Raw genomic sequence first — 57,671 nt, forward strand, 5'->3', positions numbered from 1 at the left:
ATCATTTTTTGTACAAATAATAAAGTGCTCTGGGCCATATTCATTAATCATATCTAAAGCTAACTCATTATTTTCTACATAAATTAACTTAGAATTCGATATAGCTTGTTCTGCAATCGCTTTACGCGGAAGTACAGCCATTTGCGACTCCACTTCATCTGAAACAGTTTGTAGTAAGTCTTTTGATGTTGATACTAATATTACTTGACTATCTGCACCATGCTCTGCTTGACTTAACAAATCTGAAGCTATAAAACTAGCATTTGCTGTTTCGTCTGCAACAACAAGCAATTCGCTTGGTCCAGCAGGCATATCTATAGCCACACCATGTTTTGTTGCTAATTGCTTTGCAACTGTAACAAACTGGTTTCCAGGTCCAAAAATTTTATAAACTTGTGGTATCGTTTCTGTGCCAAAAGTTAAACCCGCAATAGCTTGAATACCACCAACTTTTATAATTTTTGTAACACCACATAAATGCGCAGCATACATAATTTCTGCTGCTATTTTGCCTTCTTTGTTTGGAGGTGTACACAATACAATTTCTTTGCAACCCGCAATATTGGCAGGTGTAGCAAGCATTAAAACTGTTGAAAACAATGGAGCTGTGCCTCCAGGAATATATAAACCAACCTTTTGTATAGGTCTTTTTTCTTGCCAGCACTGCACACCTTTAGTTGTTTCTATTTCTACTTTAGATGTTTTTTGTACAGCATGAAAAGCTTCTATATTAGTTTTTGCTTTTTTTATAGCTTCTTGAAGCTTTGTAGAAACCATTTGGCTAGCATTAGCTAATTCTTCTTGTGTTACAATATTCGACTCTAAATCTACACCATCAAACTTAGCTGTGTATTTTTTTATAGCTATGTCTCCGTTACTTTTAACATCATTAAAAACATTGGTTACAATGTCCTCAATATCGTTTACAGTTTGTGTTGGTCGCTCTAAAATAGAAGTCCATTCACTTTGTTTCGGATTGTTAATTATTTGCATTTTAATTTGCTTTTAGATCCTTGCTTTTTGCTAATAGCAAACCGCTATAAGTTGTATTAAAGTACCATTTTCTCAATTGGACAAACTAAAAGACCTTCGGCCCCATTTTCTTTTAAAGCATCTATAACATCCCAAAATTCGTTTTCGTTAATTACAGAGTGTACAGAACTCCATCCTGCTTTTGCCAAAGGTAAAACGGTTGGACTTTTCATTCCTGGTAACACGTTAATAATGTCTTCAACCTTATCGTTTGGTGCGTTAAGCAATATATATTTAGATTGGCGTCCTTTTAAAACCGATTGAATTCTAAATTGAATTTTAGAAAGAATAGCTTGTCTTTCTTCATCTAAAATAGGAGAAACAGCTAATACTGCTTCCGATTTTAAAAGCACTTCAATTTCTTTTAATCCATTTTTAAATAAAGTGCTTCCACTAGAAACAATATCACAAATACCATCTGCTAAACCAATGCTTGGTGCTATTTCTACCGAGCCATTAATAATGTGAAGTTTAGCATCTATACCCTGTGCTTTTAAAAACTTTTTAACCGTTTCTGGGTAAGATGTTGCTATGCGTTTTCCGTTTAAATCTTTTAAACTAGTATCTTTAGAGTCTTTTGGTACAGCAATAGATACTTTACATTTAGAAAAGCCTAAACGTTCTACAAACTTTAAATCTTGTCCTTTTTCTATTAAAACGTTTTCTCCAATAATAGCAGCATCTACAACGCCATCTCTTAAATATTGAGGGATATCTCCGTTTCTTAAATAGAATACTTCAACAGGAAAGTTTCTTGCCGATGCTTTTAATTGGTCTTTTCCATTATCAATAGAAATTCCAATGGCTTTTAAAATTTTCATCGAGTCTTCGTTTAAACGTCCCGATTTTTGTACTGCAATTCTTAATTTACTCATTGTGTTTTTGTTATGAGTTTGAAACAATCAATTCTAGATTTAAATTAAAAAACCCGCTTGATTGTCTCAAACGGGTTTAAAAATATGTTGATATTATTCAATACATCTTCAGTTCGCTTGAAAGCAAATTTGAAAATGATGATGTAATTGAATAAAAGTCATGCCTTTGTTATTTAACACTACAAATATGCGAATTTTATGTTTATAATTCCAAATAATGAAATTAAAATTCTTAATATTTATAAATTTTCTATTTTATAGCTGTTTTAGCTAATTAATATTCAAAATAACGTTTAAAATATTGAATTATTTATTCAATAAAAAAATCCTTTAAGTTTTACCTCAAAGGATTTAATATGTGTTTTAACGTTTAAAAATAGAAAAACTTATTGGTTTCCTAATATAATAGGCATTCCACTATCTCCAGAACCAATAACAACAACTTTACTGTTGTTAGACTCAGAAAGTTTAATGGTAGCTTCAATACCTTTGTCTTGAAGAATCTTATCTGTTAAAGATGCGCTTAAAATTTTATTAGCATCAGCCTTACCTTGTGCTTCAATAATTTGCTTTTCTGCTTCCTTTGCAGCAGTAACCAGTCTAAATTCATATTCTAAAGATTCTTGTTCTTGTTTCAGTTTACGTTCAATAGCATCTTTAATAGTAGATGGTAATGTAACATCGCGAACTAAAACTTCGTTTAATTGTATAAATTGATCTTGAACAATTTTCTTTGTTTCTTCAAAAATTTCTTGTTGTATAGCATCTCTTTTGCTAGAGTATAATTGTTCTGGTGTATAGCGTCCAACAACACTTCTTGCTGCAGATCTTATGGCAGGGAGCAATACACGCTCTTTATACATTTCACTTTTTTCTTGATGTAATTTTCCTAAGTTTTTAAAATCTGGTTGAAACCAAACAGAAGCTTCTAATTTAATATCTAACCCGTTAGAAGATAAAACATTCATTTTTTCAAGAATTTCTTGTTGGCGTACCTCGTAAATAAAAACTTTATTCCATGGCGCTACAATATGAAAGCCCTCTCCCATAGCAGGTTGGTCTATAACAACCCCTTCGCCAAATGTTTTAAATAGTACGCCAGCTTCTCCAGAACCTATTGTTACTGCAGATTTTGATAAGACTACTATTAAAATAACTATTGCTATTATAAAAGGGAATGCAATTTTTGGTAATTTTTCCATTATTTATTTTTGTTTAAATTAATCCGTTATATTTTCTTAAAAACCACTCTGTTGCCAAGCTCAACGCTATTAAAAACAGTAGGTATTTCCAATCTACCAAAGGTAAGCTATTTTTGTTGCTTTTTTGTATGATGCTAAAACGATTGTCGTTAAGTAAATCGTTAATAATAGCCTCGCTTTCTGCTACAAAATAACTATTGCCATTACTGTTATTAGCTAACTGTTTTAGTTTTATGGTATTGGCATTTAAAAATTGTTGCTCTACATAATATTCTAGAATCTCAAAATCTCCGGAGCGCACTATATTCTCGCCTTTTGGAGATATTGTAAAACTATATTTAGAAGGCTTTAAGAAACTTAAATCTATAGTAAAGTTGTTGTTTTTTAATGTGAGCGGAAAAGTTTGCTCTTCTTTAGAGATAACATCTATTACTTTTATAATTAGTTCTGATCGTGTATCTAGTTCGTAATTTTTATCGAAATATTGTGCTTTAATTTCAACATTAGAATTCCCTTGATAAAAAGACTCAAATTCTATATTTAATCTGCTTCTTTTTTTGTTTGAAGCTAAATATTGCACTAGGCTATTTATAAAGTCGTCGAATTGATTAAACGACTTTGTATTTAAATAACTATGTAAACGCCACTGCCAAATATTTTCTCCTAACAAAAAGGCTTCTCTCCTACCATTATGTTCTGTTGTTGCAAGCAATGGATTATTAACCGAGACATTTCCTATTTTTTTCTTTAATAGAATTTGATAAGGTATAGCAAATTTAATATTACCATAATTAGAAAGTAATGGAGGAAACGATTCAAAATCGATATCGTCTACTATAAAAGGAGCGTAATTAAGGCTAAGAGAGCCTTGATAATTTTCTTCTTGTTTTGTTATTTCATATTGATAATTTTCGGAAACTGAATTAAGAAACTTTAAATCAGTTTTCGGGCCAATAACCACAAAATTATTTTTATTTTCTTTGTTAATGTAGTTATATAAATCTTTAAACTTATTGTTTGGCTGATAAATAATAACTAATTGAAAATCATTAATTTGTTTCAATATTGTTTTTGGGTTAAAAAAAGAAACAGTACGCTGTTCGTTACTTTCTATACTCTTTTTTAGAACGCCTAAATCTGGATGAGAAAAATCGCTAATAATAGCTATTTTTGTTTTTTGATTAATAACTTCTACTCCAAAATTTTTAGTGTTATTTATTTTGTTTTTTTCGTTTTCTAAGGCAGATAACGATGCAGTATATTTTGCAATACCAACTCTATTTGCTGGTAATGTAAAATTGAGAACCTTAGAGTTGTTGGTTTTAGTAAACTTTATTGTTTCTGAAAATAATATTGTTCCACCTCGTTTTACTGTAAATTGAGATGAAACAGGTGTGTTACCATTATAAACTACAATGGTTTCTACAGGAAATTTATTTTTTAAAAAAGCGTATTTATTTACGTTTAATTGATGAATTTTTAAATCTGAAAATACTGTTGTATCTCCCAATATTATGGGGTATACGGGTTGATTGTATGAAGAAGCATTAAATTCATAATCGTTTCCAAAGGTTTGATTTCCATCCGAAATTAAAACAATTGGAGATGTGCTTTTTTTATACACTTCAGATAAATCACTTAAAGCTTTATCTATATTAGTTTGATTTTTATTAAAGTTAATGGAGTCTGAAGAGCTCAATTTATCACTAAAAGCATAAGTAACTACATTAAATTTTTTATTTATAGCAGCGTTTTCTGTAATTAATTTTACTGTATTTAATGCTTTTTTAGATTGATTTAAATGTTTTATAGAAGACGAATTATCTACAGCAATAACTAAGTTTGGTCTCTCGGTATAAATTTGAGTTTGTTCAAATTTAGGATTTACAATAAGTAGTAAAATGCAAAATAAAGTAAGAAATCTTAAAAAAGTATATAAAACCTTCTTTTTTAGCGATGCTGCTGACTTGTACCAATACTGAAAAAGCGCTAATAATAGCGCTATAATTCCAGATAGTATAATATATATTGTTGTTTCTATTTCTATAAAATTTTACAATTTTTATTAAGTGTTTTCTTTTTAAGAAAACTTAATAAGAATTATGTAAGCATACCGCCATCTACATTTAATGTTTGTCCTGTTACATACGCCGATAAATCACTTGCTAAAAAGACACAAACATTGGCAACATCATCAGGAGTACCTCCTCTTTTTAAAGGAATTCCTGCGCGCCATCCTTTTACAACTTCTTCATCTAACTTAGCAGTCATTTCAGTTTCTATAAAACCAGGAGCAATTACATTACTTCTAATATTTCTAGAGCCTAACTCTAACGCAACAGACTTAGAAAAACCAATAATCCCTGCTTTTGATGCAGCATAATTAGTTTGTCCTGCGTTTCCTTTAACTCCAACAACAGAACTCATGTTTATAATAGAACCTTTGCGTTGCTTAAGCATGGTACGTTGTACTGCTTTTGTCATATTAAAAACAGACTTTAAGTTTACTTCTATAACGGTATCAAAATCTTCTTCGCTAATACGCATTAAAAGGTTATCTTTTGTAATACCAGCATTGTTTATTAAAATATCAATACTTCCAAATTCTTTAACAACATCTGCTGCTAGAGTTTGTGCATCGTCAAAATTAGCTGCATTACTTTTATAACCCTTAGCTTTTACGCCTAAATCGTTTAATTCTTTTTCTAGAGCGTTAGCTGCATCAACAGACGAGCTGTATGTAAATGCTACATTAGCGCCATGCTGAGCAAAAACTTGAGCAATTCCTCTTCCTATACCTCTACTTGCGCCTGTAATAATTGCTGTTTTTCCTTCTAATAATTTCATTTAAGATCTTTTTAGTTAAACGAATACTATAAATTAAAGCTAGATTCGTTCTGTTAATTGGTTAATTAATTTCAATTCAAATATAACAAATACTAGTTGCATCAAATAAAAAAATCTCACAAATTGTTACTCGATATAAGAATTGAAATGGTCTTTGTTTAAACAAACTATACATGTTGTTCAACTCAAAAAAAATCCGTTAACTAATAAAAGTTAACGGATTTAAATATTTTAAAAGCTGATTATTAACCTAATACTTCAGCAATTTTCTTTCCTATTTCAGCAGGAGAATCAACAACGTGAATTCCACATGCTCTCATAATTTCTTTTTTAGCTTGAGCCGTGTCATCGCTACCACCTACAATGGCGCCAGCATGTCCCATGGTACGTCCAGCAGGAGCAGTTTCACCAGCAATAAAACCAACAACTGGCTTTTTACTTCCACTAGCTTTATACCAGTTAGCAGCATCTGCTTCTAGTTGGCCTCCAATTTCACCAATCATAACAACAGCTTCAGTTTCGTCATCATTAATTAATAACTCAACAGCTTCTTTAGTTGTGGTTCCAATAATTGGATCTCCTCCTATACCAATAGCAGTAGTAATACCTAATCCTTGTTTTACAACTTGGTCTGCAGCTTCGTAAGTTAAAGTTCCAGATTTAGAAACGATACCTACTTTACCTTTTTTGAATACAAAACCTGGCATAATACCAACTTTAGCTTCACCTGGAGTAATAATTCCTGGGCAATTAGGGCCTATTAATCTACAAGATTTGTTTTTAATATAATTTGAAGCTTTAATCATATCTGCAACAGGGATACCTTCAGTAATTGTAATAATTACTTTAATACCTGCGTCTGCAGCTTCCATAATTGCATCTGCAGCAAATGCAGGTGGTACAAATATAATAGTTGTATCTGCGCCCGCTACATCGACAGCTTCTTGAACTGTATTAAAAACAGGTCTGTCTAAATGTGTTTGACCACCTTTACCTGGTGTAACTCCACCAACAACATTTGTTCCGTATTCAATCATTTGACTAGCATGAAATGTACCTTCACTACCTGTAAATCCTTGAACTATTATTTTTGAATCCTTATTTACTAAAACACTCATATGAGATAATTTATTCTTTATTAATTTAATATAACAAATGTAATTTTTTGAATTATATTTTTAAAGTAAAATGCCTTTTAATTTTATAAAAATATAATCTATTTTTTTTCTACTTGCTTTAATTGCTCTAAAATGTCTGGAATTTTTTTTATTGCAGCAATTTCTTTATACTTTGATCGAAAATCATCTGCAGGAATACCAAAATAACTTTTATGTCCTGGCAAAGATTTGCTAACGCCTGCTTTTGCAGAAATTACAGCTTTGGTTCCTATGGTTATTCCGCTAGTAATTCCCACTTGTCCCCAAATGGTTACTTCGTCTTCTATTATTACACAACCAGCTATACCTACTTGCGATGCTATTAAACATTTTTTACCTATTACGGTATCGTGACCAATTTGTACTTGATTATCTATTTTGGCGCCTTCTTTTATTCTTGTGTCTGCTGTTACGCCTCTATCAATGGTACAACCTGCGCCAATATCTACGTGGTCTTCTATAGCTACACGACCACTTGATTTTAATCTATCGAAACCTTCGGGTCTTTTTTTATAATAAAAAGCATTAGCTCCTAAAACGCTTCCAGAGTGTATGGTTACGTAATTGCCAATTACAGCATCATCGTAAATGCTAACATTAGAATGTATTACACAATTATCGCCAATAACAACATTATGACCAATAAAAGTATTGGGCTGAATAACTGTATTTTTACCAATTATTGCTGTATTAGAAATTTGACTGCTAGCAGAAAGAAAAGGCTTAAAATGATTGGTAAGCTTATTAAAATCTCTAAAAGGATCGTCGCTTACTAAAAGCGCTTTACCTTCTGGACAGTCTACCTCTTTATTTATTAGAATAATGGTAGCTGCAGATTCTAGAGCTTTATCATAATATTTTGGATGATCTACAAAAACGATATCTCCCGGTTCTACTACATGAATTTCGTTCATGCCTAGAACTTGAAAATTTTCGTCGCCAACAAATGCACTGCCTATTAAGTCTGCTATTTGCTTTAATGTGTATGGTTTAGAAAGCTTCATTATTAATTTACTGCTTATTAGCAACTAAAATTACTCTTTTACACGCTCTTTATAAGTTCCTTTAGCAGTTTCAATTTTAATTTTGTCTCCTTCATTAATAAATAAAGGTACGTTAACTTCTGCTCCTGTTTCTACTGTGGCAGGTTTTGTTGCATTTGTAGCTGTGTTTCCTTTTACACCTGGCTCTGTATGAGTTACTTCCAAAATAACACTTGCTGGTAAATCTACAGATAATGGTGCATTATCTTCTGTATTAATTAATACAGTTACAACTTCTCCTTCTTTCATTAATCCAGGGTTATCAAGAGATGCTTCTGTTAGCTGAATTTGAGTGTAATCGGCAGTATTCATAAAATGATAATATTCACCATCATTATATAAAAATTGAAATTTATGAGTTTCTACACGAACATCGTCAAGTTTATGTCCAGCAGAAAAAGTGTTATCTAATACTTTTCCTGTTGTTACACTCTTCATTTTAGTTCTTACAAATGCAGGCCCTTTTCCTGGTTTTACGTGTAAAAACTCAATAATTTTGTAAATATCATTATTGTAACGAAGACATAATCCGTTTCTAATGTCGCTTGTTGTTGCTGCCATAATTTAGTTTGTTAAAATTTTGTACTTGCTTTAGATGTATATATAAAAATCTAAAGTAATTTAATTTGATTTAAAATATCCTTTCATAATTCCTCGATGTGAATTCTTAATAAATTGAAGAATTTCATCACGTTCTGGAGTTGCCTCCATTTCAGCCTCGATAATTTCTGCAGCCTGTGTATTATTGTAATTTTTTTGATAGAGAATTCTAAAAATATTTTGAATTTCTCTTATTTTTTCTGTGCTATATCCTCGTCGTCTTAATCCAACAGAATTAATACCCACATAAGATAAAGGTTCTCTTGCTGCTTTTACAAACGGAGGAACATCTTTTCTTACCAAAGATCCACCAGTTACAAAGGCATGATTTCCAACAGATACAAATTGATGTACAGCTGTCATTCCTGCTAAAACAACATAATCGCCAATAGTAATATGTCCTGCTAAGGTGCTGTTGTTAGAAAAAATACAATTTCTGCCCACTATACAATCGTGAGCTACGTGGCAATATGCCATAATTAAACAGTTGTCTCCAATCACTGTTTTCATTCTATCTGCTGTACCTCTATTTATGGTAACACATTCTCTTATAGTTACATTATCTCCTATTTCTACAGTTGTTTCCTCGTCATTATATTTTAAATCTTGAGGTACTGCAGAAATTACAGAGCCTGGAAAAATATTACAATTTTTTCCTATTCGTGCACCTTCCATAATGGTTACGTTACTACCAATCCATGTTCCTTCTCCAATTTTTACATTATTATGGATGGTTGTAAATGGCTCAATAACTACATTTTTTGCAATTTTTGCACCTGGGTGCACATAAGCTAACGGTTGATTCATTTTTACCTTTTTATTTTACTTTAGATATTTGCGCCATAAGCTCTGCCTCTGCACAAAGTTTTCCATTAGCATATGCATAGCCTTGCATATGGCAAATTCCTCTTCTTATTGGTGTTATTAACGAGCATTTAAAAATTAAAGTATCGCCAGGGCTTACCTTTCTTTTAAACTTAACGTTATCCATTTTCATGAAAAATGTTAAATAATTTTCTGGATCTGGCACCGTGTTTAAAACTAATACACCTCCAGTTTGTGCCATTGCTTCTACTATTAAAACACCTGGCATAACTGGTGCTCCAGGGAAATGACCAGCGAAAAACGACTCGTTCATCGTTACATTTTTCATGGCAATAACATGATTTTCTGATAATTCGAAAACCTTGTCTATTAACAAAAATGGCTGCCTGTGTGGTAGCATAGCCATTATTTGATTAACATCCATTAAAGGTTCTTGATTTAAATCTATGTTAGGAACGTAATTACGTCTTTCGTTTTTAATAATTTTAGACATTTTTTTAGCAAACTGCGTGTTTACATAATGCCCAGGTTTATTAGCTATAATTTTACCACGAATTCTTGTTCGTATTAAAGCTAAATCTCCTAAAACGTCAAGAAGTTTATGTCTTGCTGCTTCATTAGGGTGATGCAGCGTTAAGTTGTCTAAAATACCATTTGGTTTAACCGCTATGTTATCTTTCTTAAAAGCAAGTCTTAATTTCTCCATAGTTTCAGGAGATAATTCTTTATCTACATAAACAATGGCGTTATTTAAATCGCCTCCTTTTATTAAACCATGCTCTAATAACATTTCTATTTCGTGAAGAAAACTAAATGTTCTTGAATCTGAGATATCTTTTTTAAAGTCTGAAACTTTATTTAAAGTTGCATTTTGAGTACCTAAAACTTTAGTGCCAAAATCTACCATGGTAGTTATTTGGTATTCTTTAGAAGGCATTAATAGAATTTCGCTTCCTGTTTCTTCGTCTGCATAAGAGATAATATCTGTAACCACAAATTCTTCTCTAAAGGCATCCAATTCTACAATGCCAGCTTTTTCAATTGCTTCAACAAAAAACTTAGAAGAACCATCCATAATTGGAGGTTCTGCTTCATTAAGCTCTATTAAAACATTATCTACATCTAATCCTACTAATGCAGCTAAAACATGTTCTGATGTTTGAATAGTTACCCCGTTTTTTTCTAAGCAAGTACCGCGTTGTGTGTTTGTTACATAATTGGCATCTGCAGCAATAACAGGTTGTCCTTCTAAGTCTACCCTTTTAAAAGCATAACCAGAGTTTGCTGTAGATGGTTTAAAAGTTAATGTTACATTTTTACCTGTGTGTAACCCAACGCCAGTTAAAGAAACTTCTTTAGCTATTGTTTTTTGTTTAATTTCTGTATTGATTATAGCCATTATTTTTTATCTAAATCATTTATAGTTTTTACAATCTTTGGTAAATTTTTAAAATGCACATACGATTTGTTATAATCTGTTAGTGCAAGTGCAGGAGAGCCTTGCAGCACCTCATTGTCTTTTACATGCCTGCCAATACCAGATTGTGCTTGTATCTTTACATTATTTCCAATGGTAATATGCCCAACAATACCAACTTGACCTCCTATTTGGCAATTTTCGCCAATTTTGGTAGATCCAGCCACGCCCGTTTGTGCTGCTATTACGGTATTCTTTCCTATTTCTACGTTATGAGCTATTTGTATATGGTTGTCTAGTTTTACACCTGCTCTTATTATGGTAGATCCCATTGTGGCTCTGTCTATAGTGGTTCCTGCACCTATATCGACAAAATCTTCAATAATTACATTACCTATTTGTGGTATTTTATTATAGCCTCCTTCTTCGTTTGGAGCAAAACCAAATCCGTCTGCACCAATTATGCACCCAGAATTAACAACAGAGTTTTTACCTATTACTGTTTCTGAGTAAATTTTTGCTCCTGCAAAAATAATGGTGTTATCGTCTATACTTACATTGTCGCCAATGTATGCACTAGGAAAAATTTTAACATTATTACCTAAAGACACGTTGTTACCAATGTAGCTAAATGCTCCTATATATATGTTATCGCCTTGCTTTGTAGATTCTGATATGTACGAGGGTTGCTCTATACCTACTTTATTTAATTTTACAGAATTATAATATTCTAATATCTTAGAAAACGCTATGTATGCATCGTCTACTTTAATTAATGTAGTATTAATAGTGTTTTCTGGCTCGAAACTTTTGTTAACAATAGTTACAGAGGCTTTTGTAGAATATATATGAGACGTATATTTTGGGTTTGCTAAAAAGGTTAAAGAACCTTCTGAGCCTTCTTCTATTTTTGAGAGTGTAGATACTTCAATGTCGGGGTTACCAACAACATCTCCTTCTAATATACCCGCTATTTGTTGCGCTGTAAACTTCACACTTTTTGTTTAGTTGTTTTGTTTGAATGACGCAAAAATAGGAAAAATGTACTAAAGTTTTCACTGCGACTTTATCTATTGTCTTTTTATTAGTAAACCTTTGCTAAATTAGCTTAAACAGAGTTATTTATAAATAATATGATTTTATAGATTATTTGCTTTGTTTAGGGTAGCATAAATAATACTTAGTAACAGGTTTAGATAAAGCTTTAAGATTTAGTTGATCTGATGCTTTTACAATATCTTCAATTTTACCAGACTTGTGCAAAATGTTAATATTTTGAGTTTCTAAATGATATGCTTGATTAGAAATACGTCCTGTAAAAACAAAATACTCGGCTTCGTTCCTATCAATTTGATGTGTATTCATCAATTCTTCAATATGCGACTCTAAAAGGTGTGTTTTAATTTTTTTATTTTTCACCTTAATTTTAAGTAAATTTCTATTAATAATCATCTCGCATAAATTGCTAAGCACAAAATCTGAATGAAACATCCATTCTTTCATGGCAGAAACAATATCAAAATCATCTAAAGCAGAAAATAGGTTTAGAGTTTCGTTATTAAAATCTTCTATATTTATTTCATTATCCAAAAAGAATTGTAGAGCTTTACTTGCATGCAGTTTTTCGCCCTTGCTATTTAATTCTTTGGCCCGTTTTAAAACTCTAATTAGCAACTGCTCTGCAGCTAACCCTGTTTTATGTAAATACACCTGCCAATACATTAATCGTCTTGCAATAATAAATTTTTCGACACTGTAAATTCCTTTTTCTTCAATTACTAAGTTATCATCAACTACATTAAGCATGGTAATTAAGCGTTCGCTATTTACATTGCCTTCTGCTACACCGGTATAAAAACTATCTCGTTTTAAATAATCGGCTCTATCAATATCTAATTGCCCAGAAATTAATTGAAGCATAAAGTTTCGGTTATATTCACCTTTAAAAATTTTAATGGCAAGCGTTAAACTTCCGTTAAATTCCTGGTTAAGTTTCTCCATAAATAGAAGCGAAATTTGCTCGTGAGATACACCATTTACAATACTATGTTCCATAGCATGAGAGAATGGGCCATGGCCAATATCATGTAATAAAATAGCAATATATAGAGCTTCTTCTTCGTCTTTAGAAATAGTAACTTCTTTAAAACGAAGCACTTTAACCACTTGTTGCATTAAATGCACACAACCAATAGCGTGATGAAAACGTGTGTGATGCGCCCCTGGATATACTAAATAAGACATCCCCATTTGGGTTATACGTCTTAAACGCTGAAAATACTTATGCTGTATTAAATCGAAAATAAGAGAATTCGGAATAGTAATAAATCCGTAAATTGGGTCGTTTAATATTTTAAGTTTATTCAAACTTTATATTTTATATTATTTATAGTACAAATATAAATATTAATCGTACCATATTACAATACTTAACAATAACTAAATTTATTTAAATGAATACAATAAAAATACTTTGGGTTGATGATGAAATTGATTTATTGAAACCACATATTTTATTTCTTGAAAAAAAGAATTATAATGTTACTACGTGTAACAGCGGTACTGAAGCTATTGATATTTTAGACGAGACTAATTTTGATATTGTATTTTTAGATGAAAACATGCCAGGACTTACCGGTCTTGAAACTTTACATGAAATTAAAGAAAAAAAAGACAGTCTTCCTGTTGTTATGATAACAAAGAGTGAAGAAGAGTATATTATGGAAGAAGCTATTGGTAATAAAATAGCAGATTATTTAATTAAGCCCGTTAACCCAAATCAAATTTTACTGAGTTTAAAAAAGAATTTAGACCATTCGAGACTGATTTCAGAAAAGACAACATCTAATTATCAGCAAGAATTTAGAAAAATAGCTATGGATTTAGCTATGGTTAACTCTTACGAAGATTGGGTTGTTTTATACCAAAAACTAATTTATTGGGAAATTCAGCTAGAAGACATAGAAGATGTTGGCATGTTCGAGATTTTAGAATCACAGAAAAATGAAGCTAATATTCAATTTGGAAAATTTATAGATAAAAATTACACCAATTGGTTTGAACCACATACCGATGCTCCAATAATGTCTCATACACTATTTAAAGAAAAAATAGCTCCAGAGCTAAGCAAAGAGCAACCAACCCTTTTAGTTGTTGTAGATAATTTAAGGTATGACCAATGGAAGGTTTTTGAACCTATAATTAATAATTACTACAAAAAGGAAAAAGAAGATGCTTTTTTTAGTATTTTACCAACAGCTACACAATACGCTAGAAATGCAATTTTTTCTGGATTGATGCCTAGTGATATGGAAAAACTTTTTCCTGAATATTGGAAAAATGACACAGATGATGGTGGAAAAAATTTATATGAAGCCGAGTTTCTAGAATCGCAAATGAAAAGATTAAACTTAAACCACTTAAATTACGAGTATCATAAAATAACTAATTTAAAAGCTGGAAAAAAATTAGCCGATAATTTTAGGTCTTTAAAAGATAACGATTTAACAGTAGTAGTTTATAACTTTGTAGATATGTTGTCGCATTCTAAAACAGAAATGGAGGTTGTAAAAGAACTAGCATCAAACGATAAAGCTTATAGGTCTTTAACGCTTAGTTGGTTTAAAAACTCTCCGCTTTTAGAAATGATACACCAAGCCCAAGCTCTTGGTTTTAAACTTATTTTAACTACAGATCATGGTACCATAAATGTTAAAAATCCATCTAAAGTGATAGGTGATAAAGATACAAGCTTAAATTTACGTTATAAGACAGGTAGAAGTTTAACTTATGATGCCAAAGATGTGTTGGTGTTAAAAGACCCCAAAGAAGCACACTTACCAAGTATTAATATGAGCAGTTCTTATATTTTTGCTAAAAGTGATTTGTTTTTCGCTTATCCAAACAATTATAACCATTATGTAAGTTACTTTAGAAATACATACCAGCATGGTGGAGTTTCTTTAGAAGAAATGATTATTCCATTTGTTGTCTTTAATCCTAAATAGTCTTCAAAAAACACATAACATCGACCAAATACACTATTTATTAGTTTATTACGTTTATTTTAATTATACTTGTAGAAATGTTTTTATGATATTGTGGAAATAGTATATCACTTAAATGAGTTAGATTCTGTTGCTAAGCAACTTATAGAAAATGTTAGCACAAAAACGTTATTGTTTTATGGCGAAATGGGTGTTGGTAAAACAACTTTAATTAAGGCCATAGCAAAGCAATTAGGTTGCACAGACGATGTAAGCAGCCCTACTTTTTCTATAGTTAATGAGTATAAAGGGTTAAACTCGTTAATATATCATTTTGATCTATATAGAGTAAATGATATCGAAGAAGCGTATAATTTTGGAATAGAGGATTATTTGTATTCAAACAATTGGTCTATTATTGAATGGCCAGAAGTTGCAAAAGATATTTTACCTGAAGCCTTTGATATTGTTAACTTGAAAATTAACAACGATAAAACAAGAACATTAACCCTAACAAATAAATTAAACTAATCAACAAAAAGGCTTGAATTATATGAATAAATAGCAACAAAAACCTTCCAATGCTGAAGAATTACGGTAAACCCTCAACTATTATTTTAAAAATCATAGTTTTTAACATAATTTTAACATTTATCCAGTTTCTTCACTTTAGTTTCTCTTTACTTTTGGAATATATTAATTAATTAAAATCCCTTAAAAGTATGAAAACTAAGAAGTATTTAATTGCAATGGCAATTTTCGGAGGAGTGTTATTTACAGCTCAAGCAGTAAACGCTCATAACGTAGATGGAAATGAAATCTCAATCGTCAAGAAAAGCAAGGTTAAAAGGTAATAAATTTATTTCTGGAGCTATAATAGCAACATTAATAGCAATTACTCCATACATATTTTACTTACACCAAAGTGTTCCAGATGTTGAAGTCTGGAACACTTTTTTATTTACTTATAATAGTGGATATTATTCTAGTGCTGGCGTAGCAATTTGGGTTATAATTGGTAAATTAGTGCCTTTGTATCTATTGTTTATTTGGTTTTTTACCTGTAAACATTGGTGGTTTCATGCTTTATTAGTGCCGATTGCTATGTATACTTATCAAACATTCGATGTGTTAAATAAAGACACGGAATATCTAGACCATAATCAACTTATATATTTAATACCGGTAATGGCTATTATTATACCGTCTATATATTTAATAAGAGCCCGAATATTTAATAGAATAAATGAAGCTAATAAATCTTTAGAAGAATTGGAAGATGAATTAAAAATGTCTCCTAAAAGTTTTTGGGACAAAATAACTCAGTACTTTTAATCTTTATTGTTTATTCTATTTCTTTCTGAAATATCATCTTCTCGCTCTTTCGGCGTTAATCTATAATTACCAAATTTATAACTAAAACCAAAAGTAAAAAGCCTAGTTTCTTTTATTGTTTTATTATATATATCTTGATTTAAATATTTACTAGTTTTACTAAAATTGTAACTATTAAAAGCATCATTAACGCCTAAACTAACAGAGGCTCTATTTTTCCATAACGTTTTTCTTAATGCTATATCTAGGCTAGATCTTTTTCCTAACAACGATGGGCCTTCTGTCCATGGAGATATGTATAAAAACGATACGTCTATATTTAAACTGTTATCTTTTAAAAGAGAAACATAATTAGTTAACTCAACATATGTAGTCCATTTATTGGAGTTAAAAGGTGCATCAATACCTTCAATAACACTAAATTTATTATCATAATAAAATAGTTGACTATCAAATCCAATTTTCCAATTATTAACAATTTCTAAAAAGGTTCCGTAATAAAACCCATAAGATACGCTGTTGTCAATATTAGTGTTCATGTATTTTATAATATTATTTTCGTTGTCTTGAAAAACTACTAACACAATTGGGCTATCTTCATTTCTATAAAATACTTCAAAATTATGTTTATCGTTAAATAAGTAGCCAAAAATAATTTCATCATCAATTTGAGGTTTTAAATTTGGGTCTCCAGAAACGTAAGCATTATCATTATAAAAATACTTGAAAGGGTTTAATTGACTGTATCGTGGTCTATAGATTCTTTTCGTGTAATTTATATAAACCTCATTTTTTTCATCTATTGTATGCTTTAAATGTATTGAAGGGAAAAAATTAAAATAATTATTTCTGTTAACTTCATTTGTTGTTAAAGCGCTTCCTTTGGTATATGTATATTCTAATCTAAGACCAGATTTTAAGCTCCAAGAAGTCCAATCTTTACTATAACTACCATAAGCTGCATAGTTAGTTTCGTTGTATAAAAACGTATCAGAATTCTCTAAGTTTTGTTTTTTTATATCATTATCAAAATCAAACTGATTTAATACGTTTTTAGAATTTATATTAGAGACCTTTACCCCTGCTTCTATAAACCCAGAATTTTCTAATGGCAATTCGTAATCTACTTGATTAGTAAAAATTTGTATTTCCTGACTTGAAAATGTTTGGAATTTATTGTTTCTAAAAGCATTACCTGCTTCAGACAAAAAATAATCTGTGTCTACATTTTGAAAATTAGAGAAATCGTAATTTGTATGATGTGAACTTAAACTAATTTGTTCCCCTTCTTTGTCAAATTTATGAATATAGTCGAGTGTAAATGCTAAATTGAACTTTTCTTCAACTAGACTAACATTTGTGTTAAATATAGAGTCTAGTGTTTTGTTAGAATTAAAGACTAAAGTGTTTGAGTTAGTGTTGCCTTTAGAAACATTTCTTGGTGCAACTAAAATATTGGTAGAAAAACCTATACTGTTTTTATCATTAAAAGTAAAATCTATACCTGCATTAATATTTTGATTTGTAGACTTATTTATTTGTTCGAAATCTGTTTGCCAACTAGAAAAAACAGCATTATCATCATTAATAAAATTAATAGATTCGTCACTAAAAATATATTCCTTTTTAGGACTAATAGTATAATTTAAATTAACGTTTAGTTTTTTAGTTTTAAGAAAATGGCTTGTACTAAAGGCATATTTAGGGTATTCTTTTCCTTGTTTATAATTACCAGAAATATTTCCGTTGTATCCAGAAACAATGTTTTTGCTCATTGTTATATTAAGAATAGCTCCATCTTCGGCATCGTATTTAGCAGGAGGTGTTGTAATAACTTCTATAGACTTAATATTGCTTGCAGATGTGCCATCGAGCAGTTGCGTAACTTCTTCGGGAGATAAGTAAATTTTTCTATTATTTATATAAACTGTAGGAGTTGATCCTTTAACAGATAATGTATTGTTATTTATTAAAACACCAGGAGCGTGTTTTATAACATCTAACATATTGCTATTGGAAAGGGTTGAGTTCTCTACATTAAAAATTGTACGATCTACTAATCTTTTTATAGTTGGACGTTTTGCAGTAACTACAACACCTTTAAGCTGCTCTACAGCTTCTTTTAAAATAATGTTTTCGAAATCGATATCTCTGTATAATTCCACTCGAGTTATATACTCTTCAAAACCAAGAAACCCAATTTTTAATACATAATCACCTTGTTTTGTGTTTTTTAAATTAAACACACCTTTTCCATCTGTTATTACGCCTTTAATAATATTAATATCATCCAGATCTACTAAAACAACATTTGCAAAGGCAATAGGTTGCTTGTTTTCGTCTGTTAAAATTCCTTTAATACTATAACTTTGCGAAAAACAAATTTTTGAAAAAAAGAGCACTATAAAGAGAGAAAAATATGGTATTTTCATAAATGAATTAGTCAACACAAAAATAATTTATTTCATTTTAAATTCGTTACGGTAAAACCGTAATTTAACAAATACTATATCTTACATTTAGAAATGGATTTCAATATTTTATTTCTATTTGAGAAAATTAAAAAAATAGTTGTAATTTGAATTTTATTTAATCTTTGAAACATGTCTAAGTCTTTGTCTCCTTTTACAAAAGAACAACTTTTACCACAAGAAGAAACGTTAGAAATATTTAAACGAAAAGGGGAACTTTTTATTGGTATACCTAAAGAAACAGCTTATCAAGAAAAACGAGTATGCTTAACACCAGATGCAGTTTCTGCTTTGGTTAGCAATGGGCACAGGGTTTTACTAGAGTCTGGAGCTGGTAATGGCGCTAGTTTTAGCGATAAAGATTATAGCGAAGCTGGCGCAGAAATAACTAAAGATACCGCCAAAGTTTTTGCTTGTCCTATGGTTTTAAAAGTTGAACCTCCTAGTTTAGACCAAATTAAGTTATTAAATCCACAAGCCATTTTAATTTCTGCTTTACAGCTAAAAACACAATCTAAAAAATATTTCGAAACTTTGGCTGCTAAACGAATAACAGCATTGGCTTTCGAGTTTATTAAAGATGCAGATGGCACATATCCTGCTGTGCGCTCGTTAAGCGAAATAGCTGGAACTGCTTCTGTTTTAGTTGCAGCAGAACTGTTATCTAATAATAAAGACGGTAATGGTTTAATGTTAGGTAATATTAGTGGTGTGCCACCAATAGAGGTTGTAATTATAGGTGCAGGAACAGTAGGCGAATTTGCAGCGAGAAGTGCTATAGGTTTAGGAGCTAACGTAAAAATATTTGATAATTCGATAACCAAATTAAGAACAATTCAAACTAACTTAGGAAGACCTTTATATACATCTACAATTCAACCTAAAAACTTAACAAAAGCTTTAAAACGTTGTGATGTTGTTATTGGCGCAGTAAGAGGTGTTAATAGGTCGCCAATTGTAATTACCGAAACCATGGTAGAAAACATGAAAAAAAGAGCTGTAATTATAGATGTAAGTATAGATATGGGTGGGTGTTTTGAGACTAGTGAAGTTACAACACATAAAGAGCCTACCTTTATAAAACATGGCGTTATTCATTATTGTGTGCCTAATATTCCTGCAAGATACTCACGTACAGCTTCTGTATCTATTAGTAATATTTTTACTCCATATTTATTAAAGATTGCTGAAGATGGTGGCATAGAAAATTCTTTAAGATTTGATAAAGGTTTAAAAAATGGGTTGTATTTTTACCACGGTATTTTAACTAGTAAATCTGTTGGAGATTGGTTCGACTTAAAATTTAGTGATGTTAACTTACTTATATTTTAATTTGAATATTATTAGCTAGTTTTTAAAATAATTTAATGAAATTAATACAACGTATAGGTTACTATCTAGGAGGTTTTTCTATTGGTTTAGTAATTTTGGCTTTCTTTTTTAGTAAAAAGCAAACTTCTTGTAGTTATGGCCCAGAGGCTAGAGTTTTAAAAAACATAAACTCTAAAAAAATAGAGCATAGTCTTGTTTTTAAGCAGGAAATGGCATCTAAAAATATAGATTCTACAGCCATAAACTATATTTTACACAAAGGTGATATAAACTTTTCTGAAAGTGATACACGTAAAAAACCTTGTGGTGTTTATAATATTGAAGGCGACTATAATGAAAAGGAAATTGTACTTACTGTTGAAAACTGCGATAGTATAGCAACTATACTTAATTTGGTAATAAAAAAATAATGAAGCGCTTATTCGATTTTAGTTTAGCGTTATTGGGGTTAATTATTACAGCTCCAATTTTAATACTAATTGCTGTAATTATTAAAATCGATTCTGCTGGACCTGTTCTTTTTATTCAAAATAGAGTTGGTAAAAGCAACAAAGATTTCAATATTTTTAAGTTTAGAACCATGCATACAAAGTCTCAAGACAAAGGACTTTTAACCATTGGTAATAGGGACTCTAGAGTAACAAGCGTTGGATATTTTTTAAGGCGATATAAGATAGACGAATTCCCACAGTTATTAAATGTTCTTATTGGAGATATGAGTTTTGTTGGCCCTAGACCCGAATTAAGGTATTATGTCAATTTTTATAAAGAGGATGATTTTGTTATCTTTAAAGTAAGACCAGGAATTACCGGTTTGGCTTCGTTAGAATATAGAAACGAAGTAGAATTACTCAAAAAAGCTGATAAGCCTGAAGAATTTTATATAAATACAATTATTCCAGACAAGCTAGCTTACAATAAAACCTACATTAAAAAGAAATCTTTTATTTTCGATTTAAAACTTATTTTTAAAACCGTTATACGTGTAATTTTTAAATAATTTTAAAATCTTAAAGTAAGGAAACTCTAACCTTTTTCTTTTTAAGGCGCATATTATTCGTTTTGTCTATTAACAAGTTAGCTTTTGCTAGTGGCACTGCAACAAAAGCACAATCTCGTTTTAATTCTATAACACCTAACTCAGTCTTATCTAAATGGCCTTGTTTAAAAAATAAACCTGCAATATCGCCTTTAGATATTTTATTTTTTCTCCCTCCAGAAATAAAAAGAGTAGCCCATTTTGGTTTAATGGTATGCACTTTGTTGCTTAAAGAAACGGTTTCGGATGTTTCTATAAATTCTGGTAAAAATTCTTTTTGCCATTGCAAAACATAGGCAGTACCTTGAGCATTCATTCGTGCTGTTCTTCCATTTCTATGTGTAAACTCTTCTGCTTTTATTGGTAATTGGTAATGTATAATGTAGCTAAGCTCTGGTATATCTAAACCACGAGCAGCCAAATCTGTAGCAATTATAATTTGATGTGTTCCGTTTCTAAATTTAATAAGCGCACGTTCTCTATCTATTTGCTCTAAAGCACCGTAAAAACAACCATGTGGAATATTATTGTCTCTTAAAAAGTCGCTTACGTATTGAATAGTGTCTTTAAAATTACAAAATATAATGCCTGGTTTATTACCAATGTCTTGTAATAAATTTACCAATGTTTGCAATTTATTTTTATCTGGAGAAACAACTCTTTTTATTTTTAGCTTTGTAGTTTTATTATCTAAAAAATTAATTACAAACTCATCTTTTAGCCCAACAAAGCTAGGAATTTCCATGTCTTGGGTTGCCGAAGTTAAAATGCGTTTTTCAATGCAAGGTAAATATCCTAATATTTCGCTCATTTCAGTTTCGAAACCTACTTCCAAAGATTTATCAAATTCATCTAAAACTAAGGTTTTTATATCTTCAACAATAAACGTTTCTCGCCTCAAATGATCTGCTATTCTACCCGGTGTGCCAATAAGTATTGCAGGTGTATGCGCTAGTTCTATTTTATCTTTAGAAAAAGGACGCCCACCGTAAACAGCATTAGCTTTAAAACCAGAACCTATTTGTCTTATTACTTGTTCTATCTGTATGGCCAACTCTCTAGAAGGTACTAAAATGAGCAGTTGTACGTTTTCGCACTCTTTATTTAAGGCTTGAATTGTTGGCAAAAGAAAAGCTAAAGTTTTTCCGGTTCCGGTTGGAGACAACAATACAACATTTTCTAAAGTATTTATAGCTAATAAAGCATCTTCCTGCATTTGATTTAATGCCGAAATATTTAGCTTTTTCAATATTTCTTGCTGAGATTTTATGTTATTTGCCATAAAACTATTTCTTTCTTTTTTTCTTAGAAACCTCTTTCTTCTCTGTTAACATATTGTTTTCAGCTATATAATTGGCTAAAATTTTATCAACCAATTCATCTTTGGTTAAATGATGAAATACGGTTTTTATTTGTGCCTTAAAATCTTCAGAAATTTGCCTGTTTGGTTTGGTTTTAAATATTTTTCTGGCCCATAATAAACCGTTGTTTTCTTCTATACTCTTAGCATCAGCTTTTTTATATTCTTTAAAAGTAATACCCAATTCGTATTCAAACTCTGGAATATCTTGTATTTCATCTTCTTGAATAACACTTAAAGATAAGCCCTTTGCTCCTGCTCTAGCTGTACGCCCACTTCTGTGTACATAAGCATCGTAAGTATCTGGTAAATGATAGTTTACAACATAGGCAAGGTTTTTAATATCTATGCCACGTGCAGCCAAGTCTGTAGCTACTAAAATATTAATATGTCCTTCTCTAAACTGCCCCATAATACGATCTCGAATACCTTGAGATAAACTACCGTGCAATGCGCCAGAAGAAAACTTATTTATAGCTAAATTCTTAGCTAATTTATTTACCGCTGCTTTTGTTTTACAGAATATAATACCACGCTGCCCTTCTTTAGAATTTAAAAAATGCATTAAAACATTTAGTTTCTCTATAGGTTCTACAACAACAAATTGATGTTCTATACCTTGATGTCCAAGCGTATTCATGTCTGTTTCAGCATGAATTACGTATTTAGACATGTAATTTTGAATTAACTGCTTAATGCTTCCTGGCATGGTTGCAGTAAATAAAAGTGTGCGTCTAGATTTTGGTATTTCTTTTATTATATTGTCTAATCCGTCTTTTAGTGCGCTAACCATTTCGTCTGCCTCATCTAAAATAAAATAATCAATATTTTTTATATTTACTGCACCACGTTTTACTAAATCTGCCAAACGCCCTGGAGTTGCAACAACAATATGTGTCTCTCTTTTTAAGCGTTCTATTTGAGGTTTAATAGGTATACCACCGCAAATTGAAGCTATAGAAATAGACGGGCTATGTGATGCGAAAGATTCTAGGTTTGCAAAAATTTGTTGCCCTAACTCTCTTGTAGGTGTTAAAATTATTGCTTGAATATTTGAACTATTGGTATTAATTAGTTGTAATAAAGGTAAGCCAAAAGCAGCTGTTTTTCCTGTACCTGTTTTTGCTAAAGCAACAACATCTTCTTTTTTATTTAAGATTATAGGAATTACTTTTTCTTGAATATCTGTTGGAGTAGAAATCTGTAATTTGGATAAACTTTCTTGCAATTGAGAATTAATTCCTAAACTAGAAAAGGACATTGACATAAATATAATTTTTATGCAAAGATACTAACACTTTTAACAGTAATACTTGTCAATTAACTTATATTCATTTTAACTCCTTTATAGTTGCTAGTTTACTTATTATGAGTCTATAATTTTAAAATACTGTTATTTATTAAATCCTATTAAAAAACAATTACTAAATAAGAGTGTAAAAAAGTATCTTCGCGCGCATGTGGATGTATTTAGGCCTATTATCGGCTTTATTTTTAGGGTTACATAACTTATGTAAAAAACATGCAGTACAAGGAAACGAGGTTTTCCCTGTACTTTTAGGAACTATTTTAGCTGGATTTTTATTAATTCTGCCCTTTTTTGTTGGATCTGTTTATTTTCCAGAGTACACTAAAACTATTGGGTTTTATATAGATGATGTTTCTTTAGCTACACACGGGTTTATTTTTATTAAATCTATTATAATGGCTGCTTCTTGGGTTTTAGCTTATCAAGCCTTAAAGCATTTACCTATTACTATAGTAACACCTATACGGTCTGCAGGACCATTTTTTACTTTTATAGGCGCTATTTTTATATATCAAGAAAAACCAACGTATTGGCAATGGATTGGTTTTTTTCTAATAATATTCTCTGTTATGTTATACTCTAGAATAGGTAAAAAAGAAGGTATTAATTTTAAAAGAAATAAGTGGATTTTTGCCATTATTGGTGCAACTTTTTTGGGAGCTTCTAGTGGTTTATACGATAAATTTTTAATTCAAAATTTAGCCTTAACACCTCAAACTTTACAATTTTGGTTTTGCTTTTACACCATACTTATACTTTTAGTTATACTTTCCGTTACGTGGTTTCCTTATGCAAAAAAAAGAAGAGCTTTTAAGTGGAGATGGTCTATTCCTGCTGTTGGTGTACTTTTGCAAACAGCAGATTATTTTTATTTTAAAGCTTTACAAGATCCAGAGGCTTTAATTATGCTATTATCTGCCATAAAACGAAGTCAAATAATTATAGCTGTTGTTATTGGTGGTTTAATATTTAAAGAAAAAAACAAGCGCAAAAAATTGGTGCCTTTAGCAGGTATTTTAATTGGTGTAGCCTTAATTTTATACACCTCATAAATAAAAAACTAAAAAAGCCGAAATATTCTAAAATATTTCAGCTAACTAGTGGCTATTAATCTGTAATTATATTAATTAGTATGCTTTTTGGTATTAATTTTTTTCCAGTTTACATTTTCTGCTAACTCATCTATAGTTACTTTGCCATCATCATTTGCATCCCAACCAATAAACATATCTTTACCATCTATAGCTTCACCTTTTTTGTTTTTCTTATCTTTAAAAAAAGGCTTTCATTTCGTCTAAGCTAACAAAATTGTCTTTGTTTACATCCATCCAATATAGTTTTTTGGCAACCTTATCTGTTGGTATATCTGTCTTTTTTTTAACTACTTTAGTTTTGTTTTTTAAACCATTAACTTTTTTCCAATTCACTTTTTGTTGTAGCTCTTCAACAGTAATTTTCCCATCATTATTATGGTCTAACCCTATAAAGATTTCTTCACCATCTTGTACTTTTCCTTTTTTATTTGTTTTTCCTTTATAAAAAGCTAGCATTTCTTCTTTATTAATATAGTGGTTTCCGTCTGTATCTATCCACTTCATTTTCTTCTCTGCTTTAGCTTTACTATCTTGAGCATTAACTACAGAAAATGTTGCTAAACTTAATACTAAATAAGTTCCTTTTAAAAACCTCATAATTTATTTTAATTTAATTAATGATATAAAATTATAATTATGCTTGTTTTTAATTGTATCTGTATATACAATAAATGTCTCCTACAATAATTCTTTAATTATTATATTTTTTTTGTCTTATTAAACTTTCACAGTTTTGAATAGTCTAATTATATTTAAGGCAAGCTATTAATTATATGAAATCGATTTTATACACTAAAATATTTATCTTACTAACATGCATTAGTAATCAATTTTTTTATGCACAGTCTTCAAATATTGAAATACTTGGTGTTGTATTAGAAGCTAATACAAATGCCCCTGTAGAATATGCCACTATTTCTATATTAGATAGTAATACTAAAAAGCCTATAACGGGAACTATATCATCAGAAACCGGTAAATTTTCTATAAAAACCGATGCTACAAATTTCTATATACAGGTTAGTTTTATGGGGTATAAAACAAAAGTTTATAAAACCTTTGAGGTAGAAAACAGAAAAATAAACTTAAAAACAATTGCCCTTGAGGAAGACAACGAAGCTTTAGGTGAGGTTTTAATTCGAGCAGAAAAATCTCAAACCGAATTTAAATTGGATAAACGTGTTTTTAACGTAGGACAAGATTTAAGCTCTACTGGCGCTGGTGCTTTAGAAGTTTTAAATAATGTACCTTCTGTAAATGTTAGTATTGAAGGAGATGTTAGTTTGCGTGGTAATCAAGGGGTGCAAATTTTAATAAATGGAAAACCATCTGTTTTAGCAAGTGCAGACGGTAATGCATTGGGCAGTATTACTGCAGATATGATTGAAAAAATAGAAGTTATTACAAATCCATCTGCAAAATATGATGCCGAAGGGACTTCTGGAATTATAAATATTGTAATTAAAAAGTCTGAGAAAAAAGGCTTAAATGGTTCTGCTTCTTTAAATATAGGTGTACCTAACAGTAATAGTTTTGGGTTGAGTTTAAATAGAAGAACAGAAAAATTTAATTTCTTTAGTCAAATAGGCATTGGTTTACGCACCTACCCTAGCGACAGTAAAACCATTAACAGAGACCTATTAAATAATACAAGTGTTAATAGTACCGGAGATGCTAATTTTGATGAAAAATTTAGTAACATACTTATTGGAACAGATTATCATATAAACAATAACAATGTTATTACGCTCTCTGGATCTTATGCTTATGAAGTAGAGGATCAAAACTCTGTAGCAAATTATGAAGAATTTGATGAGACCGATACAGTTATAGAAAATTGGCTGCGTACCGAAACAACTGAAGCTACTAATCCAAAATTAAGATACGAAATACAATATAAAAGAGATTTTAAAAGGCATAAAGACCAGAGTTTACTAATAAGTGCTTTAGGTAGCTCCTTTAAAAAAGATCAATCGTCTATTTACACCAATAATACTATTTTTGGAGATAGAGCTGATGCTAAACAAGAAACTAGAACAGATTATGCCTTGGAAGATTATACTTTTAAAATAGATTATACACATCCGTTTTTAGAAAATTATACTATTGAAACGGGGTCGCAATATGTAATAAACAATGTATCTAACGATTTTGCAGTTAACGATTTAGTTGATGCTAATTGGGCTAATAATCCTAATTTAACTAATATTTTCGATTACGATCAAAAAGTATTAGGTGTTTATACAACCGTAGCTTACGAAGGCGATAAATGGGGGCTTAAGTTAGGGATACGCTTAGAAAACACAAATATAAATACCTTACTTGTAAACACTAATTTAAGTAATAAAGACGATTATACAAATTTGTTTCCTAGCGCTCACACATCATACAAGATAAATAACAATTTTTCTTTACAAGCAGGTTACTCTAGGCGTATACAAAGACCTAGATTAAGAGATTTAAATCCGTTTTCTAATATTAGAGATAATTATAGTATTTCTATGGGTAACCCAGATTTGCAACCAGAATACACAGATGCTTTCGAAATTACAAGTATTAATAAAATAGGAAAGGCATCTTTAAACTTTAGCTTATATAATAGGCATACTACAGATATTATAGAACGTGTAACAACTTTTGAAAACAACATAAGCACATCCAGACCAGAAAACATAGGCGAAAACACAACAACAGGTTTCGAGTTTAATGGAAAATATGCACCGCTTAATTGGCTATCTTTAAATGGAGATTTTAATATTAATTATTTTGATAGAAAAGGCTTGTTTGAGGATACTTCTTTTGATTTTAAAGGTAATAGATGGTCTTCTAGTTTAACATCTCAATTTAAATTACCTGCAGATTTCGATATAGAAATTTCGGGAGATTATAGATCTAAATATAAAACCGTACAGCGACAAGTTTCTAGCAATTTGTTTGCCGATTTAGGTATTAGAAAAAAGATTTTAAAAGGAAAAACAATTTTAAATATAAGTATTCGCGATGTATTTGCGTCTCGAGTTGACGAAAGTATTACAACGCAACCAGAATTCTATTTGTTTAATAGCAGAAAACGCGGGCGATTTGTAACATTTGGTATTAGTTATGGCTTTGGTAAGGGCGAAGCTATGGAGTTTTCTGGACAAAGAAGAAGATAAAAAAATCTCTAGACATACAACTAGAGATTTTTTTGTATCTAATATAATTACTCTTATTTTTTTATAAACCGCTTAGTTGTAATAAGGTTTTTTTCTAAAGTTATTTTAGCAAAATAAACACCGTTATTTAATGTTTCAATATTTAAAGCGTTATTATTTTCTTTAGATAAAACTTTTTCTCCTAAAACATTAAGTATTTCAATTTTTTTAATATTAGATTTAGCTTTAATACGCAATTCATTCTCAACAGGATTTGGGTATAGTTGTATGCCTTTAGCTACCAAAGAGTTGTTGTTTATACTTAAAGTTGCAGGTGTGCCAAAAGAAATTTCATCTATAAAAATATCGCCAGAAAGCGCTGTATTACCAATTCTAAATTGATACCTTAATTCGTAATCGGCATCTGTACCATAACTATCAAGACTACTAACATCCATTATTAATGTTTGCCAAGCAGACGAGTTTGCATTAATATTGCCTACTTGCCCAACCCATGGTGTAGCAGTAGCGTTTTTAATTCTAATATGATTAGCATTAGAGTTGTTTTGAAATACAATTTTAACATGTGTATTTGTGCTTGCTGTAATATTTGTGGTACCATCAAAGGTTGGTTGCCCTTTATTTGCATGGTTCCATTGTATAACACCTCTACCATCAACTGTTGTTTGTGTAATAGATGTACCTCCAGATACCCCTTTAAAAGTCTCTGTATCTCCAGAAGTTTCAAACGTATACTCTTGTGCTGTAAGCTGTATGCTTGCTAGCCCTAAAAAAGCAGCTATCAAATTTAGTTTTTGTTTTTGTAATGTTACTTTCATAATTTTAGTTGTTTAGTTATAGTTTAATTACTTTTTCTATTGATAAATTATTGTCAGATTTAATTCTTAATAAATACATGCCAGCTTTTAGATTTTGAGCGTGTATTTTAGTTTCAACTAGATTCGGGTTTATTTTTTTAATCAATTTCCCCGTGGTAGTTAATAATTCTATTTCTAACTTATTAAAGTTGGAATTAAATTGAATGTTGAAATTTTCTTGAGATGGATTAGGGTATATTTTATATAAATCTTTTATAACATCTTGAAGCCCTAGGCTAGAATCGTGATACGTACTGTTGTAACCCGGAAAAACTGGAGTTGCGGTGTTTCCAGCATTATCTTCGCCATACCATAATATTCTGTGTGGGTGTCCATTGCCTCGTTCATGATCAAACCAGGCAGGCTTTACGTCTTTAAAATTCCTTGCCCAATCTGCGCCTTGCTGTTCTAATTCTGCAATAATTTGACTAACAGGTTTTCCATCAATATTACCTGTTAACTGTACTTCTGGGTTTACATCTGCATGATAAAGTTTCCATGCGCCATTACCACCTTTACGTACTATTCTATATGGATGTGAAATTATTGCTGCATTATGAAACCCATTTTGGGGCCTTAAAACAAAGAGAGCTTGGTTAGGTCTTGCGTCTTCGTTTGCTATCATTTTATCCATAAAGTCTACACCATCTATGGTTTTTGATGCAGGAATAGTTCCTCCAGCTAAATTAACTAGTGTTGGATATAAGTCTAAAGAACTAATTTGATACTTGTAAGTATTAGGTGTTGTTATTTTATTTGGCCAGTGCACGAAAAAAGGTACTTTATGTCCGCCTTCGTCAACACTTCCTTTTAATGCTGCCAACGGGTAGTTTACTGCGCCTTTACTATAAGTGTAGCCACCGTTATCACTAAAAAATATAATAACAGTATTGTCTAATTCGTTTTTTTCTTCAAGTTTATCTACTACTCTACCAATGTTTTTATCCATATTGGCTACCATTGTCGCATAAGTAATTCGTGCTTGTACAAGCTCTTCAATTTTTGCAGGTCTATCTGCTTCGTTTTCTTTTAAAACAGGTCTAGATTGCGTTATATAATCATCTGCTCTAATAGCATCTTCAAAATTTGGATTGGCAGCTAAAAACGCAGCAATTTCATTTGCTGGTGCTTGTAAAGGTGTGTGTGGAGCATTGTATGCTAAGTAAATTAAAAAAGGATGGGTATCTGCAGCTTTTTCATCAATGTAATTAATAACATCATCTGTTAAAATATCTGTTAAATAATCATCTTCTTCATGGTTACTATATTGATTTCGATCTATATAACTTCTATCTCTTTGTAATGGATCTTGATACTCGTTTGTTACAGGGTTAGATCCGCCTTGCCTATTATAAAATAAATCTTCATACTTGCTTTCAAAATAGTTTTTTCCTCCACCTAAAAATCCAAAGAAATAATCGAAACCTTTATCTAAAGGCTGAAATTTGCCTGCTTCAAACCCCAAATGCCATTTCCCATAAGCAGCAGTGTTATAACCTGTATCATCTATTAATTCAGGAAAAAATACAGATTCGTTAACATACGATTCATCTGGCACACCCAAAGTAGTCGTAATATTATTTGGTAAATTGTATTGTGCACCAATTCTATGCGGATACACACCAGTCATAATTGCTGCTCTACTTGGTCCGCAAAATGGATGCGCAACATGTGCATTGGTGCAAATAATGCCATTATTAGCTAAATTATCAAGCTCAGGAGTTGGTATAATACCATAACCATCAGAAAAGCCAACATCTCTATTAAAGCCAACATCGGCATAACCTAAATCGTCTGCTAATATGACTATTATATTTGGTCTAGTTCCTGCGGTTTGCGAATATAAATTACCTATTACAAGTAATAAAATAATGCAGGTAAGAGGCATCTTGTGTAATTTTTTTTTCATTTGAATTGTTTTATAGTTTTTATTTAGTTTACCGTTTAGACGTTAGCATCTAATAAAAGTTTTAGTGTTATGTAAAACTAGATGAATAGCCTTGTAAATAACTAGCTGTTTTTAACACTGTTATGGCTATTTTTATCTAAATAAACCTATATTGTTAGGCGTTTATGGTAAAAAATGACTAGTTAATGATAATTTTATCGATATCAATAATATTGTTTTAAGACTATCTTAGTTAGATATTTTAATGAAAATTTAGAATATCAATATAAAATGAAGTAGTTTGTGAGTAGAACAGGGTACTAAGTTTTATAGAGCAAAACTAAGTAAGCATTTTCTTTTTTAAGTTGGGAGACTGTGTAAAGATTTATAATTTAAACTTAGAAGATAAAATATTGGGGTATTTAAATTTATAATCCTTTTTTTTTTTAATCGATTATATATATAAGAATAAAAATAATAGATTAAACTTGATGTTTCTGTTTATTTTCTACCCGCTTCTTATATAAAATGTTTAAAATTAACCCGGTTATAATTAAAGCGATACCTAAAAGACTCCAAAGGGTATAAATTTCGCTAAAAACAAAAACACCAAAAAGTACTGTAAAAATAACCTCTAGGTATTTAAGAGGAGCTGTCTGGTTTGTTGTAGCTACTTGAAAAGCTTTGGTCATAAAAACTTGACCAAAAAAACCAAATACACCTAAAGCGAGTAATAACCCCCACTCTAATCCTACTGGATTTATCCAATACGGTATAGCTAAAACACCACCAACAATAGTAGAAATAATCATAAAATAATTTACCACTACAACTGGGTGTTCAGATTTTCCAATTTTGCTAATAATAACATATACAAACCCACTAAAAATTGCAGATCCTATAGCGAGTAATAATCCTGTAGCATCCATTTGCGAATCGAAGCCTTTAATTATAATTACGCCAGAAAACGCCATAGCAAAAAAGATCCATTGCAATGGCTTTATAACTTCTTTTAATAAAAAAACAGCAAATATACCTGCAAATATTGGAGCCATATAACGTAACGATACAGCGGTGCCTATAGCTAGATACTTAGTAGCCATAAAAAACAAGGTCATAGAAGTTAAACCTACTAAACCTCTGGTTATAAGTAATTTTTGATTATTGCCTTTAAGCGGGATTTTATATTTTAATAAAAAACCGAAAGTAAATACTAAAGAGCTTATAGATCTAAAAAATACAATCTGAAAAGCATTTATGTGTACTAGATGTTTTACTATAGCGTTCATGCACGCAAAAGACAAAGTGCTTATTAGCATGAATTTTAATGCTGTTTTAATTTCCAATAACCCGTGTTTTTATTTTTTTTCTTGTTGTAATAAAATAAACTCCAGTTAAAAGAACTAAAGCAGCTATTCCTGTTTGAAGTGTTACTTCTTCGTCTAATATAAACCAGCCTAATATTATGGCTATTATAGGATTAACATATGCCGATGTAGATACCTTTTCTGTAGATACTTCTTTTAGCAAATAATTAAAAGCTGTAAAGGCAACAACACCTCCAAAAACTATTAAAAGAGTTACAGCCCATTTTACCTTTACACTCCACTGTGTTGGTATTACCCATGTCTCGTTACATGTTGCACTAAAAATAGCTAGAAGTACACCTGCACTTATCATTTGATAAGCTGTACTAACAAAAAAGTTTTTAGGCAAATCTGCTTTAGCAACAAAAACACTACCATAGCTCCAAGCCAATACGCAGGTAAGTATCATAAACATACCTAATAAAGTCTCGTTGCTTGTGGTTAACGTTTTTTGGCTTACTAATAGGTACATTCCAAATATACCCAATGCAACACCTATTAACGATTTTTTTTGCATTTTTTTACCATCTACCAATCGCATTAATAGCAATACAAATAAGGGTTGTGTAGATGCTTCGAGAGCAGCAAAACCGCTATCTACATATCTTAATGCCCAAATAAATACACCGTTGCCATATACTAAAAATAAAAAACCGGCAATAATGCAATTAAGAAATTGCTTTTTGGTAATTTTTAAACTTAACCCCATAAGTTTGGCTATTGTAAATACAAGAGCACTAGCAATAGTAAACCTTATAGAAGCTACAAAAAATGGAGGTAGCTCTGTAACTGCTATTTTATTTAGGAGATAAGTGGAACCCCAAATAATATAAATAGAAAAAAAAGCCAATATTATAAGCACTGACTTTTTTGTTATTATCATGTTTTCTGTGTAAAATAGAAAGCGTTTTGTGTTGAAGTAAGAAGAAAATTATATTTTCTTTACTCTTACAGCATTCATTCCTTTTTGTCCGCGTTCTAACTCGTAAGTTACCTTATCATTTTCAGTAATTTCTTCAAGAACACCACTAACGTGTACAAAATATTTTTCTTGGTTTATGCTATCTATAATAAAACCAAAACCTTTAGAATGATCGAAAAACGAAACTTTACCTTCTTTGTTTGCTGGCTCCTCTTCTTCTCTATCTTCTTTCTTCGGGATACCTAATTCAATACTTTCAGCTTCTACTTTTTCGCGCATAGCTGGATCTGGTGGTGTATCTGTTAAATTACCATTAAAGTCTACGTAAGCAAATTGAATGCCTTCTGTACCGTTAGCTTCTTTTTCTGCTTTACGCGCTTCTTTTTTCTTTTGTTTTTCTTCTCTTTTCTTTAAGCGCTTTTTTTCTTTTTCTATTTTATTAAATGTAACTTGTGATTTAGCCATAGTTTATTCCTAGCAATTTTTATTAGTTAATGAGTTAATTTACCTTACTTGAAGGCTGTTTATATTTTATGTGTTAAAATTTTATTGATAATTTAATCAAAAAACTTTAAAATACAAGTGTTTTGTACCATTTATTTTATACAAATGTACGCTTATTTTAAAGACGATTATAATTAATATGCTACTAAACAGTAAGATTAATATTAATCTTCTGGAGGGTAGCCATGAATTTCTTCAAAGACTTCGTCAAAATTGGTTCGCAGATAAGAGTTTAATTTCTTTCTATACTCGCCTCTTAGCCATTCTACAAAGTTAAATGTACTTTTACTAATGCATTTGGTATAGCGCTTAATTCTAAAATCGATATCTTCTCCAAGTTTTTTTGCTAATGCTAAAGCATCATAAACATCTTCACTATTTTCTATACAAATTTTACCGTGTTGTGCTATAGATCGTTCTAAAACAACCTTAGACGATTCTCCTGCTCGTATAGATTCTATATATGTTTTTTGAATATCAAAATAAACCTCTTCAGATTTACCAAATTCTGCTCTTAGCTCGTCTGGCATTTCATATCTAAAATTACTTTCTAACTCTTCATCACCTAAAATAGCATCTAAATAATAATTAGGAGATCTAAATATTTTTTGCCAATCTAGATCTTCACCCCACGCACCAAAACGATGGAAGTTGTTTCCTAAATCTATAACACTAAACGAGCTTTTATTCTTAAAAATACGAGAACCACGCCCAATCATTTGATAGTATAATGTTAACGATTTAGTAGCTCTATTTAAAATAATACTTTCTACAGATGGTTCATCAAAACCAGTAGTAAGTATACTAACAGATGTTAATATAGCTCCTGGTGTATTTTTAAACCACTTTAAAATTAATGCACGTTCTTTTTTAGAGTTAGTATTATCTAGGTGTGCAATAGGGTAACCTGCTCTTTTAAAGGTGTCGTAAACATGTAAAGAGGTGTTAATACCATTATTAAATATTAGAGTTTTCTTGCCTTTTGCGCGTTCTTCATAAGCCTGAATTAATTTATCAAGCATACCATTATCTGTATATAAATCTTCAGAAGATTTTACAGTATAATCTCCATTAGCTCCTACGACTAATGATGTTAAGCCTACGTTGTAAGAAAACATATCGGCACGAGCCAAAAATCCATTTTCTATTAAAGATTCTATCGTTTCTCCTACAATTAACTCATCATAATTATCAGTCATTGGTAGTTCCATGTTAGAACTTAAAGGTGTTGCTGTTACACCAAGAATAAACGACTGACTAAAGAATTTAAAAAGTTTTGTAAACGAGTTATAATGTGCCTCATCAATAATAACTAATCCTATATCAGAAATATCTAATTTATCATCGTTTAGTCTATTATTTAAGGTTTCTACCATGGCAACAAAACAACTGTAATCTGCTTGGTCGTCTAGGTTAGCTTTACTTTCTACAACTTTATTGTTAACTCCAAACTCGGTAAGCATTTTAGATGTTTGTCTGCATAGCTCAATTCTATGCGTCATCACTAATACTTTTTTATTGTGAAGTTTTAAGTATTGTCTAACTATTTCAGAGAAAATAACTGTTTTTCCTCCTCCTGTTGGTAATTGATATAATAAATGATAGTCTTTTGGAGAATCCTCAAAACTTTGAAAAATTTTATCAATAGCTCCTTTTTGATAACTATATAAATCTTTACCTGTTTTTCTTTCTTCTAATTCTGTTGTGGATATCGGCATGAATACAATTTTGTAGCGCACAAAAATAACACCTTTCGAGCGTTTATAACGAATGATTGACCGGAAAATTCTAGATTTTTTTTAATTCTGAAGATTTAATATGGATTTTTTTTAAAGTTTACACCACTATAAAAAGTAATTTATATTTTTGCATTTCATTTTTATAAAGCTATGCAAATAAACGATAAAAGTAATACTACAAGTTACCAAGCCTCACCAAAAAGATACGACTCCATGACTTATAATAGAAGCGGAAAAAGTGGTGTTTTACTACCTGCCTTATCTTTAGGTTTGTGGCATAATTTTGGTTTTGTTGATGCCATACAAAATGCTAGAAGTGTTTTACGTACTGCATTCGATTTAGGAATTACTCATTTCGATTTAGCTAATAATTATGGGCCTCCTTATGGCTCGGCCGAAGAGAACTTTGGTACAATTTTAAAAACTGATTTTAAACCATACAGAGACGAGCTTTTTATAGCTACCAAAGCAGGTTACGATATGTGGCCAGGACCTTATGGTAACCTAGGTTCTAGAAAATATTTAATTTCGAGTATAGACCAAAGTTTAAAACGTATGAATTTAGATTATGTTGATATTTTTTATCATCATAGACCAGATCCAGATACGCCTTTAGAAGAAACTATGGGAGCTCTTGCAGATATTGTAAGACAAGGAAAAGCGTTGTATGCTGGAATATCTAATTATGAAGCTAAAGAAGCAGATAAGGCAGCTAAAATACTTAAAGACTTAAATGTGCCTTTTATATTGCATCAAGCACGATATTCTATGTTAGATCGCTGGGTAGAGAAAGATTTACTAAACACTCTAAAAGACAATGGTGTTGGTTGTATTGCTTTTTCACCTTTAGCACAAGGCATGCTTACAGATAAATATTTAAATGGTATTCCTGAAGGCTCTCGTGCAGCCAAAGATTTAACGTATTTAAATACAGAAACAGTAAATAATAATATTGAAAAAATACAGGCTTTAAATACTATAGCAAAGCAACGCGGACAAAAATTATCGCAAATGGCAATTGCTTGGATTTTAAGACAACCTCAAGTAGCATCTGTGCTGATTGGCGCTAGCTCTTCAAGTCAATTAAAAGAAAATGTAAAAGCTTTAGATTATTTAAGTTTTACAGATGAAGAGTTAAAATTAATTAATGATATACTGTAGATATAAACCCGTTTATGTTTTAGATTTTATTTTTAAAGGAGATGTTAGTTATCCAAACAACATAAGTTCCTAAGGCTGCTAGATTGCCAAATATCCAAAAGCCTAAATAAATGCCAAGTATGGGCATGCCACAATTGGCTCTAACTGTTTCTATTTTTGGAACAAAAATATGGGGAAACACTACAAAATTGCTTATTAAAATTAAAGCTAGAACTAAAAATTTCGAAATATTAAGTTTTAGTTTATCAATTAAAAAGTAAATTAATACTTGCATTCCCGATATAAAGGAAATAAAAACAAGTATCATTCTTTAATAATTATTATAGTAACTTTTACACCTGCTGCAAGTGCCCATACCTTACCAGTAATAACACTGCTTTTATCGTCTACAATTCTATATTGTGCTGTATTTGGTAATGCACTACCTTCATTTATAGCATAAAACTCAATTTTATTAAAGCCTTCTTCCAGATTTAATTTAAAACCATTAAATCCTCTGCTTAAATATTCGCGAGATCTAATAACATCACCATTTACTATAACCCTTAATAAATCGCCATCAATCATACCATGATCTCGGTATTGAATATTTATATATTTAGATGTTGTTCTATAATCTCCCCAATAAGCATCTTCTTTTAATCCGCTATTTTCGCCATGACCTTCTGGTAGCAAAGCTTTTTCAATTTTCTCTAATTTTTTAGTGTATAATTCACCTGGATTAGCAAATTCTTCACTAGGAAACATAGAAAATTCTTTTTTAGGTAAATTTAATTCTGGTAATGGTTTAGGAAAATCTAAACTACTCAATTTATCTTTTAAATCTGGTTTAGCTGGTAATAATGGCTTAGAGTCTAACGAGTCTTTAGGTGCTTTAACTGCAGGAATAGCAAAAGATTTATTTTTACTATCTATTTGTGCATTCAGTCCAAAAGACATAAATAACAATGTTAAAAAAGAAAAATAAAAGACAGTCAACTTCATTTGTAATGTAATATGTGTTGTTTAAAAATGACACACTTTTAAGTCTCAAAGATATTTTTTTAAATGAAACGCGTCAAGTGCTTTAGCTATAAATTAACAAATACCGTTCCTAAATATATAATATAGTATAAAATTATTTTTTTTAGTGCGATAATTAAAACGCATTTGTAATCAGAAATTTAAGGCATCATTTTTGTGTTAATTAACAGATTATTAACATTTTAAATTATAATATAATGAGACGAACAAAATTACTTCCAGAAGTAAATGCCGGTTCCATGGCAGACATTGCATTTTTATTACTTGTTTTCTTTTTAGTAACAGCGGTTATACCCAAAGACCAAGGTATACAACGAAAATTACCAAAAGAGTGTCCGCCTGGTATAGATTGTTCTGGAGACATTTACGAACGTAATATTTTGCGAATAGCTATTAATAGCGAAAATGAAATAATGGTAAATAATCTGGTAACACCAATTAATGAGGTTAAAAATATTACAAAAACATTTATTGATAATAATGGTAATGGTAGTTGTACATATTGTAGCGGAAATAAATCTAATATCTCTTCAGACCATCCAACAAAAGCTATTATTTCTCTGCAGAACACAAAATTAACAAGCTATAGTAAATTTATAGCTGTACAAGACGAAATAACAAAAGCTTACTTTGAATTGCGTTCTAAGTACAGTGAAAATGTGTTAAAAAAATCGCCAGAAATGCTATCAGAAGAAGATATAAAAACTTTGAAAAAAGTATATCCTTTTATTCTTTCTGAAACTGAAATAAAATAAGTTATAAGGCGCCATTACTTAGCGGCAACTTAGTAATGGCTCCTCTGTTTATTTTAAATCATACCAATCAATATCTTTTAAATTCTCTCTTCTTCCCTTGTTTTCTGGTGCGTAGTGTGTAGCTAGATAGTTAACTATAATAGATTCGTTTTCTCCTAAATCCCATAAATTTTGGGTTTCTTGCATCCATTTAATAATGCTTGACCATCCTTCTTTTGTAGCTCTGTTTTGAGTAACTAATTTTGCCGAGTGGCATGGTGTGCAGCTTATTACTACTTCGAATAATCCATCACCTTCTTTAAAACCTGTTGGCAAGTGTATACCATTTTTTATTTCATTAGGGTCAATACCATCTGTAGACACATATTGATTAACCTCTACCTCTTCTTTCTGAGTATTTAAAAAAGATGGGTTTGTAATTTTTATAATTAGCATTATAGCAACAAATACTAACAAAGCAAAAAACAAAACAAGTTTTATATATATAGCTTTTACAGTTTGTTTAAAATCGTTCGAATTCATTTACTTTACTTTTACAGCTATTCGGTGACACGCATTATTTAAATAGCCTTTTGGGTTCCAGCCAGGTACAATCATGGGTTGGCTTACTCCATTTTCGTCTGTTGCTTTCGCCCAAACCTCATAATATCCTTTTTTAGGGAATTTTATTGTTGCATTAAAATGCTGCCAAGCTAAACGATTTATAGGCTTGTTAAGCACGCATGTGTTCCATGTGGCTCCAAAATCTATAGAGTACGCCATAGACTTAACTGCTAATTCTCCAGCCCATGCATGACCTTTAATATTTAAAGATTCGCCTTCGTTTATCATAGCTCCAGTTTTGGGGTATGTAATTAAAGATTTTACTGGCATACTTTCAATAATACACATGTTTTCTTCTTTAACTTTATCGCCAGGAGAAACCGTGTTACATGGTACAGTATACGACGGAGCTTTCATTTTAGCGCCATCATGTATTTTGTCTCGTACGCTAATTCCTTTTATCCATTTTCCCGAAGTCGATGCAGGCCAGCCACCAGCTACTAAACGTAATGGATAGCCATGAGTTAAAGGAATATCTTCTCCATTCATTTTAAAAGCTAAAAGCGTTTCTTCTTGATAGGCTTTATACATGGGTACACCTCTAGAAATAGCTTCTTTAGTTGGGTCTTTGCTTAAATGTATATCTGCGCCATGATAGCCTATATAAACAGCATTGTTTTTAATGCCAACATCTTCAAGTACATCTTTAAGTCTAACACCTGTCCATTCTGCACAAGAAACAGCGCCAATAGTCCATTGATTGCCTTTTGCAGGCGGATTAAATTCACTACGACCATTACCACCACACTCTAAAGTTAGCTGGTAGGTATAATGTTTAAATTTAGTTTTTAAATCTTGTAATGTATATGTTTTAGAACTAACAACAGATTCACCATCAAAGGTTATAGTCCATTTAGAAACATCTATATCTTGCGGAATTAGTCCGTTATTTCTAACAAACATAGACTTGTTAGGCGTAACGTTATCATTTAATAAATGTGCTTTAGCTTCAATATTCCATGGTTTATTGTTTAAAATGGTCATTTCTGGATCTTTTCCAAATAATTTATAGGGATCTGGATCTTGAAATACTAGTGGGGTGTAATTATCAGGCATTGACGCAGAGTAAATAATATTTCCGCCAATTAAAGTTGCTGCAGAGCTTAGCAACGATTTTTTAATAAAATGTCTTCTTTTCAATGTATAGGGTTTTAATAAGATAATAAAGCTTTTAAAGCTTTTTCAAATTTGGTTTTAGGTAAATATTGGGTTTCTAGTTGTTTAGCAAAAGGGATAGGAGTTTCCATGCTTGCTACACGCTTTACAGGTGCATCTAAATACTCAAAGCAATGCTCCATAATTAAAGCAGAAATATCGCTTGCAACACCTCCAAATAAAGAGTCTTCTTGCAGTATTATTGCTTTTCCTGTTTTTTTAACCGATGCATAAATGGTTGCTACATCTAGTGGTTTAAGTGTGCGTAAGTCGATAACATCGGCATCTATTTCTGGGTTATTAGTCAAAGTTTCTAATGCCCAATGTACTGCAGCGCCATAGCTTATAACAGTAACATCGTTTCCAGATTTTAAAATAGAAGCTTTTCCAAAAGGAGTTGTATAATAACTTGTAGGCACATCCTCTCGTATGGTTCTGTATAGGCCTTTATGCTCGAAAAATAACACCGGATTAGGGTCGTTTATAGCGTTAGCTAACAAACCTTTGGCATCTGCAGGAAAAGCAGGATATACTACTTTTAAACCTGGTGTTTTTGTAAACCACGCTTCGTTTGTTTGAGAATGAAACGGTCCTGCTGCAATGCCACCACCACAAGGCATCCTTATTACCACATCGGCCTTTTGACCCCATCTATAAAAAGATTTGGCTAAATAATTTACAATAGGGTTAAAACCAGAACTAGCAAAGTCTGCAAATTGCATTTCTACAACTGCTTTCATACCAGCTATAGACAAGCCCATTCCAGTTTCTATTATTGCAGATTCGCATATAGGTGTATTTCTAACACGATCTTTTCCAAATTGCTTAACAAAACCATCGGTAACTTTAAACACACCTCCATAATCTGCAATATCTTGTCCCATTAATACGAGGTTATTATGGGTTTCCATACTTTGTTTTAAACCTTCAGAAATGGCATCAATAAAACGAAGTTCTTGAGTATTTGTGCTTTTTTTAGTTGTCTGATTATCAAAACTCTTATAAACATCATCTAACTCGATAGTTTCAATAGGTGTTATTTCAGATTCATTAAAAGACACCTCTAAATGTTCGTTTATTTCATTAATAAAATCACTTTTAATTTTAGTCTCTATGTTTTCATTTAAAAGACCTTCTTCTCTTAAAAATGTTTCAAAATTCACAACCGGATCTCTCTTGCCCCAAGTCTCTAAAAGGTCTTCTGGAACATATTTTGTTCCGCTAGCTTCTTCATGTCCGCGCATTCTAAACGTTTTAAATTCAATTAAAACAGGTCGCGGATTTTCGCGAATACTCATTGCTATTTTAGATACTTTTTTATATATTTTTAAAATATTATTACCATCAATAATATGCGATTCCATACCGTAACCCACACCTTTATCTGCTATGTTTTTACAATTATATTGCTCTTTTGTAGGTGTAGACAATCCATAGCCATTATTTTCAACACAAAACAAAACGGGCAATTGCCATACAGAAGCGACATTTAAAGCCTCATGAAAATCGCCTTCGCTTGTGCCTCCTTCTCCTGTAAAAACTGCTGTAACCTCTTTATTATTTTTTAATTTTGAAGCTAGAGCTATGCCATCGGCAACGCCAAGTTGTGGACCTAAATGAGAAATCATCCCTACAATATTATATTGCTGTGTACCAAAGTGAAACGATCTATCTCTGCCCTTTGTAAACCCAGAGGCTTTACCTTGCCATTGGGCAAATAACCTATATAAAGGAATGTTTCTAGTTGTAAATACACCAAGGTTTCGGTGCATTGGTAATATATATTCGTTGCTGTTAAGCGCCATGGTTACACCTACCGAAATTGCTTCTTGGCCTATACCAGAAAACCACTTGCTTATTTTACCTTGCCTTAATAAAACAAGCATTTTCTCTTCTATCATTCTAGGTTTCAGTAGGTTTTTATAAAGCGTAAGCAATAATTCTTTCTCGTAATTACCTTTCTTGTATTTTATTTTATTAAAAACTTTTGAATTACTCATAAATTTGCAGGGTGTAACAATATCAAATATAATATAAAAAGCCTCTATAAGTGAAGATGAGATATAAAATACAATGTTAAAATCTATATAATGTTTTTGTACATTTGTATTAATCACATCTAAATATATACTGATGAATATAATACCAAGCGTTGATTTAAACGATTTTATTTCGGGAGATGAAGTAAGAAAACAAAAATTTGTTGATGCCATAGGTAAAGCCTATGAGGAAATAGGGTTTGTAGCTTTAAAAGGTCATTTTTTAAATGAAGCTCTAGTTGATAATTTATATAAAGAAGTTAAGAATTTTTTCTCTTTGCCAATAGAGACAAAACGCAAATACGAAATTGAAGGTATTGGCGGACAAAGAGGTTATGTGTCTTTTGGTAAAGAAAGTGCTAAAGGTAAAAAAGAAGGAGATTTAAAAGAGTTTTGGCATTTTGGACAATATGTAGAGAATAATGATGCATTAAAAAAAGAATACCCAGAAAATGTTACCGTAAATGAGTTGGCTGCTTTTAACACTGTTGGCAAAGAAGCTTACAAGATGTTAGAAAAAACAGCCAAATATGTTTTACGTGCTTTATCTTTACATTTAGGATTAGAAGAAACTTATTTTGATGATTATATTTTTAATGGAAATTCCATTTTAAGACCAATTCACTACCCGCCTATTAAAGAGGAACCAAAAGAAGCTGTGCGAGCAGCTGCACATGGCGATATAAACCTAATTACCCTATTAATGGGCGCACAAGGTAAAGGCTTACAAGTGCAAAACCACAAAGGCGAATGGATTGATGCTATTGCAGAGCAAGACGAACTTATGATAAATGTTGGCGATATGCTTTCTAGGCACACCAACAATAAACTAAAATCTACCATACACCGTGTTGTAAACCCTCCTAAAGAGCTTTGGGGCACATCTAGATATTCTATTCCGTTTTTTATGCACCCCATAAGCGAAATGAAATTAAATGTTTTAGAAGGTTGTATAGACGACAAGAACCCAAAACAATTTGAAGACATTACTGCAGGAGAGTTCTTAAATGAAAGATTGATAGAATTAGGGCTTATAAAAAAGTAAACTTATAGAAATCTATTTTAATTTCCCTTTTTAAAAACCATGGACTTACAAGATCAACTTAAAAACCTATTCCCTGACCATACACCAGATCCTGAAGCATCGAGTGTCGATTCTAAAAACACGATTTGGATGCAGGAAGACCCCATACTTTGTAAATACGAAAAGCGAAAAGGTAAACCAATTACTATTCTAGAAGGCTACACTGGTGCTAACGAAGACTTTAAAATTCTTGCTAAAGAAATCAAAACTAAACTTAGTGTTGGTGGTAGTTTTAAAGATGATAAAATTATTATTCAAGGCGATTACAGAGATAAAATCATGCAAATGCTAAAGGATAAAGGTTTTAAAGTTAAACGTGTTGGTGGCTAATTTAAATGGATAAGCAAATTTTACACATTACAAATGGTGGTTATTTAACTAGCTATTTAAACGAATTAAAAATTGAGGGCGAAAAACTAACCTGGCAAGAAATAATTTGCGAAGGACCAACTATTGAAACCATTCATTCTAACGAATTTATTGAGCTTAGACGAGAGTTTTTAAGTACGTTTTATAACGTAGATTTAGACTTAGACAAAGTTGAGTTTGCATTAAAACAGTTAAGTACTCCAGAGTTATATTCTGAAATTGTATTATGGTTTGAATACGATTTGTTTTGTAATATTAACATGATTGCTGTTATTAACTTACTTCGTCAAAAAAAAATTAACCTTCCGTTATATTTAGTTTGTAGTGGTAGAGTTAAAGGTGAAAAAAACTTAAAAGCATTGAGTGAATTAAATCCCAATCAGTTATTCAATCACTATAAAAATAAAGTAAAATTAAATAAAGACGATATAGAACTAGCCGAAACCATTTGGGGTATTTATTGTGGCAAAGACCATAATTTATTAAAACCCTTTATAGTAAAAAGTTCTTCTTTTAAATATTTAAACCATTGCTTAAAAGCGCATTTAGAACGTTTTCCAGATTCTAAAAGCGGACTTAATGTTCTAGAAAAAAATATTTTAGAAATTGTAAAAAGTAACACCATAAAATCGAAACATCATTTATTAGGATATGCGCTTAATTATCAAGGTTATTATGGTTTTGGAGATATGCAATTAATAGCCATTATAGATAAGCTTGATTTGTTTTTTAAAGAGGAAAAAAATAAGCTAACTTTAAACAGAAAAGGGTTTGACGCCTTATTAGGACAGTGTAATTTTGCCAAAGAACTAAACAGCAATATGACTTATGGAGGTGTAAATACTCAAGATTTTCATTTTAATAAAAAAGAAAATAAACTTATAAAAACGATAAGAGATGCCAATTAAAGAATCAGAACTAATTTTAAATCCAGATGGTAGCGTTTATCATTTAAATTTAAAACCAGAACATATAGCTAACACCATTATTTTTGTTGGCGATCCAGATCGTATAGAAAACATAACAAAGCATTTTGATGCTATAGAATTTGAAACTCAAAAAAGAGAATTTAAAACACAAACAGGCACTTACAAAGGCAAACGAATTTCTGTAATTTCTACAGGTATTGGTGTAGACAATATCGATATTGTTTTAAATGAACTTGATGCGCTTGTAAATATAGATTTAAAAACAAGAGAAGTAAAAGAAACCCTTACTGCGCTTAACATTATAAGAATAGGTACATCAGGTTCTTTACAAAAAGACATACCTGTTGATGCTTTTGTAATGAGCACTCAAAGTTTAGATCTAGTTGGCTTGCTACAAGCGTATTATATAGAAAAACATGGTAATTCTGTTTTAGAAAACGCTTTTATTAAGCATACAAACTGGAGTAATAAAAAAGCTTATCCCGTTGTAGTAAATGCTAGCGATACGTTAATAAAACAATTTGATAGCCCTAAAATAAATAAAGGAATAACAGCAACTGCTGGTGGTTTTTATGGACCTCAAGGGCGTGTTTTGCGCTTAAATTTAAGCGAACCAGAATTTAATAGTAAACTAGATTCTTTTAATTATAATGGTGCAAGAATTACTAATTTAGAAATGGAAACAGCAGGTATTTATGGGCTTGCTAAGCTTTTAGGGCATAATGCCATGTCACTTAATGCTATTATAGCAAATAGAGCTAGTGGTACTTTTAGCGCCAACCCTAAACAAACAGTAGAGAACCTAATTAAATATACATTAGATAGATTATAATTTTTTATGAAGAAAGTAAATATAGGTGGGGTTCCAGAGCATTTTAATTTAGCATGGTATCTTACCTTAAAAAATGGAGAGTATAAAAATGAAGGTATAAATTTACGTTGGAAAGATTATTATGGCGGTACGGGTGCCATGTGTAAAGCACTTCGCGAAGGCGAAATAGATATTGCTGTTATTTTAACCGAAGGCATAACAAAAGACATTATAGCTGGGAATCCTTCAAAAATTGTTCAAACGTTTGTAGAAACACCATTACATTGGGGTATTCATGTCGCTCACAAATCACCTTATAAATCTATTGAAGAATTAAAAGGAACTAAAGCTGCAATTAGTCGTTATGGTTCTGGATCGCATTTAATGGCCTATATAAATGCTCAAAATAACTCTTGGAATTTAGAAACAGATTTAAATTTTGAAGTAATAAAAAATCTTGATGGCGCTGTAGAAGGTTTAACAGCTGGCAAAGCAGATTATTTTTTATGGGAAAAATACACCACCAAACCACTTGTAGACAATGGTACTTTTAGGCGTATAGGTAATTGCCCATCTCCTTGGCCATGTTTTGTTATTGCTGTAAGAGAAGATTTTATAAAACATAATAAAGCCGATTTAAAAACCATTTTAAATATTATTAATAACACAACAGCAGAATTTAAGGCTATACCAAGTATTGACAAAACTATTGCTAATAGATACGAGCAACAAATTGAAGACGTACAAGAATGGCTAGACATGACCGAGTGGTCGCAAAAAAATATAGATAAAACGACTTTAATAAATGTGCAAAAACAATTATTTGCTCTAAATATAATACCAGAAATAGTGGATTATGAAGCTTTAACATATCATTTAGATTAATAAACAATTGTTAAAATTAAATATGACACTTAACTATTATGTATTTTCGAAAATTATAAAAAACCAAACATGAAAAAAATTTTTATCATTGCCCTTGCTACTAGCCTTTTTGCTTGTAAAAAAGAGGCCCTAATAGATTATGCCATTATATCTGGTTCTGTACTAAATACAGTTGGTTCAGAGTCTTTAAGTATAAACGCAATGGATCGATCTTTTACAAAAACGTTAAAAGTTGCAGAAGATGGCTCTTTTACAGACACGTTAAAAACAAAACTTAACGATTATGTATTGTATGATGGCCAAAACCCTGTGTTTCTTTATTTAAACGCAGGCGATAACATTGTTATAAATTACGATGTTAAAGATTTTAGCAATACTCTTAAAATTACAGGAGACGGTTCTAGAATTAGCAACTATTTAATAGCCAAACGTGCTATTGAAACAGATAAACTTGGCGGAAATAGAGATTTTTTCACCTTAGATGAAGCAGCTTATAAAGAGTTATTCGATCAAATTGCTAATTCTCAAATAGAAACTTTAGAAAAAACAGCAGGTTTACCTCAAGATTATGTTGAAAAAGAAAGAAGAAATATTAATTATTTCTACTTAAACATGCTATCTGATTACGAAAGCGCTCATAAATATTACACTAGAAAACAAACATTTAAAGTTTCTGAAGGCTTTTTAACCGAGCTTGAATCTTTAGATTATGACAATGGAGACGATTATGAAGCGTCTCAATATTATAAAAAAATAGTAAATAGTTATTATAATAGAAAAGCAGGCGAAATTGCTAGAGACCAACAACTATCGTCTGGAGGTTTGGCTTTAATAGAAGCTTTAAGCACATCAAACCAAAAAATTAAAAATGGCATTTTGTTTAATTATGCTAATGCAAATTTAGTTAGAGAAAGAGACCCAAAAACATTTTATGATGCATATATGGTAAACTCTAATAACGAAGAACATAAAGCTAAAATTACAGAAATTCTTAAAAAGCTAACAGCAACTAATGTTGGTGCTGCGTCTCCAAAATTTATAAATTACGAGAATAATGCTGGTGGTACAACGTCTTTAGACGATTTAAAAGGAAAGTATGTATATATTGATGTTTGGGCTACTTGGTGTGGACCTTGTATTAGAGAAATTCCTGCTTTAAAGAAAATAGAAAAACAATTTCATGGTAAAAACATTGAATTTGTAAGTATATCTATTGATAAGAAAAAAGATTATGATAAATGGAAAAAAATGATTGTAGATAAAGACCTTGGTGGTATACAGTTATTAGCAGATAACGATTGGAAATCGTCTTTTGTACAAGATTACGGTATAGAGGGTATTCCGCGTTTTATATTAATAGATCCTAACGGAAATATTGTAAGTGCAAACGCTCCTAGACCATCAAACCCTTCTTTGATTAGTATGATTGAGAATTTAGAAATTTAATCTAATATAAAACACGCAAAAAAAGCTGATTAAATTACTTTAATCAGCTTTTTTGTTATATCGTATTTTTTTTTTAGGCCTTATCTGTTTTAGCATTCTCAGTACTTTGTTCTTGTTCTGTAACCTCTGGTGGCTGTTCTGGTTGTTTAAACAAATCCATATAAGCAGCACCTAGATACTCAACAACATGGCTTGCAATTAAACTTTGATAACCATATTTTTCTATAGCTAAATCTGCAGATTTTCCATGTAAGTATACACCAAAAATTGTGGCAACTATGGCTCCATAGCCTTGGGCTATTAAACCTGTAATAATGCCAGTAAGTACATCGCCACTTCCTGCGGTAGCTAAACCTGGATTACCTGTGGTGTTAACATATAATTTATCTTCGAAAACAGTAATACTATTAGCGCCTTTTATTACAATTACAAAACCATATTTTTTAGAGAATGCTTTTGTTTTATTAATTTTATCAAAATCGTTTTCCCATTTACCTATTAAACGTTCCAACTCTTTTGGATGCGGTGTTAATACAGATTGATAAGGCAGTAATTCTAATAAAGTCTTATTTTTAGCTATAATGTTTATAGCATCGGCATCTATTACCAACGGAGCTTTATTGGCTTTTAAAAACTCAGAAAGCGCATTAACCGTTTTATTTTTGGTGCCTAAACCAATGCCAATAGCTATAACATTAGGTATAATATCAAAATCTATATCTGTAATAATTTGTTTATTATTATCTGTAATAACCATGGCTTCTGGAAAAGCTGTTTGCATGGGTACATAACCACATTTAGGAACATAAGCAGAAACTAACCCTGCTCCTGCTGCTAAAGCAGCTCTACTTGCTAAGTTTACAGCTCCTATTTTTCCGTAACTACCACCAATAATAAGGCTATGCCCCATTTCGCCTTTATGAGCAAATTTTTGTCTAGGAATATACATAGGTAAAACTTCGTGCTTTCCTATTAAATCTGCTTCAGTTATTGTGTTAAACAAAAATTCTTGGTCTAACCCAATATCTAAAACTTCCCATTGCACAGTGTATTTTGCTGTTTCGGGTAAAAAGAATACTAATTTTGGTGTGGCAAAACTTAATGTATAACCAGCAAAAACTACAGCATCTTCATCTTTTACAGCTTTATCTGTATATAATCCAGAAGGAATGTCTACAGATAAAGTGTAAGCCTTACAGTTTTTAAAATGTATAAATAGTGCTTTAACCCAATCATCAATTGTTCTATTTAATCCAATACCAAAAACAGCATCAACTATAATGTCATCGTGATGTATTTCTGGAAAATCGTCTTCACATTTCAATAATGTAGGCCAATCTTTGGTTACGTTTTTAATTCTATCATAATTTATTAAAAAATCTTTAGATCGCTTATCGCTACAATTAACTACGTATGTTTTTACATTATACCCATGTGTAACTAAATGTCTAGCCAAAACCAAGCCATCGCCACCATTATTACCAATACCACAAAAAACATGAATAGGTACTTGAGCGCCTTGCATACGCATATGCATCCAATTAAAAATGCCTGTACCTGCACGTTCCATCAAGTCTGTAGACGAGATGTTTTGTTTTTTTGCGGTTAACTTATCTCCTTCATAAATTTGTTCTTTAGAAAAAATCTTCATGTATTACTTATATTGTTTAATTTAAATTATTGATTTTTCAATTCTGAAATAATCTTGCTCATTTTTCGTAAAAAAAATACATTACGCATAAGAATGCTTCAAAAAATAATTTTTAGTTTTTTTATTAGCTTAAAAGTAATACTTTTGATACGTTATTTATACAATAATGAAGCATTTAAACAAAAATACTCTTACCATCTCTTCTCCAACGCTTGGAGCAACAACTTTTATTTTTGTTTCTGCTACAATTACAACCCTTTGGGGTTACTAATCTATTTTTCTTCGGACACATTATGTAATTACTATAATTACATCTTCTTAAAATATTTATTTAAACATTAATTCATTAAAAATGAAGGTTTTAAAATTTGGTGGAACTTCTGTAGGTTCTGCAAAAAACATTAACAAAGTAATAAGCATATTAGAAAACTATTCTAAAAGCGACTCTATTATATGTACCGTTTCGGCAGTAGGTGGTATAACAGATAAATTGTTACTTGCTGGAAAATATGCTCAAAATAAAGACAAACAATTTAAAGACGTTTTAGAAAGTATAGAAGAAACTCATTTTAATATTGTAAACGAATTAATACCTAATAATAACGATGCTGTAATGGCGTTTGTTGGTTCTAGACTAGACGAATTAAAAAGTTTACTAGAAGGTATTTTTTTAATAAATGAATTATCGCCTAAAACATCTGATAAGTTAGTGAGTTTTGGCGAACTATTATCGTCTTACATTATAGCAGAAACGATGAAAAGTCGTGATTTATCTGCAGATCGTAAGAATTCTCAAGACTTAATTGTAACAAACTCTAACTTTACAAAAGCAGAAGTTGACTTTGCTATTACAAACAAAAATATTCAAGATTACTTTGCTGCGGTAGTACAACGTATAACTATTATTCCTGGGTTTGTATCTAAGTCTGCATTAGGAGAAATAACAACTTTAGGTCGTGGAGGCTCTGATTTTACAGCTGCAATTGTTGCTGCTGCATTAAAAGTAGACCAATTAGAAATTTGGACCGATGTTAGTGGTATGTATACTACAAATCCAAAGCAAGTAAAACAAGCGTATCCTATAAAAGAAATTTCGTATCAAGAAGCTATGGAGCTGTCTCATTTTGGAGCCAAAGTACTATATCCACCTACAGTACAACCAGTTTTAGATTTAAATATTCCTATTCATATTAAAAACACTATGGCTCCAGAAGAATCTGGTACTATAATTTCTAATAATGAAGAAAAAACAAATGCTCCTGTAAAAGGTATTAGTAATATTGATGATATTGCCTTAATAACATTACAAGGTAGTGGTATGGTTGGTATTCCTGGTTTTTCTAAACGTTTATTCGAGACACTTTCTCAAGAAAAGATAAATATTATTTTAATTACTCAAGCCTCATCAGAGCATTCTATTTGTATTGGTATAGACGAGAAAGATGTAGAAATGGCCAAAGCAAGTATAGATACTGTTTTCGAGAACGAAATAGCCTTGAATAAAATTGATCCGTTAATAACAGAATCGGGTTTATCTATTATAGCTCTTGTTGGCGACAACATGAAAAACCACCAAGGTATTAGCGGTAAAATGTTTAGTACTTTAGGTAGAAATAATATTAATATTAGAGCTATAGCTCAGGGAGCTTCAGAGAAAAACATATCTGCTGTTATATCTAAAAAAGATGTAAAAAAGGCTTTAAATACACTACATGAGCAGTTTTTCGAAATAAAAACTAAACAACTAAACGTATTTATAACTGGCGTTGGTAATGTGGGTCAAAAACTGGTAGAGCAAATAAAGCAACAGAATAAATACTTAAAAGAAAATTTAAAAATTAATATTAGAGTTGCAGGTTTATCTAACTCTAGAAAAATGATTTTTAATGAAAGTGGATTAGATTTAAGCAATTGGCAAGAACAACTTGAAAAAGGACAAACTGCATCTTTACAAGGTTTTTTCGAAAATGCTAGAGACTTAAATTTGCGTAATAGTATTTTTGTTGATGTTACCGCTAATTACGATGTAGCAAATTTATATGCACAATATTTAAGAGAAAGTATTGGTGTAGTTGCTTGTAATAAAATTGCTTGTTCTAGCGATTTCGAAAATTATAAATTATTAAAACGTTTGTCTTTAAAATATAATGCTCCTTATTTATTCGAAACTAATGTTGGTGCAGGTTTGCCTATAATAGATACACTTAATAACTTAATTGCATCTGGCGATAAAGTAAAATCTATTCATGCTGTTTTATCTGGAAGTCTAAACTTTGTATTTAATAATTTTGACGATACAACAAAGTTTTACGACATAGTTAAACAAGCTGGTGCAGAGGGCTATACAGAACCAGATCCAAGAATAGATTTAAGTGGTGTAGATGTAGCTAGAAAAATATTAATTCTTGCTAGAGAAAGCGGAATGCAATTAAATTTAGAAGATATCGAGAATACGCCTTTCTTATCACAAGCAGGAGTAGATAGTGATAGCGTCGATGATTTTTATCAAACATTAATTGCAGACGAAGCACACTATCAAGCTCTATTTGCTTCGGCAAAAGCAAATAAAAGTCAGTTAAAATATGTAGCTACTTTAAATAATGGAAAAGCAAGTGTTGGTTTACAAGAAATTCCAGAAGGGCATCCGTTTTATAATTTAAAAGGAAGCGATAATATTGTTATGTTTTACACAGAGCGCTACCCAGAGCAACCCATGATTATAAAAGGAGCTGGTGCAGGAGCAGATGTTACAGCTTCTGGTTTATTTGCAGATATTATTAGAATAGGAAATAATTAAATTATGAACGAAATAAAAATATTCTCGCCAGCAACTGTAGCCAATGTCGCCTGTGGTTTCGATGTGTTAGGCTTTTGCCTTGATAGCGTTGGAGATGATATGGTAATAAGAAAAACAGATAAAAAAGGCATTCATATTACAAAAATTGAAGGTTTCGATTTGCCTTTTGAAGCAGAGCTAAACGTTGCAGGTGTTTCTGCATTGGCTATGTATAATGCTATTGATGTCGATTTTGGTTTCGAAATAGAAATTTATAAAAACATAAAACCAGGTAGTGGTATAGGTAGTAGTGCAGCAAGTGCAGTTGGTAGTGTTTTTGGAATGAACGAACTTATAGGGCGTCCATTTAATAAAACTCAACTTACAGAGTTTGCCATTAAAGGCGAAGCATTAGCTAGTAAGTGCGAACATGCAGACAACCTAGCTCCTGCCCTTTTTGGTGGTTTTACTTTGGTAAAAAGTATATCGCCATTAAAAATATTAGAAATTCCATCTCCAAACGATTTATACGCCACTATAATTCATCCGCAGATAGAAATAAAAACATCAGAATCTAGAGCTGTTTTACCAAAAGAGGTTTTGTTAAGTAATGCCATAGCTCAATGGGCAAATCTTGGTAGTTTAGTGCATGCTTTACATACTAGCGATTACGATTTAATTAGCGACTCGCTTAACGATATTATTGTAGAACCATACCGAAGTACTTTAATACCGCATTTTAATAATGTTAAAAAAGCAGCTATAGAAAATGGAGCTTTAGGCGCAGGTATTTCTGGTTCTGGACCATCAATATTTTCGCTAAGTAAAAGTGAACAAACCGCTTTAAAAGTAAAAAATGCTATGAATGATATTTATTCTAAAACTGGAATTAAATTCGAAATTCATGTATCTAAAATAAATACAGAAGGCGTTAAAATAATATAGGGTAGCGACCAAGAAAATAGAAGATTAAGAATTATATGTAAAAACCAAACAGTAATACATATAATAAGCATCAAATAACTTTACGTTTCTAGAATTAAAACGTAAATAAACCTCCGGAAACTGTTACTGGTCTTCGGAAAAAATTAAAGCAATGAATTATTACAGTTTAAACAAACAAGCACCAAACACAACGTTTAAAAACGCTGTTATAAAAGGATTAGCACCAGATAAAGGTTTATATTTTCCTGAAAGTATTACACCGTTACCAAAAAGTTTTTTCGATAATATTGATAATTTATCAAATATAGAAATTGCTTTTGAAGCAATAAAACAATTTGTATCTCCAGAAATTCCTGAAACTGTTTTAAAAACAATTGTAGAAGAAACTTTATCGTTTGATTTTCCCGTGGTACAATTAAACGAAAACATTTCTACATTAGAGCTCTTCCATGGGCCAACCATGGCATTTAAAGATGTTGGAGCTCGTTTTATGGCACGCTGTTTAGGCTATTTTAATAAAGACAACACAAACGAGGTTACTGTGCTTGTAGCAACATCTGGTGATACTGGTGGTGCAGTTGCTAATGGTTTTTTGGGTGTAAAAGGTGTTAATGTGGTTATACTCTACCCTAGTGGAAAAGTAAGCGATATTCAAGAAATGCAATTAACCACTTTAGGGCAAAATATAAAAGCTTTAGAGGTTAATGGTACCTTTGACGATTGCCAAGCTATGGTAAAAACTGCTTTTTTAGATGAAGAATTAACAAGCCAAATGCAGTTAACTTCTGCAAACTCTATAAATGTAGCACGTTGGTTACCGCAATTATTTTACTTTATGTTTGCTTACAAACAGTTACATAACAAACACAATAACATTGTTTTTTCTATTCCAAGTGGTAATTTTGGAAATATTTGTGCAGGTATGATGGCACAACAATTAGGTTTACCCATCAATCATTTTGTAGCATCAAATAATGCTAATAACGTTGTAACTCGTTACTTAGCATCGAAACTATACGAGCCAAAACCATCGGTACAAACCATTAGTAATGCTATGGATGTTGGTGCTCCAAGCAACTTTATTCGTATACAAGAAATTTATAAAAACAATTTCGAAACTTTAAAAGAAAATATATCATCTTATAGTTTTACTGACGATGAAACTCGTGAAGCCATGTTAGAAATTTATAGCCAAAGTAACTATGTTGCAGATCCGCATGGAGCTGTTGGTTATTTAGGTTCTAAATCTTATTTAAAGGAAAACCCAAGTACACATTGTGTATTTTTAGAAACCGCACACCCAACAAAATTTTTAGATGTGGTTGAAGAGGTTATAAAAGAAAAGCAATCGTTACCAGAGCAAATTCAATCTGTAATGGGAAAAGAAAAAGAATCTGTAAAAATTTCAACTTATAACGATTTAAAATCGTTTTTATTAAAATAATATAAAGGTTAAAAAACAGTAACACTAAGTTAATAACAAAAAAGCGCAAAGAAATCATCTTTACAAAAAATATAAATTTTATAAATGATGAAAAAAATTGCGCTTATTACGTTAAGCATATTAGTATTATTAGTTTTTAATTGTTGCGACTCTAATGACGATAATCAACCCCATGAAAATAAAGTAATAAACAAGCTTAAGTTTATTGATGAGTATATTATACCAGACAATACCATGTACCAAAACACAGTATTTGGAGGTATTTCTGGTATAGATTATGTTAACAATACTTGGTATCTTATTTGCGATGACGCTGGAGCACCTACTAGATTTTATACAGCCAATATAGATTACGATTTAAACGGTTTTTCTAACGTAGCTATTAGTTCTGTAAAAGAATTAAAAGACAAAACAGGTAATGCTTTTACAGAAGGCAATGTAGATCCAGAAGCTATTCGAGTAACTTCTAGCGGAAATATTATCTGGTCTAGTGAAGGGAATATTAATGGTAAAGTAAATCCTTTTGTTCGTTTTGCTAATTTAGAAGGCGAATTTATTTCTGAAATAACAATAGATTCTAAATTTGAAGTTAGCAATAATAGTGATAAAGGACCGAGACACAACGGTGTTTTTGAAGGTATATCAACATCTATTAATGGATATTGGATAGCTATGGAGCTACCTTTAAAACAAGATGGAGAGGCCCCTATTATTGAAGATACAGAATCGCCTGTACGAATTGCACATATTAATAATGATGGAACATTTGGAAAAGAATTTGCATATGAACTAGATGCTGTTGCTAGGCAGTCTTCTGAAGATGCTTTTACTGTTAATGGTATCGTAGAATTACTTGAATATAATACCAATCAATTTTTAGTTTTAGAACGCTCTTTTTCTACAGGCTATTCTGATGGAGGAAATAATGTAAAAATATATAAAGTTGACGCTACGAATGCTACAGATATTAGCGATATAGAATCGTTAGTAAACACAGAATACACTAAAGTAACAAAAGAGCTTTTATTCGATTTAGAAACTATAAGACCACAACTTACAGGTGGCATTGTAGATAACATTGAAGGCATAACTTTTGGTCCTAAATTAGATAATGGAAATCGTTCTATTATTCTAGTAGCAGATAATAATTTTAGTGCTTTTGGCGCTCAATTAAATCAGTTTATTTTATTAGAAGTTGTAAATTAAAACCAAATACTTTTTATAAAAAATGCCATGAGAAATCATGGCATTTTAGTTTTCTTGGATAAACAAAAACGTATTATTAAAATGTCTATTTTGCAACTACAAACATAAAGTAATATAGGTTATGAATAATGTTACTCTAGGAGCGCCACTCTTTGAAGACTACAAATCTCCAGAACAATGGGTTTCTATATTAAAAAGATTAAAGTACAAAGCTGCTTATTGCCCTCTAGAAATTGGAGCTAAAGCTAAAGATATAGAATCTTACAAGATAGCAGCTCAAGATAATAATATAATAATTGCAGAAGTTGGTGCATGGAGTAACCCAATTAGCATTAACGATAAAGAAAGAGCTGATGCTATAGATAAAAATATTAAGTCTTTAGAATTAGCAGAACGAATAGAAGCAAATTGTTGTGTAAACATTAGTGGAACGAAACATCCCGAAAAATGGGCAGCACCACATAAAGATAATTTAACATCAGAAACTTTTGATTTAATAGTAGAAACCACCCAAAAAATAATAGATGCTGTTAATCCAAAATACACTTATTATACCTTAGAAGCTATGCCATGGGCTTACCCAAACTCTATTAATAGTTATTTAAAGCTTATAAAAGCTATTGATAGAAAACACTTTGCAGTACATCTAGATCCGGTAAATTTAATTTCTAGTCCAGAGATATACTTTTCAAACGGTACTTTTATAAAAAAATGTTTTAAAAAACTAGGACCATATATTAAAAGCTGCCATGCTAAAGATATTTTGTTAAAAGACAATTGCGATTTACCTCAGTTTATTGAATGTCAACCTGGGTTAGGCAAATTAAATTACAGTAGCTTTTTAAAAGAGCTATCTAAACTTAACAATATTCCTTTACTCTTCGAACACTTAAAAACAGCAGAACAGTATAAAAATGCTACAAATTACGTTCGTTCTATTGGCAAAATAAATAATATTGTTTTCTCGTAGCAAATACATTTAGTAATGTTTTATGCTTCAGTTTGTAGTGTATATTGCTGTAAAACTGTAAAAAGCTGGTGTTTATTAAAAGGTTTTGATAAAATATCATCAAAGCCTAAACTATCTAGTTTATTAAGTATTTCTGTACTTGGAATATTGGCTGTAAAAGCAATAACAATAACATCTGGTCTAATCTTTTTTATGTGCTCAATAGCCTTAAAACCATTCATAACAGGCATTTCTAAATCTAGAAGCACCAAGTCAATATCTTTATGTTCTTTAATTCTTTCTATAGCTTCAGCCCCATTTGTACCATGGTAAACTTTAGTAACATGTTTTTCTAATAATTTTTTTGCGTACATCATGCTTACCATATTATCTTCAACCACTAATATGGTAGAATTTAAAGAAAAATCACCTGTAAAAGCATCGGTATTAATCTGTGCATTAGGTAAAGCTTCTTCGCGTTGCAACTTTAGTGTAAATTGAAAACAAGTGCCTTCTCCTAGCCTACTTTCTACGCTAATTTCAGAGTTCATAGCATCTATAATAGATTGAGATATGGCTAAACCTAAACCTGTACCTCCATAAACGGGATTTTTCTCGTTTTTAATTTGATGAAAGCTTTCAAATATTTTATTTAAATTATGAGGAGCAATACCAATACCTGTGTCTTTTACTTTAAATTGTATAACTACATTGGTTTTATTTAAATCTATAACTTTAACAAAGAATGTAATTTTTCCTTGTTCGGTAAATTTTATAGCATTCGATATTAAATTATAAATCACTTGGGCAATACGCTTTTCGTCAACATTTACAACTACATCTTTTAATTTGGCATCTATATAAGAAATGAGCTCTAGGTTTTTTTCTTCGGCTTTATTAATAAAAGGAATTGTAATTTTGTTTAAAAATTTATAAAGCGCTTTAGGCTCTTTAATCAATTCAAAATGTCCTGACTCTATTTTATGAATATCGAGCATATCGTTTACCAACAAGAGCATATTCTCGTTGCAATAATCTAAAATCTCAAAATATTTTTTATTAGGCACTTCTTTTAAGTCGCCAC

The 57,671-nt window shown here is 31.0% G+C and carries 49 protein-coding genes (2 of these 49 running past the window's edge); 21 read left to right on the forward strand and 28 right to left on the reverse strand.

Going from position 1 to position 57,671, the window contains the following annotated elements; all coding sequences use genetic code 11:
• From hisD to ABD715_RS03380, 12 genes are all read right to left on the reverse strand, one after another.
• On the reverse strand, positions 1-993 hold the 5' portion of the coding sequence (gene hisD, locus ABD715_RS03325; RefSeq protein WP_344786646.1) for a histidinol dehydrogenase. 297 nt of this gene lie to the left of the window's left edge; 993 of the gene's 1,290 nt are visible here — the first part of the coding sequence; its start codon is at positions 991-993; the stop codon falls past the left edge of the window.
• A gap of 56 nt (positions 994-1,049) precedes the next feature.
• The gene (gene hisG, locus ABD715_RS03330; RefSeq protein ID WP_344786647.1) at positions 1,050-1,907 is read right to left on the reverse strand and encodes an ATP phosphoribosyltransferase; all 858 of its coding nucleotides are present in this window, start codon (positions 1,905-1,907) and stop codon (positions 1,050-1,052) included.
• 386 nt (positions 1,908-2,293) lie between these two features.
• On the reverse strand, positions 2,294-3,109 hold the full coding sequence (locus ABD715_RS03335) for a prohibitin family protein (protein WP_344786648.1): 816 nt from the start codon (positions 3,107-3,109) through the stop codon (positions 2,294-2,296).
• Between the two features lie 13 nt (positions 3,110-3,122).
• The gene (locus tag ABD715_RS03340; protein ID WP_344786649.1) at positions 3,123-4,808 is read right to left on the reverse strand and encodes a VWA domain-containing protein; all 1,686 of its coding nucleotides are present in this window, start codon (positions 4,806-4,808) and stop codon (positions 3,123-3,125) included.
• 401 nt (positions 4,809-5,209) lie between these two features.
• The gene (gene fabG, locus ABD715_RS03345; protein WP_344786650.1) at positions 5,210-5,956 is read right to left on the reverse strand and encodes a 3-oxoacyl-[acyl-carrier-protein] reductase; all 747 of its coding nucleotides are present in this window, start codon (positions 5,954-5,956) and stop codon (positions 5,210-5,212) included.
• Positions 5,957-6,201: 245 nt separating this feature from the next.
• A complete protein-coding gene (sucD, locus tag ABD715_RS03350; protein WP_344786651.1) occupies positions 6,202-7,074 on the reverse strand; it encodes a succinate--CoA ligase subunit alpha in 873 nt (290 codons plus the stop codon).
• 98 nt (positions 7,075-7,172) lie between these two features.
• The gene (locus ABD715_RS03355) at positions 7,173-8,117 is read right to left on the reverse strand and encodes a UDP-3-O-(3-hydroxymyristoyl)glucosamine N-acyltransferase (RefSeq protein WP_344786652.1); all 945 of its coding nucleotides are present in this window, start codon (positions 8,115-8,117) and stop codon (positions 7,173-7,175) included.
• Positions 8,118-8,147: 30 nt separating this feature from the next.
• Positions 8,148-8,717, reverse strand: a complete 570-nt coding sequence (efp, locus tag ABD715_RS03360; RefSeq protein WP_344786653.1) for an elongation factor P — start codon at positions 8,715-8,717, stop codon at positions 8,148-8,150.
• 60 nt (positions 8,718-8,777) lie between these two features.
• The gene (gene lpxA / locus ABD715_RS03365; RefSeq protein ID WP_344786654.1) at positions 8,778-9,563 is read right to left on the reverse strand and encodes an acyl-ACP--UDP-N-acetylglucosamine O-acyltransferase; all 786 of its coding nucleotides are present in this window, start codon (positions 9,561-9,563) and stop codon (positions 8,778-8,780) included.
• Positions 9,564-9,573: 10 nt separating this feature from the next.
• The gene (locus ABD715_RS03370) at positions 9,574-10,980 is read right to left on the reverse strand and encodes a bifunctional UDP-3-O-[3-hydroxymyristoyl] N-acetylglucosamine deacetylase/3-hydroxyacyl-ACP dehydratase (RefSeq protein ID WP_344786655.1); all 1,407 of its coding nucleotides are present in this window, start codon (positions 10,978-10,980) and stop codon (positions 9,574-9,576) included.
• Positions 10,980-11,993 (reverse strand): UDP-3-O-(3-hydroxymyristoyl)glucosamine N-acyltransferase, encoded by a 1,014-nt coding sequence (gene lpxD / locus ABD715_RS03375; protein WP_344786656.1) that lies wholly within the window; start codon positions 11,991-11,993, stop codon positions 10,980-10,982. Before lpxD ends, ABD715_RS03370 begins: the two co-directional genes overlap by 1 nt.
• Positions 11,994-12,144: 151 nt before the next feature.
• Complete coding sequence (locus ABD715_RS03380; RefSeq protein WP_344786657.1) at positions 12,145-13,365, reverse strand: HD domain-containing protein; 1,221 nt, start codon at positions 13,363-13,365, stop codon at positions 12,145-12,147.
• Positions 13,366-13,451: 86 nt separating this feature from the next.
• Between ABD715_RS03380 and porX the strand changes: the two genes are divergently transcribed.
• The 3 genes from porX to ABD715_RS03395 all read left to right on the forward strand — a co-directional run bounded on the left by porX (position 13,452) and on the right by ABD715_RS03395 (position 16,319).
• Positions 13,452-15,005: a T9SS response regulator signal transducer PorX gene (porX, locus tag ABD715_RS03385; RefSeq protein ID WP_344786658.1), complete on the forward strand. Its 1,554-nt coding sequence runs from the start codon at positions 13,452-13,454 to the stop codon at positions 15,003-15,005.
• A 93-nt stretch (positions 15,006-15,098) separates the two neighbouring features.
• Entirely contained in the window at positions 15,099-15,515 is a 417-nt protein-coding gene (gene tsaE, locus ABD715_RS03390; RefSeq protein WP_344786659.1) for a tRNA (adenosine(37)-N6)-threonylcarbamoyltransferase complex ATPase subunit type 1 TsaE, read from the forward strand.
• A 282-nt stretch (positions 15,516-15,797) separates the two neighbouring features.
• Entirely contained in the window at positions 15,798-16,319 is a 522-nt protein-coding gene (locus ABD715_RS03395; RefSeq protein WP_344786660.1) for a hypothetical protein, read from the forward strand.
• On the opposite strand, the gene ABD715_RS03400 is transcribed toward ABD715_RS03395, so the two are convergent.
• Complete coding sequence (locus ABD715_RS03400) at positions 16,316-18,751, reverse strand: outer membrane beta-barrel protein (RefSeq protein WP_344786661.1); 2,436 nt, start codon at positions 18,749-18,751, stop codon at positions 16,316-16,318. The two genes, ABD715_RS03395 and ABD715_RS03400, sit on opposite strands and share 4 nt — an antisense overlap.
• Before the next feature lie 171 nt (positions 18,752-18,922).
• Here ABD715_RS03400 and ABD715_RS03405 point away from each other — a divergent pair, with 171 nt between their 5' ends.
• Genes ABD715_RS03405 through ABD715_RS03415 form a run of 3 tightly spaced genes read left to right on the forward strand, consistent with a single transcriptional unit; the run spans position 18,923 to position 21,122 of the window.
• Positions 18,923-20,122 carry an alanine dehydrogenase gene (locus tag ABD715_RS03405; RefSeq protein ID WP_344786662.1) on the forward strand — a complete coding sequence of 400 codons (1,200 nt, stop codon included), beginning with the start codon at positions 18,923-18,925 and terminating at the stop codon, positions 20,120-20,122.
• 35 nt (positions 20,123-20,157) lie between these two features.
• Positions 20,158-20,532, forward strand: coding sequence for a hypothetical protein (locus ABD715_RS03410; protein ID WP_344786663.1), 375 nt, complete (start codon positions 20,158-20,160; stop codon positions 20,530-20,532).
• The gene (locus ABD715_RS03415; RefSeq protein ID WP_344786664.1) at positions 20,532-21,122 is read left to right on the forward strand and encodes a sugar transferase; all 591 of its coding nucleotides are present in this window, start codon (positions 20,532-20,534) and stop codon (positions 21,120-21,122) included. The genes ABD715_RS03410 and ABD715_RS03415 overlap by 1 nt, the downstream gene beginning before the upstream one ends.
• A gap of 10 nt (positions 21,123-21,132) precedes the next feature.
• On the opposite strand, the gene ABD715_RS03420 is transcribed toward ABD715_RS03415, so the two are convergent.
• Positions 21,133-22,443 (reverse strand): DEAD/DEAH box helicase, encoded by a 1,311-nt coding sequence (locus ABD715_RS03420; protein WP_344786665.1) that lies wholly within the window; start codon positions 22,441-22,443, stop codon positions 21,133-21,135.
• Positions 22,444-22,447: 4 nt separating this feature from the next.
• On the reverse strand, positions 22,448-23,788 hold the full coding sequence (locus ABD715_RS03425) for a DEAD/DEAH box helicase (RefSeq protein ID WP_344786666.1): 1,341 nt from the start codon (positions 23,786-23,788) through the stop codon (positions 22,448-22,450).
• 191 nt (positions 23,789-23,979) lie between these two features.
• Between ABD715_RS03425 and ABD715_RS03430 the strand changes: the two genes are divergently transcribed.
• Positions 23,980-24,882 carry an EamA family transporter gene (locus ABD715_RS03430; RefSeq protein WP_344786667.1) on the forward strand — a complete coding sequence of 301 codons (903 nt, stop codon included), beginning with the start codon at positions 23,980-23,982 and terminating at the stop codon, positions 24,880-24,882.
• Between the two features lie 219 nt (positions 24,883-25,101).
• On the opposite strand, the gene ABD715_RS03435 is transcribed toward ABD715_RS03430, so the two are convergent.
• Complete coding sequence (locus ABD715_RS03435) at positions 25,102-25,521, reverse strand: EF-hand domain-containing protein (protein ID WP_344786668.1); 420 nt, start codon at positions 25,519-25,521, stop codon at positions 25,102-25,104.
• Between the two features lie 176 nt (positions 25,522-25,697).
• Between ABD715_RS03435 and ABD715_RS03440 the strand changes: the two genes are divergently transcribed.
• Entirely contained in the window at positions 25,698-28,079 is a 2,382-nt protein-coding gene (locus tag ABD715_RS03440; RefSeq protein ID WP_344786669.1) for a TonB-dependent receptor, read from the forward strand.
• A gap of 53 nt (positions 28,080-28,132) precedes the next feature.
• On the opposite strand, the gene ABD715_RS03445 is transcribed toward ABD715_RS03440, so the two are convergent.
• From ABD715_RS03445 to ABD715_RS03470, 6 genes are all read right to left on the reverse strand, one after another.
• The gene (locus ABD715_RS03445) at positions 28,133-28,897 is read right to left on the reverse strand and encodes a T9SS type A sorting domain-containing protein (RefSeq protein WP_344786670.1); all 765 of its coding nucleotides are present in this window, start codon (positions 28,895-28,897) and stop codon (positions 28,133-28,135) included.
• A 16-nt stretch (positions 28,898-28,913) separates the two neighbouring features.
• The gene (locus ABD715_RS03450) at positions 28,914-30,845 is read right to left on the reverse strand and encodes a sulfatase-like hydrolase/transferase (protein WP_344786671.1); all 1,932 of its coding nucleotides are present in this window, start codon (positions 30,843-30,845) and stop codon (positions 28,914-28,916) included.
• 461 nt (positions 30,846-31,306) lie between these two features.
• Positions 31,307-32,170 carry a DMT family transporter gene (locus ABD715_RS03455; RefSeq protein WP_344786672.1) on the reverse strand — a complete coding sequence of 288 codons (864 nt, stop codon included), beginning with the start codon at positions 32,168-32,170 and terminating at the stop codon, positions 31,307-31,309.
• Complete coding sequence (locus ABD715_RS03460; RefSeq protein WP_344786673.1) at positions 32,160-33,074, reverse strand: EamA family transporter; 915 nt, start codon at positions 33,072-33,074, stop codon at positions 32,160-32,162. The genes ABD715_RS03455 and ABD715_RS03460 overlap by 11 nt, the downstream gene beginning before the upstream one ends.
• A gap of 48 nt (positions 33,075-33,122) precedes the next feature.
• Positions 33,123-33,578, reverse strand: coding sequence for a cold-shock protein (locus ABD715_RS03465; RefSeq protein ID WP_344786674.1), 456 nt, complete (start codon positions 33,576-33,578; stop codon positions 33,123-33,125).
• A 203-nt stretch (positions 33,579-33,781) separates the two neighbouring features.
• Positions 33,782-35,335, reverse strand: coding sequence for a DEAD/DEAH box helicase (locus ABD715_RS03470; protein ID WP_344786675.1), 1,554 nt, complete (start codon positions 35,333-35,335; stop codon positions 33,782-33,784).
• Between the two features lie 171 nt (positions 35,336-35,506).
• Here ABD715_RS03470 and mgrA point away from each other — a divergent pair, with 171 nt between their 5' ends.
• Positions 35,507-36,517, forward strand: coding sequence for an L-glyceraldehyde 3-phosphate reductase (mgrA, locus tag ABD715_RS03475; protein ID WP_344786676.1), 1,011 nt, complete (start codon positions 35,507-35,509; stop codon positions 36,515-36,517).
• Positions 36,518-36,820: 303 nt separating this feature from the next.
• On the opposite strand, the gene ABD715_RS03480 is transcribed toward mgrA, so the two are convergent.
• Complete coding sequence (locus ABD715_RS03480; protein ID WP_344786677.1) at positions 36,821-37,456, reverse strand: hypothetical protein; 636 nt, start codon at positions 37,454-37,456, stop codon at positions 36,821-36,823.
• 281 nt (positions 37,457-37,737) lie between these two features.
• Here ABD715_RS03480 and ABD715_RS03485 point away from each other — a divergent pair, with 281 nt between their 5' ends.
• Positions 37,738-38,295, forward strand: a complete 558-nt coding sequence (locus ABD715_RS03485) for an ExbD/TolR family protein (protein WP_344786678.1) — start codon at positions 37,738-37,740, stop codon at positions 38,293-38,295.
• Positions 38,296-38,343: 48 nt separating this feature from the next.
• Here ABD715_RS03485 and ABD715_RS03490 read toward each other — a convergent pair whose 3' ends face one another.
• Genes ABD715_RS03490 through ABD715_RS03500 form a run of 3 tightly spaced genes read right to left on the reverse strand, consistent with a single transcriptional unit; the run spans position 38,344 to position 42,053 of the window.
• The gene (locus tag ABD715_RS03490) at positions 38,344-38,817 is read right to left on the reverse strand and encodes a monoheme cytochrome C (protein ID WP_344786679.1); all 474 of its coding nucleotides are present in this window, start codon (positions 38,815-38,817) and stop codon (positions 38,344-38,346) included.
• On the reverse strand, positions 38,818-40,038 hold the full coding sequence (locus tag ABD715_RS03495; RefSeq protein WP_344786680.1) for a sulfite oxidase: 1,221 nt from the start codon (positions 40,036-40,038) through the stop codon (positions 38,818-38,820).
• An 11-nt stretch (positions 40,039-40,049) separates the two neighbouring features.
• Positions 40,050-42,053, reverse strand: a complete 2,004-nt coding sequence (locus ABD715_RS03500; RefSeq protein ID WP_344786681.1) for an alpha-ketoacid dehydrogenase subunit alpha/beta — start codon at positions 42,051-42,053, stop codon at positions 40,050-40,052.
• A gap of 133 nt (positions 42,054-42,186) precedes the next feature.
• Between ABD715_RS03500 and ABD715_RS03505 the strand changes: the two genes are divergently transcribed.
• From ABD715_RS03505 to ABD715_RS03530, 6 genes are all read left to right on the forward strand, one after another.
• Positions 42,187-43,137, forward strand: coding sequence for an isopenicillin N synthase family dioxygenase (locus ABD715_RS03505; RefSeq protein WP_344786682.1), 951 nt, complete (start codon positions 42,187-42,189; stop codon positions 43,135-43,137).
• A gap of 39 nt (positions 43,138-43,176) precedes the next feature.
• Entirely contained in the window at positions 43,177-43,506 is a 330-nt protein-coding gene (locus ABD715_RS03510; RefSeq protein ID WP_344786683.1) for a translation initiation factor, read from the forward strand.
• Between the two features lie 5 nt (positions 43,507-43,511).
• Entirely contained in the window at positions 43,512-44,453 is a 942-nt protein-coding gene (locus tag ABD715_RS03515) for a DUF1835 domain-containing protein (RefSeq protein WP_344786684.1), read from the forward strand.
• On the forward strand, positions 44,443-45,306 hold the full coding sequence (locus tag ABD715_RS03520) for a nucleoside phosphorylase (RefSeq protein ID WP_344786685.1): 864 nt from the start codon (positions 44,443-44,445) through the stop codon (positions 45,304-45,306). Before ABD715_RS03515 ends, ABD715_RS03520 begins: the two co-directional genes overlap by 11 nt.
• Before the next feature lie 6 nt (positions 45,307-45,312).
• On the forward strand, positions 45,313-46,170 hold the full coding sequence (locus ABD715_RS03525; RefSeq protein WP_344786686.1) for a substrate-binding domain-containing protein: 858 nt from the start codon (positions 45,313-45,315) through the stop codon (positions 46,168-46,170).
• A gap of 69 nt (positions 46,171-46,239) precedes the next feature.
• Positions 46,240-47,616, forward strand: coding sequence for a TlpA family protein disulfide reductase (locus ABD715_RS03530; protein ID WP_344786687.1), 1,377 nt, complete (start codon positions 46,240-46,242; stop codon positions 47,614-47,616).
• Between the two features lie 73 nt (positions 47,617-47,689).
• On the opposite strand, the gene ABD715_RS03535 is transcribed toward ABD715_RS03530, so the two are convergent.
• Complete coding sequence (locus ABD715_RS03535) at positions 47,690-49,267, reverse strand: NAD(P)H-hydrate dehydratase (protein WP_344786688.1); 1,578 nt, start codon at positions 49,265-49,267, stop codon at positions 47,690-47,692.
• 352 nt (positions 49,268-49,619) lie between these two features.
• On the opposite strand from ABD715_RS03535, the gene thrA reads away from it, so the two are divergent.
• The 5 genes from thrA to ABD715_RS03560 all read left to right on the forward strand — a co-directional run bounded on the left by thrA (position 49,620) and on the right by ABD715_RS03560 (position 56,608).
• A complete protein-coding gene (gene thrA, locus ABD715_RS03540; RefSeq protein ID WP_344786689.1) occupies positions 49,620-52,064 on the forward strand; it encodes a bifunctional aspartate kinase/homoserine dehydrogenase I in 2,445 nt (814 codons plus the stop codon).
• Positions 52,065-52,067: 3 nt separating this feature from the next.
• On the forward strand, positions 52,068-52,988 hold the full coding sequence (locus ABD715_RS03545) for a homoserine kinase (RefSeq protein ID WP_344786690.1): 921 nt from the start codon (positions 52,068-52,070) through the stop codon (positions 52,986-52,988).
• A gap of 151 nt (positions 52,989-53,139) precedes the next feature.
• Positions 53,140-54,432 carry a threonine synthase gene (gene thrC / locus ABD715_RS03550; RefSeq protein ID WP_344786691.1) on the forward strand — a complete coding sequence of 431 codons (1,293 nt, stop codon included), beginning with the start codon at positions 53,140-53,142 and terminating at the stop codon, positions 54,430-54,432.
• Positions 54,433-54,516: 84 nt separating this feature from the next.
• Positions 54,517-55,638: an esterase-like activity of phytase family protein gene (locus ABD715_RS03555; protein WP_344786692.1), complete on the forward strand. Its 1,122-nt coding sequence runs from the start codon at positions 54,517-54,519 to the stop codon at positions 55,636-55,638.
• Positions 55,639-55,759: 121 nt separating this feature from the next.
• Positions 55,760-56,608 carry a sugar phosphate isomerase/epimerase family protein gene (locus tag ABD715_RS03560; RefSeq protein ID WP_344786693.1) on the forward strand — a complete coding sequence of 283 codons (849 nt, stop codon included), beginning with the start codon at positions 55,760-55,762 and terminating at the stop codon, positions 56,606-56,608.
• 20 nt (positions 56,609-56,628) lie between these two features.
• On the opposite strand, the gene ABD715_RS03565 is transcribed toward ABD715_RS03560, so the two are convergent.
• A protein-coding gene (locus ABD715_RS03565; protein ID WP_344786694.1) for a hybrid sensor histidine kinase/response regulator crosses the window boundary here: on the reverse strand, positions 56,629-57,671 show its 3' portion. Its footprint extends 694 nt past the window's final position; 1,043 of the gene's 1,737 nt are visible here — the last part of the coding sequence; the start codon falls outside the window, past its right edge; it ends in the stop codon at positions 56,629-56,631.

Origin of the sequence: Postechiella marina (assembly GCF_039538365.1) — a bacterium.
Taxonomy (GTDB): domain Bacteria; phylum Bacteroidota; class Bacteroidia; order Flavobacteriales; family Flavobacteriaceae; genus Postechiella; species Postechiella marina.

Bases quoted from the DNA above. Each gene is read 5' to 3' on its own strand.
- ABD715_RS03400 (WP_344786661.1), bottom strand. From the start codon at position 18,751: ATGAAAATACCATATTTTTCTCTCTTTATAGTGCTCTTTTTTTCAAAA.
- ABD715_RS03405 (WP_344786662.1), top strand. From the start codon at position 18,923: ATGTCTAAGTCTTTGTCTCCTTTTACAAAAGAACAACTTTTACCACAA.
- ABD715_RS03510 (WP_344786683.1), top strand. From the start codon at position 43,177: ATGGACTTACAAGATCAACTTAAAAACCTATTCCCTGACCATACACCA.
- ABD715_RS03440 (WP_344786669.1), top strand. From the start codon at position 25,698: ATGAAATCGATTTTATACACTAAAATATTTATCTTACTAACATGCATT.
- mgrA (WP_344786676.1), top strand. From the start codon at position 35,507: ATGCAAATAAACGATAAAAGTAATACTACAAGTTACCAAGCCTCACCA.
- ABD715_RS03560 (WP_344786693.1), top strand. From the start codon at position 55,760: ATGAATAATGTTACTCTAGGAGCGCCACTCTTTGAAGACTACAAATCT.
- ABD715_RS03425 (WP_344786666.1), bottom strand. From the start codon at position 23,788: ATGTCAATGTCCTTTTCTAGTTTAGGAATTAATTCTCAATTGCAAGAA.
- sucD (WP_344786651.1), bottom strand. From the start codon at position 7,074: ATGAGTGTTTTAGTAAATAAGGATTCAAAAATAATAGTTCAAGGATTT.
- ABD715_RS03450 (WP_344786671.1), bottom strand. From the start codon at position 30,845: ATGAAAAAAAAATTACACAAGATGCCTCTTACCTGCATTATTTTATTA.
- ABD715_RS03545 (WP_344786690.1), top strand. From the start codon at position 52,068: ATGAACGAAATAAAAATATTCTCGCCAGCAACTGTAGCCAATGTCGCC.
- ABD715_RS03490 (WP_344786679.1), bottom strand. From the start codon at position 38,817: ATGAATTCGAACGATTTTAAACAAACTGTAAAAGCTATATATATAAAA.
- ABD715_RS03420 (WP_344786665.1), bottom strand. From the start codon at position 22,443: ATGGCAAATAACATAAAATCTCAGCAAGAAATATTGAAAAAGCTAAAT.
- ABD715_RS03395 (WP_344786660.1), top strand. From the start codon at position 15,798: ATGAAATCTCAATCGTCAAGAAAAGCAAGGTTAAAAGGTAATAAATTT.
- ABD715_RS03445 (WP_344786670.1), bottom strand. From the start codon at position 28,897: ATGAAAGTAACATTACAAAAACAAAAACTAAATTTGATAGCTGCTTTT.
- ABD715_RS03535 (WP_344786688.1), bottom strand. From the start codon at position 49,267: ATGAAGATTTTTTCTAAAGAACAAATTTATGAAGGAGATAAGTTAACC.
- ABD715_RS03555 (WP_344786692.1), top strand. From the start codon at position 54,517: ATGATGAAAAAAATTGCGCTTATTACGTTAAGCATATTAGTATTATTA.
- fabG (WP_344786650.1), bottom strand. From the start codon at position 5,956: ATGAAATTATTAGAAGGAAAAACAGCAATTATTACAGGCGCAAGTAGA.
- ABD715_RS03480 (WP_344786677.1), bottom strand. From the start codon at position 37,456: ATGTCTTTTGGACTGAATGCACAAATAGATAGTAAAAATAAATCTTTT.
- efp (WP_344786653.1), bottom strand. From the start codon at position 8,717: ATGGCAGCAACAACAAGCGACATTAGAAACGGATTATGTCTTCGTTAC.
- ABD715_RS03505 (WP_344786682.1), top strand. From the start codon at position 42,187: ATGAATATAATACCAAGCGTTGATTTAAACGATTTTATTTCGGGAGAT.
- ABD715_RS03485 (WP_344786678.1), top strand. From the start codon at position 37,738: ATGAGACGAACAAAATTACTTCCAGAAGTAAATGCCGGTTCCATGGCA.
- thrC (WP_344786691.1), top strand. From the start codon at position 53,140: ATGAATTATTACAGTTTAAACAAACAAGCACCAAACACAACGTTTAAA.
- ABD715_RS03525 (WP_344786686.1), top strand. From the start codon at position 45,313: ATGAAGAAAGTAAATATAGGTGGGGTTCCAGAGCATTTTAATTTAGCA.
- ABD715_RS03470 (WP_344786675.1), bottom strand. From the start codon at position 35,335: ATGCCGATATCCACAACAGAATTAGAAGAAAGAAAAACAGGTAAAGAT.
- ABD715_RS03520 (WP_344786685.1), top strand. From the start codon at position 44,443: ATGCCAATTAAAGAATCAGAACTAATTTTAAATCCAGATGGTAGCGTT.
- ABD715_RS03430 (WP_344786667.1), top strand. From the start codon at position 23,980: ATGTGGATGTATTTAGGCCTATTATCGGCTTTATTTTTAGGGTTACAT.
- hisG (WP_344786647.1), bottom strand. From the start codon at position 1,907: ATGAGTAAATTAAGAATTGCAGTACAAAAATCGGGACGTTTAAACGAA.
- ABD715_RS03355 (WP_344786652.1), bottom strand. From the start codon at position 8,117: ATGAAGCTTTCTAAACCATACACATTAAAGCAAATAGCAGACTTAATA.
- ABD715_RS03410 (WP_344786663.1), top strand. From the start codon at position 20,158: ATGAAATTAATACAACGTATAGGTTACTATCTAGGAGGTTTTTCTATT.
- ABD715_RS03515 (WP_344786684.1), top strand. From the start codon at position 43,512: ATGGATAAGCAAATTTTACACATTACAAATGGTGGTTATTTAACTAGC.
- ABD715_RS03415 (WP_344786664.1), top strand. From the start codon at position 20,532: ATGAAGCGCTTATTCGATTTTAGTTTAGCGTTATTGGGGTTAATTATT.
- ABD715_RS03370 (WP_344786655.1), bottom strand. From the start codon at position 10,980: ATGGCTATAATCAATACAGAAATTAAACAAAAAACAATAGCTAAAGAA.
- lpxA (WP_344786654.1), bottom strand. From the start codon at position 9,563: ATGAATCAACCGTTAGCTTATGTGCACCCAGGTGCAAAAATTGCAAAA.
- ABD715_RS03435 (WP_344786668.1), bottom strand. From the start codon at position 25,521: ATGAGGTTTTTAAAAGGAACTTATTTAGTATTAAGTTTAGCAACATTT.
- porX (WP_344786658.1), top strand. From the start codon at position 13,452: ATGAATACAATAAAAATACTTTGGGTTGATGATGAAATTGATTTATTG.
- ABD715_RS03530 (WP_344786687.1), top strand. From the start codon at position 46,240: ATGAAAAAAATTTTTATCATTGCCCTTGCTACTAGCCTTTTTGCTTGT.
- ABD715_RS03500 (WP_344786681.1), bottom strand. From the start codon at position 42,053: ATGAGTAATTCAAAAGTTTTTAATAAAATAAAATACAAGAAAGGTAAT.
- ABD715_RS03465 (WP_344786674.1), bottom strand. From the start codon at position 33,578: ATGGCTAAATCACAAGTTACATTTAATAAAATAGAAAAAGAAAAAAAG.
- thrA (WP_344786689.1), top strand. From the start codon at position 49,620: ATGAAGGTTTTAAAATTTGGTGGAACTTCTGTAGGTTCTGCAAAAAAC.
- ABD715_RS03460 (WP_344786673.1), bottom strand. From the start codon at position 33,074: ATGATAATAACAAAAAAGTCAGTGCTTATAATATTGGCTTTTTTTTCT.
- ABD715_RS03335 (WP_344786648.1), bottom strand. From the start codon at position 3,109: ATGGAAAAATTACCAAAAATTGCATTCCCTTTTATAATAGCAATAGTT.